The organism is Tersicoccus solisilvae (assembly GCF_014643255.1).
GTDB lineage: Bacteria > Actinomycetota > Actinomycetes > Actinomycetales > Micrococcaceae > Tersicoccus > Tersicoccus solisilvae.
Window position 1 is genome coordinate 56,556 of the sequence record NZ_BMJI01000003.1, and the last position, 54,386, is coordinate 110,941.

Annotated in this window: 62 protein-coding genes, 1 pseudogene and 1 riboswitch (2 of these 64 cut by a window edge); of the genes and pseudogenes, 27 read left to right on the forward strand and 36 right to left on the reverse strand. The window is 70.4% G+C overall.

Translation table 11 applies throughout. The annotated features are described in order from the left end of the window. On the forward strand, positions 1-264 hold the 3' portion of the coding sequence (locus IEX22_RS04280) for a DUF6480 family protein (RefSeq protein WP_188666733.1). The gene continues 27 nt to the left of window position 1, outside the view; only the last 264 of its 291 coding nucleotides appear in the window; the start codon falls outside the window, past its left edge; its stop codon occupies positions 262-264. A gap of 40 nt (positions 265-304) precedes the next feature. Here IEX22_RS04280 and IEX22_RS04285 read toward each other — a convergent pair whose 3' ends face one another. After that, positions 305-1,156 (reverse strand): hypothetical protein, encoded by an 852-nt coding sequence (locus IEX22_RS04285; RefSeq protein WP_188666735.1) that lies wholly within the window; start codon positions 1,154-1,156, stop codon positions 305-307. Positions 1,157-1,298: 142 nt separating this feature from the next. Next, positions 1,299-1,721, reverse strand: a complete 423-nt coding sequence (locus IEX22_RS04290; protein WP_188666737.1) for a DUF6318 family protein — start codon at positions 1,719-1,721, stop codon at positions 1,299-1,301. Between the two features lie 31 nt (positions 1,722-1,752). On the opposite strand from IEX22_RS04290, the gene IEX22_RS04295 reads away from it, so the two are divergent. Next, positions 1,753-1,998: a hypothetical protein gene (locus IEX22_RS04295; protein ID WP_188666739.1), complete on the forward strand. Its 246-nt coding sequence runs from the start codon at positions 1,753-1,755 to the stop codon at positions 1,996-1,998. Between the two features lie 144 nt (positions 1,999-2,142). On the opposite strand, the gene IEX22_RS04300 is transcribed toward IEX22_RS04295, so the two are convergent. The 3 genes from IEX22_RS04300 to IEX22_RS04310 all read right to left on the reverse strand — a co-directional run bounded on the left by IEX22_RS04300 (position 2,143) and on the right by IEX22_RS04310 (position 5,127). Next, positions 2,143-4,605, reverse strand: a complete 2,463-nt coding sequence (locus IEX22_RS04300; protein ID WP_188666740.1) for an SAM-dependent methyltransferase — start codon at positions 4,603-4,605, stop codon at positions 2,143-2,145. After that, entirely contained in the window at positions 4,602-4,826 is a 225-nt protein-coding gene (locus IEX22_RS04305; protein ID WP_188666743.1) for a hypothetical protein, read from the reverse strand. The genes IEX22_RS04300 and IEX22_RS04305 overlap by 4 nt, the downstream gene beginning before the upstream one ends. 76 nt (positions 4,827-4,902) lie before the next feature. Then, positions 4,903-5,127 carry a hypothetical protein gene (locus IEX22_RS04310; protein ID WP_188666745.1) on the reverse strand — a complete coding sequence of 75 codons (225 nt, stop codon included), beginning with the start codon at positions 5,125-5,127 and terminating at the stop codon, positions 4,903-4,905. A 216-nt stretch (positions 5,128-5,343) separates the two neighbouring features. Between IEX22_RS04310 and IEX22_RS04315 the strand changes: the two genes are divergently transcribed. From IEX22_RS04315 to IEX22_RS04325, 3 genes are all read left to right on the forward strand, one after another. Next, positions 5,344-5,520 carry a DUF1059 domain-containing protein gene (locus tag IEX22_RS04315; RefSeq protein ID WP_188666746.1) on the forward strand — a complete coding sequence of 59 codons (177 nt, stop codon included), beginning with the start codon at positions 5,344-5,346 and terminating at the stop codon, positions 5,518-5,520. A 68-nt stretch (positions 5,521-5,588) separates the two neighbouring features. After that, positions 5,589-6,695, forward strand: a complete 1,107-nt coding sequence (locus tag IEX22_RS04320) for an EAL domain-containing protein (RefSeq protein WP_188666748.1) — start codon at positions 5,589-5,591, stop codon at positions 6,693-6,695. Between the two features lie 65 nt (positions 6,696-6,760). Beyond that, a complete protein-coding gene (locus IEX22_RS04325; protein ID WP_188666750.1) occupies positions 6,761-7,180 on the forward strand; it encodes a pyridoxamine 5'-phosphate oxidase family protein in 420 nt (139 codons plus the stop codon). A gap of 4 nt (positions 7,181-7,184) precedes the next feature. Here IEX22_RS04325 and IEX22_RS04330 read toward each other — a convergent pair whose 3' ends face one another. The 4 genes from IEX22_RS04330 to IEX22_RS04345 form a co-directional block, all read right to left on the reverse strand. Continuing rightward, entirely contained in the window at positions 7,185-7,550 is a 366-nt protein-coding gene (locus IEX22_RS04330; protein ID WP_188666752.1) for an RNA-binding S4 domain-containing protein, read from the reverse strand. After that, positions 7,547-7,903, reverse strand: a complete 357-nt coding sequence (locus IEX22_RS04335) for an ArsR/SmtB family transcription factor (protein ID WP_188666754.1) — start codon at positions 7,901-7,903, stop codon at positions 7,547-7,549. Before IEX22_RS04335 ends, IEX22_RS04330 begins: the two co-directional genes overlap by 4 nt. Positions 7,904-8,150: 247 nt before the next feature. Then, on the reverse strand, positions 8,151-10,124 hold the full coding sequence (locus IEX22_RS04340; RefSeq protein WP_188666756.1) for an HNH endonuclease signature motif containing protein: 1,974 nt from the start codon (positions 10,122-10,124) through the stop codon (positions 8,151-8,153). Between the two features lie 184 nt (positions 10,125-10,308). After that, positions 10,309-10,476: a hypothetical protein gene (locus IEX22_RS04345; protein WP_188666763.1), complete on the reverse strand. Its 168-nt coding sequence runs from the start codon at positions 10,474-10,476 to the stop codon at positions 10,309-10,311. Positions 10,477-10,664: 188 nt separating this feature from the next. Here IEX22_RS04345 and IEX22_RS04350 point away from each other — a divergent pair, with 188 nt between their 5' ends. The 9 genes from IEX22_RS04350 to IEX22_RS04390 all read left to right on the forward strand — a co-directional run bounded on the left by IEX22_RS04350 (position 10,665) and on the right by IEX22_RS04390 (position 18,293). Continuing rightward, complete coding sequence (locus tag IEX22_RS04350; protein ID WP_188666765.1) at positions 10,665-11,582, forward strand: ribonuclease Z; 918 nt, start codon at positions 10,665-10,667, stop codon at positions 11,580-11,582. Positions 11,583-11,587: 5 nt separating this feature from the next. Further along, complete coding sequence (locus IEX22_RS04355; protein ID WP_188666766.1) at positions 11,588-13,195, forward strand: radical SAM protein; 1,608 nt, start codon at positions 11,588-11,590, stop codon at positions 13,193-13,195. Between the two features lie 7 nt (positions 13,196-13,202). Next, entirely contained in the window at positions 13,203-13,523 is a 321-nt protein-coding gene (locus IEX22_RS04360; protein ID WP_188666768.1) for a hypothetical protein, read from the forward strand. Beyond that, the gene (locus IEX22_RS04365) at positions 13,520-14,353 is read left to right on the forward strand and encodes a prolipoprotein diacylglyceryl transferase (protein ID WP_188666770.1); all 834 of its coding nucleotides are present in this window, start codon (positions 13,520-13,522) and stop codon (positions 14,351-14,353) included. The genes IEX22_RS04360 and IEX22_RS04365 overlap by 4 nt, the downstream gene beginning before the upstream one ends. A 178-nt stretch (positions 14,354-14,531) precedes the next feature. Then, positions 14,532-14,810: a hypothetical protein gene (locus IEX22_RS04370; RefSeq protein WP_188666772.1), complete on the forward strand. Its 279-nt coding sequence runs from the start codon at positions 14,532-14,534 to the stop codon at positions 14,808-14,810. Positions 14,811-14,898: 88 nt separating this feature from the next. Beyond that, complete coding sequence (locus IEX22_RS04375) at positions 14,899-15,279, forward strand: RidA family protein (protein WP_188666774.1); 381 nt, start codon at positions 14,899-14,901, stop codon at positions 15,277-15,279. A gap of 41 nt (positions 15,280-15,320) precedes the next feature. Next, on the forward strand, positions 15,321-15,569 hold the full coding sequence (locus tag IEX22_RS04380; protein ID WP_188667111.1) for a hypothetical protein: 249 nt from the start codon (positions 15,321-15,323) through the stop codon (positions 15,567-15,569). Positions 15,570-15,657: 88 nt separating this feature from the next. Then, on the forward strand, positions 15,658-17,424 hold the full coding sequence (locus tag IEX22_RS04385; RefSeq protein ID WP_229659771.1) for a type I restriction enzyme endonuclease domain-containing protein: 1,767 nt from the start codon (positions 15,658-15,660) through the stop codon (positions 17,422-17,424). A gap of 110 nt (positions 17,425-17,534) precedes the next feature. Next, complete coding sequence (locus IEX22_RS04390) at positions 17,535-18,293, forward strand: hypothetical protein (protein WP_188666777.1); 759 nt, start codon at positions 17,535-17,537, stop codon at positions 18,291-18,293. An 87-nt stretch (positions 18,294-18,380) separates the two neighbouring features. On the opposite strand, the gene nrdF is transcribed toward IEX22_RS04390, so the two are convergent. The 10 genes from nrdF to IEX22_RS04440 form a co-directional block, all read right to left on the reverse strand. Then, complete coding sequence (gene nrdF, locus IEX22_RS04395; protein ID WP_188666778.1) at positions 18,381-19,355, reverse strand: class 1b ribonucleoside-diphosphate reductase subunit beta; 975 nt, start codon at positions 19,353-19,355, stop codon at positions 18,381-18,383. A 519-nt stretch (positions 19,356-19,874) separates the two neighbouring features. Next, the gene (nrdE, locus tag IEX22_RS04400; RefSeq protein ID WP_268236862.1) at positions 19,875-22,025 is read right to left on the reverse strand and encodes a class 1b ribonucleoside-diphosphate reductase subunit alpha; all 2,151 of its coding nucleotides are present in this window, start codon (positions 22,023-22,025) and stop codon (positions 19,875-19,877) included. Between the two features lie 35 nt (positions 22,026-22,060). Further along, entirely contained in the window at positions 22,061-22,561 is a 501-nt protein-coding gene (gene nrdI, locus IEX22_RS04405) for a class Ib ribonucleoside-diphosphate reductase assembly flavoprotein NrdI (RefSeq protein WP_188666780.1), read from the reverse strand. Between the two features lie 131 nt (positions 22,562-22,692). Then, positions 22,693-22,941 carry a glutaredoxin-like protein NrdH gene (gene nrdH / locus IEX22_RS04410; protein WP_188666782.1) on the reverse strand — a complete coding sequence of 83 codons (249 nt, stop codon included), beginning with the start codon at positions 22,939-22,941 and terminating at the stop codon, positions 22,693-22,695. Between the two features lie 345 nt (positions 22,942-23,286). After that, on the reverse strand, positions 23,287-24,123 hold the full coding sequence (locus IEX22_RS04415) for a hypothetical protein (protein WP_188666784.1): 837 nt from the start codon (positions 24,121-24,123) through the stop codon (positions 23,287-23,289). Further along, complete coding sequence (locus IEX22_RS04420; protein ID WP_188666786.1) at positions 24,110-25,198, reverse strand: VWA domain-containing protein; 1,089 nt, start codon at positions 25,196-25,198, stop codon at positions 24,110-24,112. Before IEX22_RS04420 ends, IEX22_RS04415 begins: the two co-directional genes overlap by 14 nt. Continuing rightward, positions 25,195-26,175 carry a vWA domain-containing protein gene (locus tag IEX22_RS04425; RefSeq protein WP_188666788.1) on the reverse strand — a complete coding sequence of 327 codons (981 nt, stop codon included), beginning with the start codon at positions 26,173-26,175 and terminating at the stop codon, positions 25,195-25,197. Before IEX22_RS04425 ends, IEX22_RS04420 begins: the two co-directional genes overlap by 4 nt. Next, positions 26,166-26,693, reverse strand: coding sequence for a hypothetical protein (locus IEX22_RS04430; protein WP_188666790.1), 528 nt, complete (start codon positions 26,691-26,693; stop codon positions 26,166-26,168). Before IEX22_RS04430 ends, IEX22_RS04425 begins: the two co-directional genes overlap by 10 nt. 21 nt (positions 26,694-26,714) lie before the next feature. Continuing rightward, positions 26,715-27,617: a DUF58 domain-containing protein gene (locus IEX22_RS04435; protein ID WP_188666792.1), complete on the reverse strand. Its 903-nt coding sequence runs from the start codon at positions 27,615-27,617 to the stop codon at positions 26,715-26,717. Positions 27,618-27,649: 32 nt separating this feature from the next. After that, positions 27,650-28,615 (reverse strand): AAA family ATPase, encoded by a 966-nt coding sequence (locus tag IEX22_RS04440; RefSeq protein WP_188667088.1) that lies wholly within the window; start codon positions 28,613-28,615, stop codon positions 27,650-27,652. 257 nt (positions 28,616-28,872) lie between these two features. On the opposite strand from IEX22_RS04440, the gene IEX22_RS04445 reads away from it, so the two are divergent. Then, complete coding sequence (locus tag IEX22_RS04445) at positions 28,873-30,456, forward strand: flotillin family protein (protein ID WP_306464422.1); 1,584 nt, start codon at positions 28,873-28,875, stop codon at positions 30,454-30,456. Between the two features lie 94 nt (positions 30,457-30,550). On the opposite strand, the gene IEX22_RS04450 is transcribed toward IEX22_RS04445, so the two are convergent. Further along, positions 30,551-31,702, reverse strand: a complete 1,152-nt coding sequence (locus IEX22_RS04450) for an App1 family protein phosphatidate phosphatase (RefSeq protein ID WP_188666797.1) — start codon at positions 31,700-31,702, stop codon at positions 30,551-30,553. Between the two features lie 36 nt (positions 31,703-31,738). Beyond that, positions 31,739-31,852, reverse strand: a pseudogene (locus IEX22_RS15775) (carbohydrate ABC transporter permease); the annotation flags it as partial. A 379-nt stretch (positions 31,853-32,231) separates the two neighbouring features. Here IEX22_RS15775 and IEX22_RS04455 point away from each other — a divergent pair. Both IEX22_RS04455 and IEX22_RS04460 read left to right on the forward strand, forming a co-directional pair. Further along, entirely contained in the window at positions 32,232-32,846 is a 615-nt protein-coding gene (locus IEX22_RS04455; protein WP_188666799.1) for a hypothetical protein, read from the forward strand. Next, entirely contained in the window at positions 32,843-33,376 is a 534-nt protein-coding gene (locus IEX22_RS04460) for a hypothetical protein (RefSeq protein WP_188666800.1), read from the forward strand. Before IEX22_RS04455 ends, IEX22_RS04460 begins: the two co-directional genes overlap by 4 nt. Before the next feature lie 93 nt (positions 33,377-33,469). On the opposite strand, the gene IEX22_RS04465 is transcribed toward IEX22_RS04460, so the two are convergent. Then, positions 33,470-34,393, reverse strand: a complete 924-nt coding sequence (locus tag IEX22_RS04465) for an alpha/beta hydrolase (protein ID WP_188666802.1) — start codon at positions 34,391-34,393, stop codon at positions 33,470-33,472. A gap of 55 nt (positions 34,394-34,448) precedes the next feature. Here IEX22_RS04465 and IEX22_RS04470 point away from each other — a divergent pair, with 55 nt between their 5' ends. Then, positions 34,449-35,027 (forward strand): sugar O-acetyltransferase, encoded by a 579-nt coding sequence (locus IEX22_RS04470; protein WP_188666804.1) that lies wholly within the window; start codon positions 34,449-34,451, stop codon positions 35,025-35,027. Further along, positions 35,024-36,850, forward strand: coding sequence for a glycoside hydrolase family 15 protein (locus IEX22_RS04475; protein ID WP_268236857.1), 1,827 nt, complete (start codon positions 35,024-35,026; stop codon positions 36,848-36,850). The genes IEX22_RS04470 and IEX22_RS04475 overlap by 4 nt, the downstream gene beginning before the upstream one ends. Positions 36,851-36,854: 4 nt before the next feature. Here the strand turns inward: IEX22_RS04475 and IEX22_RS04480 are convergent, their stop codons facing one another. Further along, entirely contained in the window at positions 36,855-37,229 is a 375-nt protein-coding gene (locus tag IEX22_RS04480; protein WP_188666806.1) for a hypothetical protein, read from the reverse strand. Positions 37,230-37,437: 208 nt separating this feature from the next. Here IEX22_RS04480 and IEX22_RS04485 point away from each other — a divergent pair, with 208 nt between their 5' ends. Beyond that, positions 37,438-37,986 carry a TetR/AcrR family transcriptional regulator gene (locus IEX22_RS04485; protein ID WP_188666807.1) on the forward strand — a complete coding sequence of 183 codons (549 nt, stop codon included), beginning with the start codon at positions 37,438-37,440 and terminating at the stop codon, positions 37,984-37,986. Between the two features lie 31 nt (positions 37,987-38,017). Here IEX22_RS04485 and IEX22_RS04490 read toward each other — a convergent pair whose 3' ends face one another. From IEX22_RS04490 to IEX22_RS04515, 6 genes are all read right to left on the reverse strand, one after another. Next, positions 38,018-38,215, reverse strand: a complete 198-nt coding sequence (locus IEX22_RS04490) for a hypothetical protein (protein ID WP_188666809.1) — start codon at positions 38,213-38,215, stop codon at positions 38,018-38,020. After that, the gene (locus tag IEX22_RS04495) at positions 38,212-38,367 is read right to left on the reverse strand and encodes a hypothetical protein (RefSeq protein WP_188666811.1); all 156 of its coding nucleotides are present in this window, start codon (positions 38,365-38,367) and stop codon (positions 38,212-38,214) included. Before IEX22_RS04495 ends, IEX22_RS04490 begins: the two co-directional genes overlap by 4 nt. A gap of 26 nt (positions 38,368-38,393) precedes the next feature. Next, on the reverse strand, positions 38,394-39,395 hold the full coding sequence (locus IEX22_RS04500) for an arsenic resistance protein (RefSeq protein ID WP_306464423.1): 1,002 nt from the start codon (positions 39,393-39,395) through the stop codon (positions 38,394-38,396). Positions 39,396-39,504: 109 nt separating this feature from the next. Further along, entirely contained in the window at positions 39,505-40,734 is a 1,230-nt protein-coding gene (locus tag IEX22_RS04505) for a cobalamin-independent methionine synthase II family protein (RefSeq protein ID WP_188666812.1), read from the reverse strand. Between the two features lie 12 nt (positions 40,735-40,746). Continuing rightward, positions 40,747-40,837, reverse strand: a riboswitch (SAM riboswitch). A 179-nt stretch (positions 40,838-41,016) separates the two neighbouring features. Beyond that, positions 41,017-43,044, reverse strand: a complete 2,028-nt coding sequence (locus IEX22_RS04510; protein WP_188666815.1) for a glycoside hydrolase family 3 protein — start codon at positions 43,042-43,044, stop codon at positions 41,017-41,019. 112 nt (positions 43,045-43,156) lie between these two features. Beyond that, positions 43,157-43,744, reverse strand: a complete 588-nt coding sequence (locus tag IEX22_RS04515) for a hypothetical protein (RefSeq protein WP_188666817.1) — start codon at positions 43,742-43,744, stop codon at positions 43,157-43,159. Positions 43,745-43,825: 81 nt separating this feature from the next. Between IEX22_RS04515 and IEX22_RS04520 the strand changes: the two genes are divergently transcribed. Continuing rightward, positions 43,826-44,221 carry a methyltransferase domain-containing protein gene (locus IEX22_RS04520; RefSeq protein WP_188666819.1) on the forward strand — a complete coding sequence of 132 codons (396 nt, stop codon included), beginning with the start codon at positions 43,826-43,828 and terminating at the stop codon, positions 44,219-44,221. Between the two features lie 82 nt (positions 44,222-44,303). Here the strand turns inward: IEX22_RS04520 and IEX22_RS04525 are convergent, their stop codons facing one another. Next, positions 44,304-44,570 (reverse strand): hypothetical protein, encoded by a 267-nt coding sequence (locus IEX22_RS04525; RefSeq protein WP_188666821.1) that lies wholly within the window; start codon positions 44,568-44,570, stop codon positions 44,304-44,306. Positions 44,571-44,799: 229 nt separating this feature from the next. Here IEX22_RS04525 and IEX22_RS04530 point away from each other — a divergent pair, with 229 nt between their 5' ends. The 5 genes from IEX22_RS04530 (at position 44,800) to IEX22_RS04550 (ending at position 49,773) form a co-directional block, all read left to right on the forward strand. Continuing rightward, positions 44,800-46,116, forward strand: a complete 1,317-nt coding sequence (locus tag IEX22_RS04530) for an exodeoxyribonuclease VII large subunit (RefSeq protein WP_188666823.1) — start codon at positions 44,800-44,802, stop codon at positions 46,114-46,116. 72 nt (positions 46,117-46,188) lie between these two features. Then, entirely contained in the window at positions 46,189-47,169 is a 981-nt protein-coding gene (locus IEX22_RS04535) for an aldo/keto reductase (RefSeq protein WP_188666825.1), read from the forward strand. Between the two features lie 41 nt (positions 47,170-47,210). Continuing rightward, positions 47,211-48,227, forward strand: coding sequence for an aldo/keto reductase (locus IEX22_RS04540; RefSeq protein ID WP_188666827.1), 1,017 nt, complete (start codon positions 47,211-47,213; stop codon positions 48,225-48,227). 8 nt (positions 48,228-48,235) lie between these two features. Next, complete coding sequence (locus tag IEX22_RS04545; protein WP_188666829.1) at positions 48,236-49,090, forward strand: CoA transferase; 855 nt, start codon at positions 48,236-48,238, stop codon at positions 49,088-49,090. Next, on the forward strand, positions 49,087-49,773 hold the full coding sequence (locus IEX22_RS04550; RefSeq protein WP_188666831.1) for an SDR family NAD(P)-dependent oxidoreductase: 687 nt from the start codon (positions 49,087-49,089) through the stop codon (positions 49,771-49,773). The genes IEX22_RS04545 and IEX22_RS04550 overlap by 4 nt, the downstream gene beginning before the upstream one ends. A gap of 65 nt (positions 49,774-49,838) precedes the next feature. On the opposite strand, the gene IEX22_RS04555 is transcribed toward IEX22_RS04550, so the two are convergent. From IEX22_RS04555 to IEX22_RS04565, 3 genes are read right to left on the reverse strand one after another with little or no spacing between them, the layout of a single operon-like run. Continuing rightward, positions 49,839-50,621, reverse strand: coding sequence for an alpha/beta fold hydrolase (locus tag IEX22_RS04555; RefSeq protein ID WP_188666833.1), 783 nt, complete (start codon positions 50,619-50,621; stop codon positions 49,839-49,841). After that, positions 50,599-51,165, reverse strand: a complete 567-nt coding sequence (locus IEX22_RS04560) for an SRPBCC domain-containing protein (RefSeq protein WP_188666841.1) — start codon at positions 51,163-51,165, stop codon at positions 50,599-50,601. Before IEX22_RS04560 ends, IEX22_RS04555 begins: the two co-directional genes overlap by 23 nt. Beyond that, the gene (locus tag IEX22_RS04565) at positions 51,162-51,521 is read right to left on the reverse strand and encodes an ArsR/SmtB family transcription factor (protein ID WP_188666843.1); all 360 of its coding nucleotides are present in this window, start codon (positions 51,519-51,521) and stop codon (positions 51,162-51,164) included. The genes IEX22_RS04560 and IEX22_RS04565 overlap by 4 nt, the downstream gene beginning before the upstream one ends. A 421-nt stretch (positions 51,522-51,942) precedes the next feature. On the opposite strand from IEX22_RS04565, the gene IEX22_RS15780 reads away from it, so the two are divergent. Beyond that, positions 51,943-52,122, forward strand: a complete 180-nt coding sequence (locus IEX22_RS15780; protein WP_229659772.1) for a hypothetical protein — start codon at positions 51,943-51,945, stop codon at positions 52,120-52,122. A 29-nt stretch (positions 52,123-52,151) separates the two neighbouring features. Here the strand turns inward: IEX22_RS15780 and IEX22_RS04575 are convergent, their stop codons facing one another. The 3 genes from IEX22_RS04575 to IEX22_RS04585 all read right to left on the reverse strand — a co-directional run. Continuing rightward, positions 52,152-53,252 carry an NAD(P)-dependent alcohol dehydrogenase gene (locus IEX22_RS04575; RefSeq protein ID WP_188666845.1) on the reverse strand — a complete coding sequence of 367 codons (1,101 nt, stop codon included), beginning with the start codon at positions 53,250-53,252 and terminating at the stop codon, positions 52,152-52,154. Between the two features lie 44 nt (positions 53,253-53,296). After that, entirely contained in the window at positions 53,297-54,076 is a 780-nt protein-coding gene (locus tag IEX22_RS04580; RefSeq protein WP_188666846.1) for a hypothetical protein, read from the reverse strand. A 174-nt stretch (positions 54,077-54,250) separates the two neighbouring features. Continuing rightward, positions 54,251-54,386, reverse strand: partial view of an ABC transporter permease gene (locus IEX22_RS04585; RefSeq protein ID WP_188666849.1) — the 3' end only. It continues 884 nt past the right edge of the window; 136 of the gene's 1,020 nt are visible here — the last part of the coding sequence; the start codon falls outside the window, past its right edge — the gene reads right to left on this strand; it ends in the stop codon at positions 54,251-54,253.

A 54,386-nucleotide genomic window follows, 5' to 3' on the forward strand; every position in this document is an offset into this window, starting at 1 on the left:
GAGCGCATCACCGGCCTGGAGCCCGGCGGGGGTGTGCCGCCCGGTGAGACGCCGCCGGCGGAGGGCAGCATGGCCGAGGACGTCGGTCACGAGGAGGAGAAGGGCAAGGCTCCTCGCGCGTTCAACGCGCTGTGGATCGTGGCGATCGCCATCATCGTGGTCCTGATGCTGCTGTTCTTCGTGGGCCGGGCGGTCGGCCTGTTCGGCATGACGACGGGTTCGGGCGCCGTCCTCGTACCCGCCTTCGCGACGCTGCTCCGTTAGCCGCCGTCGCGCAAGCCGTTCTTCTCGCGGGTGTCTGCCGCTAGCGGGTCGGCAGGCCGCAGGCCCAGCCGTTCGGATCGGTGGCGCAGTCGTCGGCGACGTTGGCCGCCCGTGCCCGCCAGATCGTGAGGCCCACCGGGGCACTGTCCACGCTGATGGTGCCGGGGATCGGCTGGTAGGGACGGCCGTTGTAGGTGTATTCGCCGCGATAGATGGTGCTCACGGTGACGCCAACGCTCCCGGTGGTGCGGTAGACGTGACTGGTCGGGGTCCTGGTTCCCCACCGATCGCGGGCGATGGGTGCCCCCGGACTCTGGACCGGTCCCAGGCTGGTGCCATCGCCGTAGTGGAAGGTGTAGGCGATCGGGATCGCGCGGATGGTGACGTCGAAGGTCTGGATGCGCGTGGTGAAGGTCTGGGTGCGGGAGACGGCGTAGACGTTGGTCTCGGCCCCCCGCAGGGTGTGAGGGGACGGCTGGACGACACTCGAGGCTGCCAGCACGTTGAGCCGTTTCAGGTCGGCGAGCGTGACGGTGGGTGAGGTGATCCTGGCGGGCTTCCCGTCCGGTGAGGCCAGGACCGGCAGAGCGTCCAGGCTGCAGAAGACGCTGCCGACGGCCTCCCAGTCCCCGGTCTTACCGTTGACGGTCGCCCGCACCGATGTCCGGAGCCCGAAGTTTCCCGGGCGCTTGTCGCAGACACTCTCCGATATGCAGGTCTGATTCGGGTTGTTGCCACTGCAGATCTCGCGATATTCGACCTCGTAGGAGATCTTGGGTCCAACCTGTGGAACGATCAGAATCGGCGCGCCGGCCGGGATATCCACGCCCTTCACAGACACCGTGCTGGAACCCGCACGACCGAGCACGATTTGCTTGTGAGCGTTGTCCATAGTGGGTCCAAACCCGGCCAGCGGGAGGGATTGACCACCCGGAGGCGTGGTGACCGGAGCTGTGGGGTCTTCGCCAACCGCCGTTGCGGGAGCCGCGAACGCTAGCAACGCCGATAGGATGATTGCGGCCTGCGCGATAAGTCTAGCCCTCAAGGCGATCATAGTTCATCAAACCCCAGCGCCCGTTAACAAAATTCGCATAGAGCAGGAGGGAGTAGCGAGCGACATTTGGATTCCTCGCCTTCGGGACTCCCACCGAATCAAAAACTGTGTATGGCTGCTGAGTGAGACGAGCCATCACAACGTAGTTGCCGTTGATGTCCGGGACCAACCGATCGACCAGCTGCAACTCGCTGGTGATCTTCCCTCCCGCTCCCCAACCGTCCTTAGGCACGCTCTTCGTGAAGGCGTCGTATAGCGCCGTGCAGTCGACGCAGGCCCGAGATGTTGCGGCCTGGGCTGGAGAGATGTCATCGGTTTCATACGCATACGAGAGCGCGTCGACCCAGTACTTCGAGTAGGCCAGTAGTCCCGCTTCCGTCTTCTGTTTCGCGGCGGCGGGCATGACCGGTTTCGGTAGATTTCGCGCCGGGCCCTTGGCGCTGCCCGCGGTGGGGCGCGGGTCGGGCGTCGGCGTCGCACTGACCGAGGGGGACGCCGTGCCGCTGGTCGAGGCCACGGGTGACGCCGTCGTCCCGCCGGAGGCCGCCGGGCTGCCCGTGGTCGTGCCTCCCGGGTCCCCCGTGCAGCCGAACAGCGTCGGCCCCACAGCCAGGAGCACCGCCACCGCGCCGGCCGCCGGGACGGAACGCCGCCACCGGGTTCCCGCCGCCGTCGAATGAGTTCTCGCAGACACCATGTGTCCCCCGCTCGGTCAGCCCGACCGGATCGTTCCTCCGGTCAGGATTCACCACCGCGCACACCGCCACGCTCGTGCGTCACAGCGTACCCGAGCGCGTGACGGGAGACACAGGGTTATCCACAGCTCACGTGAGACCGAGCCGATGCATCATCTCCTCGTCGAGCGGCGGCTGTTCCGCCGGCGGCAGGTAGAGGGTCGAGACGCCCGAGAGCTGGTCCGCCCGCAGCTCGGCCAGCGTCGTCAGGCGGATCTCGGGAGGCAGGTGGCTCACGGTGGACGCGTCATAGATGACCACCGGGTGATCCGGCGCGTAGAACCGGCCCAGGTACTCGGTGAGGACGCCGAAGTTCTGCCGCCCGTACCCGGAGAAGCTGAATCCGTCGTCGCCGGCGCACTCCGCCTGCCACACCAACACGTGACTGGTCGGGTCGAGGGTCCGGCCACGGATCAGCAGGTCCGTCGCGTCCACCGTCTGCAGGCCGTGACTGGACGGGTCGATGCCGAGGTCGGCGAACAGGCTGTCCTGCGCCGAGACGGCCGGGAGCATGACGGCGGCGTGCCCCTCCTCGCGCGCGGCGCGGATCGCCCGGTGCGTCGCCCACGCGAAGATGCCCGGGTGCCCGTAGAACACCACGCACACCCGCAGCCCCTCGCGCACCGAGCCCATGATGGTCTCGAGCATCTCCAGATAGGTCTGCAGCCGCGGCTTGTCGTCCGCGTACAGGCCGTACAAACTGTGCGCCCGCGGATTGAGCTGGTGCAGGTGCAGTTCCGTCGCCGGGTCCGCCACGCAGTAGTGCACGACGTCGGCGAGCTGGATCTGCCGCTGCGCGCCGAGGCCCAGGTCCGTGATCGGCGTGATCCCGGACCCGATGACGAACAACCGGCCGCGGCCCTGATGGGACTCCCGCGCGAAGTAGTCGATCGCCGCCTGGACCTGCAGGTCGATCAGCTCCTTCCACGAACTCTGATTGGTCGTCGTCGACGTGTTGTCGCTCGTGTTCGTGTACGTCGTCGTCTCGTGGGTGGTGTTCGTGCTCTGCGTGTACGTGGTCTGGATGTTGTACGACGTGGTGTTGAAGTTGTTCGTGTTGATGGTGATCGGGTCGATCGCGGTCGTGCCCGGCTTCAGCTTGTCCGTGACCAGCGGGGCCAGGCCCGCACGCTCGAGTTCCCGCTGCGCCTCCAGGCGCATCCGGCCGCGAAGGTTCTCGAGCACGGCGTACCCGCTGGTCTCGTCGATGCCGCGACCGGCGAGATAGGCGTTCGGGTCGACCCGGTAGCGTTCGGCCGCGACGGGGTCGGCGAGTTCGACGAGCAGCGACGTGAGCGGTGTCGGCGCCAGCCGTGGCCCTCCCCCCGGCACGCTGTCGGCCGGCCGGGAGCGCCGTCCGACGGGCCGGGTCGCCGCGGTGATCCGCGCCGCTTCGGTCACCGTCCTGCCCGTCCACTGCTCGCTGACCCGCCGCGCCTGCCGCAGCACCCGCTGCGACCGGCCGGCCGCGCCCGGGCGCAGCGCGTCGAGCAGCGCGTGCACCCGGCCGACGACGTCGGCGTCGATGGTGCGCTCCGGCTCCCGGATCAGCGCGGCGGCGTCCAGCAGCAGCCCGTCCAGCGCGTCGCCGACGTGCGGTTGGGTGGCGAGCCGGTCCAGTCGCGGCACCTGCCCGCTCAGTTCCTCCCACCAGTCGGTCAACCCGCCGTACCGGCCGAAGGTCGAGTCCCGGAACCGGCGCAGCTGGTCCAGGGCCTCCTCCCGGTCCGCGGCGCCGACGCTCGACCGCCGGGCCGCCGTCGTGCGCGTCGAGAACAGCGCGTCGAGCGAGCAGTCGAGCTGCGGGATGCCGCGGAAGTAGCCGAACAGTTCCCAGTCCCCGTCGCCGGAGTCGTCGCCGGACCAGCGGCGGGAGAAGTCGATGACCGGGGTGTCCTCCAGTTCGTCGCCCGTCGTCGTGAACGCCTCGGTGCCCACCGAGTCGTCATTGTCGCCGAACGTGCCGTACCAGAGCAGCTCGAACCCGCTCATCCCGTTCTTGACGGCGGCCCGGACCGCGGTGGCGGCCGCCGCCTTGACCTCGTCGATCCGCTCCTTGATCTGCTCCTTGGTCGGAGCGGCGAGCGCGTGCTGGAACGAGGCGGCGACCTTGACGACGGCGAGCCGCACGGCGTCCACGTACGCGTCGTACCCGGTGGTGGCGAGGGAGTCGGGCCAGCCGTCCTCCTCCATCAGGGTCACCACGACGCCGGCGATGCCCGGGATCGAGTCGTCCCCGAGCAGCGCACGGAGGCCAGGGTCGAGAACGGGGATGGGCCGCAGCGTCGTGCGCCACGACCCCAGGTCCCCGTCGATCGACACCTGGTCCCCCTCGTCCACGTCGGTCGTGCCGAGATTGCCGTGCCCGCCGGTGCGCGATTCGATGGTCGGCGAGCCGATCAGCCCGCCCCCGGTGACGACGGCGAAGTTGTCGCCGTCGACCTTGAAGAACACGGGCCACAGGTAGGGCTCGGCGTTGCCCGGACCGTCGCCCTCGTCGTGGCAGTACAGGTGGTCCAGGACGATGTCGCAGGTCAGGATCGGATTGCTCACCGCGATTCACCTTCTTCCCGCTCGTCGCCGACGACGTCGGCCTCCTCGTGCCGGGGGGCGCGGAGCCGGCGGCGGGTGGTGGCCAGGCCGAATCCGGTCTCCTCCACCCAGCTGAAGTCGTAGCACCACTTGGTGACGGTGCGCGTGCAGGTGTCGAACCACTGCCACGGCCACGGTCCCGGGCACCAGTACCGTTCGGTCACTTTCACTTGCTGAGGCATGACGTCCCCCGTTCCTGGGAGTGAGGCGCGGCGCCGCTCGGGCGCACGATGGCGACGTCGGCCGTGGCGGCGGACGTCAGGGGGCGGGTCGGCGTCCGATCCGCGGCAGGCGGAGCCTGTCCAGCCGCGCGGCGCGGCGTTCGCATGCCGGGCACGGGGCGATGCCCAGGGCGGAGGTGAGGTCCTTGACGAGTTCGCCGGCTCCGACGGTGTCCCGCGCGCGGAACCGGTGGAGGGCGATGCGGCGGGATTGCCAGCGGTGGTGGTCCGCCGGCCAGGGGCGAGGTTGTTCGACACTCATGTGCGCCTCCCACGGATCGACCGGCGGGGACGCTCGGCCCCGGCCGCGGTCGTCGGCACGAATCGTACGCGCGGCGACGTGGTGAAACCATCAGCCGGTTGCCTTTCCGGTGGCAGCGGTCGTGCCGATAGTCGTCCGTGCATCCGTCACACCGGTGAGGGGTGCGCGGTGCGCCAGGGTGCGGCGCCGCCTGACCGTTCGACGAAGGAGTGTCCAGTGAAGTCGTTTGCGTGCGGTGACGTCGTGCCGGGTTGCGAGGCGCGCTGGGTGTGCAGCACGGAGGAGGAGATCCTCTTCCAGGTGGCCCAGCACGCCGCCGGCGCTCACGGTCTGACGGAGGTGTCGCCCGAACTCGCCGCGTCCGTGCGCGACGCCATCGTCACGGTCCGCTGACCGACCCCGCTTCCGGGGCGAGCGCGGTCTGGGCCGCCCGCCTGCGCGACGTCCTCTCGGGTGAGGCAATGGCGCGGGACGCGTTCGACAGCGCGTACCAACCCATCGTCGACGTCGCGCGGGGCACCGTGGTGGGCTACGAGGCGCTGGCCCGGTTTCCCGGTTTCGAGGAGCGCAACCCGGAACGCTGGTTCGCGGTCGCCCGCGAGCACGGGTGCGCGGCCGAGCTGGAGGCGGCCGCGCTGCGGTGCGCCCTGCGGCAGCGGCGGGCCCTGCCGCCGAACTGCTTCCTCACGGTCAACGTCTCCCCCGATCTGCTCGGCACCACCCCGGTGCGAGCGGTGTGGCGGGACGCCGCCGGCGAGGGCAACGGGGACCTGCGGGGCCTCGTGGTCGAGCTGACCGAGCAGGCCCCCATCGAGTCCTATGCCGATCTGGAGGCAGACCTGGACCTGCTGCGCTCGGCCGGAGCGCTGATCGCCGTCGACGACGCCGGGTCCGGGTACGCCGGACTGCAGCACCTCGTGCGGCTGCGGCCCTCGCTGATCAAGATCGATCGGGCCCTGATCCAGGACGTCGACCTCGACGAGACCAAGCGCGCCCTCGTCGAGATGCTCGGGACGTTCGCCAGCAGGATCGACGCGTGGCTGCTGGCGGAGGGCATCGAACGGGCCGAGGAGCTGGCCACCCTGGCCGCCCTCGGGGTGCCGCTCGCGCAGGGTTACCACCTCGGTCGGCCGGGACCGCCGTGGGTCCCGATCGAGCCCGCCGTCGGGTTGCGGCTCGCCTCGGCGGCGCACCCGCACCGGACGGCGGAGCGGGAGTTCCCTGGGGAGCGCACCGTCGAGGCGGCGCTGGAGGTGGTGCCGACCGTCACGGACGTGACGGCGGCGCCCGGCCTGTTCCGCGGCGGTGCGCACCTGCACGCCGTCGTCCTGATCGACGAGCGAGACCGGCCCCTGGCCGTGATGGAGTCGACCGTCGATCTGTACGCGGTGGCGCCCGGCCTGCGGGTCAACGTGCACACCCCGCTGAGCGAGGCGCTCGAACGCGCCGTCACCCGGCCCCGTGCGCAGCGGTTCGAGCCGCTGCTGGTGACCGACGCGGCGGGCCGTTACCTCGGGATCGCCCGGATGGAGCGGCTCATCATGGCCGTGACGACGCAGGTTCCCTGAGCGACCCGCGACGGGACCTTCCCCCACCCGGCGACGGCGAGGCACGGCGCCTCTACACTGGCGCCATGACTGCGGATGCGAATGCCGGTGGTGTGGAACAGCTTCCCGAGCACGCGTGCTGGGAAGCGCTGCGGTCGGCGGAGGTGGGGCGGCTCGCGGTGGTCGTGGAGGACCACCCGGAGATCTTCCCGGTCAACTTCGTCGTGGACCACGGGACCGTGGTGTTCCGCAGCGCCGAGGGCAGCAAGGTCGACGCGGCGCTCTCGGGCCGGGCGCTGGCGTTCGAGGCGGATGGGGTGAGCAACGGGCAGGCGTGGAGCGTGATGGTCAAGGGCTTCGCGGAGTGGCCGCACGACGTCGACGACGCGGTCGCCGCGGCGGCGTTGCCGCTGTTCCCGTGGCAGGCCGGGGAGAAGAACCGGTTCGTGCGGGTGGTCCCGACCGAGGTGAGCGGCCGCCGCTTCGCCGTTCGCACCGCGGACTGAGCTCTCAGTCCCGCCCGCGCAGCCGCTCCATCTCCCGGCGGTCCTTCTTGGTGGGCCGTCCGGCGCCGCGATCCCGTACCGGCACCTGCGGGATGGTGACGCGGGGCCGCTCCGGGGTGTGGTCGATGTAGCACTGGGCCGCCACGGGGGCGCCGACGCGCTTGGCGATGAGGCGCGTGACCTCGAGGGTGCGGTCGAACCCGTGCTGGCGAACCCGTACGGTCGCCCCGGGCACGACAGGCTGGGCGGCCTTGACCGGATTGCCGTCGAGTCTCACGTGCCCGGCCCGGCAGGCGGCCGTCGCCTCCGACCGGGTCTTGTAGAGCCGCACCGCCCACAGCCAGGCGTCGATGCGCACGGATCCCGTCATTCGGGCAAGGCTACCGTCGACTGCAACTGCTCCTGGGTGTGCTCGAGGATGTCGATCAGCAGACCCTTCGCCACCGCGAGCAGGTCCGCGACCGCCGGGTAGGCGAGCCGGTAGAACACCTGGCTGCCCTGCCGGTCGGCGACCACGAGGTTGTGCCGACGCAGCACGCCCAGGTGCTGGGAAAGGAGGGAAGCCTCCAGGTTCATGTCGGCCAGGAAATCGCTGACGGCGACGGGCTGATCTGCGGCCGAGAGGATCTCGAGGACGCGTACCCGCACCGGATGGGCGAGTCCCTTGAAGAGGTTGGCCTTGACCTCGTAGAGGGGACGCCGAGAGTTGGAGAACGGATCCACGCGATGACGGTTTCACGGATTGACTAATTCGTCAATCCATGAAACCGTTGTCCCGTTGAGTCGGTGGCCACGATGGTACGGGGGCGAATCATCGCGACGGGGGGACGTCGACGCTGAGGCGGTACCGCCGCTGACCACGACACGCAACGGGCCGCCCGGGTCTTTGGATCCGGGCGGCCCGTTGTGCGTTCGTCACGGCGTCGCGTATCGCGCGTACTGAGTCGTGTATCGCCCGTACTGAGGGAAATCAGAACGGTGGGTCTTCCGGATCCGCGACGTAGGTGCGACCGGCCGGCGACGTCCAGGTCAGCCGTGCCGCAGCCTCGCGACGATCGACCTCAGCGAACCAGCCTGATCGGGGTGCCGCGGAGGAGCGTGCCGCATCATCGGTCCCCGTACCCGGATCGGCCCCTTCCTGCTCCCGGCCGGCGAGCGATGGGCAACGCAGCGTGTCGTCGGGGGTCCAGGATCCCCTGCTCGACGGCGATCGTCCCGGGCCGTCGACCTCCACCGACCACCCGGACTGGTGCTTGAGCACGTGGTGCTTGCGACACAGGTGCGCCAGGTTGTCGGCCTCGGTCCTGCCGCCGTCGACCCACGCGGTGACATGGTCGACGTCGCACCGGTCCGCGAGTCTGCGGCACCCGGGGAAGCGGCAGGTCACATCCCGTACGGCGAGGGCGCGGCGGAGCTGTTGGGGGATCCGGTACTGCCGCCCGTCGGCGACCGCCACCGGGATCACCGTCGTCGGCAACGGCCCGGCTCCCGCCTCGTGCAACGGCGGTGAAGAAGTGGCTTCGGGCAAGCGGTCACGCATCGGTGGGTGCGGCGACGGACCGTCGCGCGTCGGTGGTGAGCCACCGGCGGTGACCACGAGGCTGAACGACACCGCGAGGCCGGCGAGTCGACGTGCTTCCTCAGCGGCGATGGGACCGAGTGGGCTGAGGTCACCGGGGTGGCCGTCGCCGAGCAGGGTGGCCGCCGGAACGGTCAGGACTACCTGCGGCACGGGGGCGACGTCCCGCACGACCGCCCGACTCGCGTCGTCATCGGGCACGGGTGCCGGCCGAGTTCTTCCGCCGGTGGGTCCCCGTCGGGCCGGTTGCCCGTCGGCCGGCTGGGCCGGTTGCCCGTCGGGCGACGACGGCGCCGCTGCCCCGCTCAGACCCGCTGTCAAGACGTCCACGTCGCTGACGAGGCCGCCGAGGAGGTCGGTGAGCACGTCCGCGCGCAGCTGGGCCACGGTACGGTTCTTCGCTGCGGACGGCGCGTCTTCCGCACACTCGGTCTGCTGGAGCGATCGCGCGAGAGCAGACAGTCGGCCGTCGATCCGGTAGGCGACGGCCGACGGGAGCAGCGCGCTCAACCGAGCCATGCCGTCGCGGTCGGGGCTGATGCGGACGAAGCGTTCGGTCAGGGCAGCGGAGTGCCGCTGGGAGAACGTCTGCGGGTGGCACTGCTCGTGGAGCCGGCGGGCACGAGCGGAGAGCTTGCTCCTGCCGTCTCCCCGTCGGGCGGCGTCGAGCAGACCGTTCTCCGTGGCCTCGATGGCGTGCAGGAGCTGGTCGTGCGTCGCTTCGTCAGGGGCGGAGGCGAGGTCAGCGGCGTAGTCACCGACCTCGGCGGCGATCAGCGATGCGGCAGGCGCGGCGATCTCACCGTTGCGCAGCGCCGCGTCCGTCGACGTCAGCCGCTCGGCGAGCAACTCCGCACCGATGAGCATCCCGTGGGCGGCCGCCTCGCTGATGCGAAGCGCGCAGGCGATCTCGGCGACACCGCTCCGCTCCCCCACCGCCACGCGTTGAGCGCGTGACAGCCCGTGCTGACCGAGACGGTCGAGGTCGTCGTCGAGCTCGGGATGCGCGTCGACCCACCGCGTCTGCTCGGCGCACGATGCCCGCATGGTCTGCAGGATCAGTCGATTCTTCGCCCAGGCCAGCAGCGACTCGAGTCGGCGAACGACGTCGAGCGCCCCGACCGAGGCGGTCAGGTCCGGCAGGCCGTCCGCGCCCGACGAGGCCGCGCGGAGGATTCCGGCCAGGGCGTCGACCGGCTCGACGGCAGGATCCTGCGACCCGGCACTCTCGACGTGATCGGGGTGGCCGGTACCCGCGGCCCGCGGCGTCGTCGCGGCCAGGAGGCTCACCGCATCGGGCAGCCCGGGGAGCACAGCCGTCGTCGGCCTGCTCTGCTGCATCGGGAAGCCCGCTTCGCCTTCCATGAATCGAGTCAATCAGGCGCCACCGACAGAACTCGCCGCGGGTGGCATCCGGCCGAAGAAGTCTCGTGATCGACGACCACGATCCGCGTCGAAGATGGCGGCGATCGCCGGGACTGGCCGCGCACCCTGGCCGGGGCCGACCGACAGCGGGAACGACCGCCAGAGGGCGCCGATGGAGGGGCGGCTATGCCGTCCGGTAGCGCTGGGCGCTCAGGGCGATGCGGTCGGCATTGACGAGCATGCGGGCCCGGGCCTCGGTGCTGACGACGTGAGTCTCCCCCGAGGACGCCATCGGCACCACGAACTTGCCGTTCTCCTCGGTGTAGCCCTTGGGGGCGCGGGCGGCGTGCATCGGTCGATTCGCCGTCGACGTGGCGACCGGAACGAGCTGCGGCTGTCATCGCTGCCTCCTCCGTCGCTCATTCGTACCTCCCGCCGTCCTCCACCGTCGAGAGTCACCGTAGCCGCCGGCGCCGACAGAACTGTCGCAGCGCGCGCTGCAGCCGTCACCGCTTCCGGTGAACCTGACACACTCGACCCATGCGTGAGCTCGTCGTCCTCGGCACCGCCTCCCAGGTGCCCACCCGCACGCGCAACCACAACGGGTATCTGCTGCGGTGGGACGGCGAGGGGCTGCTGTTCGACCCGGGCGAGGGCACGCAGCGGCAGATGATCCTCGCCGGCGTCTCGGCCAGCCAGGTCACCCGCATCTGCCTCACCCACGTGCACGGCGACCACTGCTACGGCCTGCCGGGCGTACTCTCGCGGATGGCGCTCGACGGGGTGTCCCACCCGGTGCATCTGCACTACCCCGCGTCCGGCGAGTCGGTGGTGGCGGCCCTCGTCTCCCTCGCCTCCCCCGGCGTCGACCTGCGCCTCCACCCTCACGGCGGTCCCGGCGAGTTCGCCGACGGCCTGCACGTGCGCCCACTGGACCACCGGATCGAGGCCTACGGCTACCGGCTGGTCGAGCCCGACGGGCGGACGCTGCTACCGGAGCGGCTGGCGGACGCCGGGATCGCCGGACCCGACGTCGGGCGCCTGCAGCGCGGGGGCAGCGTCGACGGCGTCCGTCTCGAGGACGTCAGCGTGCCGCGGCCCGGCCAGCGGTTCGCGTTCGTCATGGACACCGCGCCGTGCGTGGGGGCCGAGGAGCTGGCCGACGGCGCCGACGTGCTCGTCGCCGAGTCGACCTTCGCGGACGACGACGCCGAGCTGGCCGCGCAGTACCGGCACCTCACGGCGGGTCAGGCCGGCGCGCTGGCGGGACGCGCCGGCGTCGGGACGCTGGTGCTCACGCACTTCTCGTCCCGGTACACCGACGTCGAGCCGTTGGCCGCGCAGGCGAGAGCGCACGCCCCGGACACGACCGTCCTCGCCGCCGGCGACCTCGACCGGATCGATTTCCCGAAGCGGCGCTCCCCTCCTGACCTGCGCGGACACCACCGGCTAGGGTGACCGGTATGACACAGCCCGGCTCGGGGATGCCGCTGCGTGACTACCGCATCCATCGCTACGTCAACGCGTTCTGTCCCCGGTGCCACGAGGAACGGCCCGAGCAACCCCTCGCCGACGTCCGCCGGCTGTCGGGCTGGCTCGCCGACCGGGACGGGCAGATCTGGCTCGAGCGGGGCTGTCCCGAGCACGGCCTGATCAGCACCCTCTACGACGAGTCGGCCGAGATCCTCACCTACCTCGAGCAGTGGACGGCCCCGACCAAGGTGCACGGGCCGGACACGCTCGGCAACTTCAAGCCGGTGCCCTCGGCGTACGAGGACGGGCTGCCCCAGATGCAGACCCAGCACACCTGCATCCTGCTCGAGGACCTCACCGACCACTGCAATCTGCGCTGCCCCACCTGCTTCGCCGAGTCCGGCCCAGCCGCGGCCGCCGTCGCCCCGCTCGCCGAGGTCCTCGCCTCCGTCGACGCGCGGCTGGCCAGGGAGAACGACCGGATCGACGTCCTCATGCTGTCCGGCGGCGAGCCCACCCTGTATCCGTGGCTCGAGCAGCTGCTGGAGCACCTTGTCGCCCGGCCCGTCGTGCGCATCCTGATCAACTCCAACGGCCTGCGGATCGCCCAGGACGACGCGCTCGTCGCCACCCTGAAGAAGCACCGCGAGCGGGTGGAGATCTACCTGCAGTACGACGGCGAGTCCGCCGAGTCCGCAGCGTTCCACCGCGGCGCCGACATCCGCCGGTTCAAGCAGCGCGCCATCGAGCGGCTCTCGGCCGCCGGCGTCTTCATGACCCTGACGATGACGGCGACCAAGGGTGTGAACGACGACGAGATCGGCGCCGTCATCCGCACCGCGATGGCGACGCCGTACGTCGGCGGCGTCACCGTGCAGCCGGTGTTCGGCTCCGGGCGCTCCGCCGGCGTCGACCCGACCGACCGGCTCACCCACACCGGCGTCCTCGCCCGGCTCGGTCCGCAGACCAACGACGAGATCACCTGGCGCGACCTGACCGCCCTGCCCTGCAGCCACCCGCACTGCTGTTCCGTCGGCTACCTGCTCGAGGACGACAGCGGGACGTGGCGGTCGCTGACGTCGCTGATCGGGCACGAGCGGCTCAAGCAGTTCCTCGACCTGCAGCCGGACCTCATCGCCAACCGGATCGCCGACTCCAACGTCAACGCCAGCATCCGCGCCGTCGTGAAGAACTCGCTGCTGGACCTGCTGAGCGAGCAGTCCTCGCTCTCGCACCCGTCGATGAGCGACATCTGGCGGGACATCTGCGTGAACTGCGATCTCGGCATCGGCACCCTGGCCACGCTCGCGGCGTCCAGGCTGCCCGGCCAGCACCAGCGGCTGCGCGCCATGATGGGCGAACGCGTGCTGCGCATCACCGTCAAGCCGTTCATGGACATCAACACGATGATCGAGGAGCGGCTCACCCAGTGCTGCGTGCATGTCGCGACCGTCAACGAGTCAAGCGGCGCCCACCAGTGCGCGCCGTTCTGCGCGGTGCAGGCCTGGACGCCGCTCTCCCGGACGAGGATCTCGACGGCGACCGGCGCGACGACGGCCGGGGACGGACGTCGGCAGCTGCCGGTGAGCGTGCGGTGAGCCCGTCATGAGCGACTACGCGCACCTGAACCAGTACGACGACGCCGTGGGCCGACCGGCGCCGTTCGACCCGCTCCGGCTGTGCGTGGTCACGACGGTCGCGGCGATCGCCTGTGTGGCCGGGCCGCTGGCGGTCCTGGTCTTCGCGCTGGTGGCGATCGGCGGGTACCTGCGGGCGCGGCGTGCCGGGCTGATGCGGTCGAAGTGCCGGCTCGGCGACACGAGGCTGGTGATCGCGTATCTGGCGGTGATCGCCGTCGCGTCCGTGGCCGCAATCCCGCTGTGGGTGACGATGTGGCTGTCGCTGATTCCGGAGGTGACGCGATGATTCCGACGCTGGCCGACCTGATCCCGGGGCTTCCGCCGCTGGGGATGCACTCCGTCATGGTGGCGCTGGCCTTCGCGGCGGCCGGCGTCGTCTTCTCGATCGAACGACGACGACGGGGCGTCACCGATCCGCGGATCGCGTACGTCGTGCTCGGCTGCGTCGCCGGCGCCGCGCTGGCCGCGCGGCTCGGCACCTGGTTCCAGCACCTGAACCCGGCCGAGAACCTCAGCCTGGTCGACCAGTTGCTGCACGGCAACGCGTCGTTCCTCGCGGCGCTCTTCGGGGCGTGGATCGGGGTGCACGTGTCCAAGGCGATCGTGGGCTACCCCGACCGGACCGGTGACCTGTTCGCCCCGGCCGTGGCGCTGGCGATGGCGATCGGCCGGGTCGGGTGCCTGCTGACGGAGAACCCCGGGCTGCCCACCGGATCCGGGTGGGGCATCGTGCTCGACCCGGCCGCCGCGGCCCGCGTAGGCGCGCCCGCCGGCGTCGGACTGCATCCGAGCTTCGTCTACGAGATCGCGTTCCACCTGGTGGCGTTCGGCGTGCTCTGGTTGTGGCTGCGGTTCACGCCGGTCGCGCCGGGCGAGCTGCTGACGCTGTACATCGCCGCGTACGCGGGCTTCCGGTTCCTCATCGAGTTCGTGCGCGACAACGACGTCGCGTGGCTGGGCCTGACGCGACCCCAGCTGTTCCTCGCGGTGACGATCCCGGTGCTGCTCGTGCGGATCGCCCTGCTGGTGCGCCGCGGGGCGTTCGACGGCGTGCTTCCGGGCTCACGTCGTTCGGCTTCCGGTGAGGCGGGTGTGACGCGTGAGCGACACGCCTGAGGAGCCGTGGCGGCCGGAGGAGCGGTCGGGTGCCCCGGAGCGACCGGGTGACCCCGTGCCGCCCGGGGCACCGGTCCCGCCCGAGCCGGCGCCGTTGCTCCCCCCGGCGCCACCGGTCTCCGGAGGCGCTCCCGGTAACCCCTATGGGCCGCCGGCCTCGGCTCCGGGTTCCCCCGGGATGAGCACCGGAGCGGGCGTCGGCATCGGCGTCGGTATCGGCTGCGGCGCGATGGTCCTCGCGACCGTCATCGGGCTGGTGACGCTGTCGGCGATCGCCACCGTCCTGCCCGGCCCGATCGGCTTCCTGTGGCCGTTCATCGCGATCCTCGTGGTCGGCGTCGTCATGATGTTCTCGCCGAGGACGAGGCCGATCGCGACCGGGATCCTGATCGTGACCCTCGTGTTCTCCATCGTCGTCATCGGCCCGTGTGTGGGGCTGCTGAGCGGCGAGCTGTAGTCATTCGCGTCCGCGGCCCGGAGGAGCCACCAGATCGATGGGCTTCGCCCTCTGGACTCGGCGCCCCTGTTCTCTCAGGCTTGCTCGTATGCGAGAAGTCATCAGCACCCCCGATGCTCCACGCTCTTCGCTGTACAGCCAGGGCATCAAAGCGGATGGCCATGTCTACGTCTCAGGACTCGTCGGCATCGACGTCCGGTCGGGAGAGCTGGCGGGACCGACCATTCAGGAGCAGACCCGTCAATCGCTGGCCAACTGTGAGTCCGTTCTGACCGCGGCGGGTGCCAACCTCGATGACGTGGTGGAGGTCGGGATCCTGCTTGCCGACCCGAGCGACTTCGCCGGGATGAACGAGGAGTGGGCACGGTGGTTCCCCGCCGACCCGCCGGCGCGATACGTGGCGAAACTGGGCGCGGTGATCCCCGGGGTGCTCGTGTCGATCCGCATGGCCGCGGTCGTCGGTTCCTGATGCCGTCACAGGGATGGCGGTAGCAGAACTGCCCTGACGGCATGAGCGTGACGAGCGCCCGCCGCATCGATCGACTCGCCGCCGTCGAAGGGGTCCCCTTGCTGGCCCACGACCTCGGCGATTTCCAGATCGTCAACGACCTGGTCGACGTCCTGCTAAGGCGTCGCTGCCCCAGGATGGCGACCCGCGTTGATTCGACGCCCTGCCCGCAGTTTGAAAACACTCGGCGGTCACTTCTTACGAAGGATGCCACCGATCGGGCACACTTACCCCAGAACTCACGGGGGTGACATGGGCTCTTGTGCGACGCTTGATCGCAACACAGGGTGGGAGCGTACTGAGACCGACCTCAGCCGCGCCGTGCAGGACGGTGCCACCGTGCCCGTCTCGTTCGAGCCGCGCCTGATCAAGGTGCAGCTCGCGGCCGGTGTCGACGAGGAGACGCTCGTCGCCGCCGCTGACGAGGCCACCCTCGGGCTCGACGTCACCGAGCGGTCGCGGATGGAGCAGAGCGTCGCTGTCCTCAACGCCGTCTACGGGGCGCCGGAGCGGATCACCGCCCTGGCCGCCGATCTGGTGGCGCACTGGGAGGCCCGTCGGGAGGCGATGCGGCCGTTCATCGAGGTGCCGGGCAAGGCGATGATCGTCGGCGTCACCCGTGAGGTGTGCGCGCGGCTGTACGCGGAGATCGTCAAGCTGCGGCCAGAGTGGCACTCCGACGAGCTGGATCGCGGCGTCATCAAGGTCGTCTACTCGGGCGACGCGACCGACCTGCCGCCCGTCTCCGCCCACGTACGCCGGGACTCGGAGAACGCGACCATCAAGCAGCGGCTCAAGGACCCCGACGACGAGCTGGAGCTGGTGATCGTCAAGGACATGATGCTCACCGGGTACGACTCCCCACCGCTGCACACCCTGTACCTGGACCGACCGCTCAAGGGCGCGCTGCTGATGCAGACGCTGGCACGGGTGAACCGGACATTCCGCGGCAAGTCCGACGGGTTGCTGGTGGCGTACGCGCCGCTGGCGGAGAACCCGAGCAAGGCGCTGGCCGAGTACACGCCGACGGACCGGGAGAACAAGCCGGTGGGGCGGAACGTCGACGAGGCGGTGGCCCTGGCGACCACGCTGGTCGGCCAGATTCGGGCGCTGCTGGTCGGGCATGACTGGCAGTCGGCTGCGGCGCGTGGTGGGCTGAAGGGGTACATCGACGCGCTCCTCGGTGCAGTCAACTACCTGCGGTCGCCGGAGACGCCGGGCAACCAGGTCTCCAAATCGGCCGACTCGCTTGCCGTCCGATTCCGCTCGCTGTCCGGTCAGCTGTCCCGGGCGTGGGCGCTGGCGTGTGGTCGGGAAACGCTGGCTTCGCTGCTCGGCGAGATCCGGGCGTGCGAGCAGATGCGCGTGTGGATGGCGAAGTTCGACGCGCAGGAGCGGCAGGACAGCGGGCAGCCGGTGCCGGCAGACATCCAGCGCATGCTCGCCGGACTGATCGACACGGCGACGGCGACCGGCGACGTGCTCGACATCTACGCGGCCGCCGGCCTGCCGAAGCCCTCGCTGGACGACCTGACGCCCGAATTCTTCCAGAAGGCACAGCAGGCGAAGAACCCGTCGCTGGCGATCGAGGCGCTGCGGAAGCTGGTGTCCGAGGAGTCGGCGCGCACGACGCGAAACAACACGATCCGGCAGCGCCTGTTCTCGGAGCGGATCACCGAGCTGATGACGAAATACACCAACCAGCAGCTGACCTCGGCCGAGGTGATCTCGGAGATGCTCGAGCTGGCGCAGGAGCTGGTGAAGGAGCTGGCGCAGGAGCTGGTGAAGGAGGCGGACCGCGGGAAGCAGTTCACTCCCCCGCTGTCGTCCGACGAGCTGACCTTCTACGACGCGGTGTCGCAGAACGACTCGGCCGTTTCCGTGCAGGGCGAGGGCGTCCTGGCGGACATCGCCCGCGAGCTGGTGGCGGTGATGCGGCGGGACGTGCGGACGGACTGGACTGTGCGCGACGACGTCCGGGCCAAGCTGAGGTCGTCGATCAAGAGGCTGCTAGCGAAGCACGACTACCCGCCGGACAAGGCACCCGAGGCCATTGTGCTGGTCATGGAGCAGATGGAGTCGATGGCGGCACGATACGTCGCGTGATCAGACACCCAGATGCGAGTATCCAGTCGCGCAGAGGTAGCCGGATATCCACTGATTACGTCGATCAAAAAAGATTATGACCAGAGGCACTTCAAGAATCGAGAGCAGTCTTGGGCAATGACGATTACACCGAACGGAGTTCGCGCGAAGCGGTCGACGACGCGCTTACCAATAAAGCGGGGGCCCGGGCTCGAAAGAAGGCAGCGCTAGCCCTCGGAGATGCGATGATCGAAACCGGAGAGATCCTTTGGCATGCAGGATACTTCGTTGGACCCGATCGCGTAATTGGCGACTGGCCAAGCGAATTCGGAAGTAACAGCGTCGTCGGAATTTCTACTGCCTTGCAAATTGGCGGCGAACTGATTGAAAGTTCCGCGCGTTTACTCGAAGCCGAGAAGCGCTATGCTGCGATGGCGTTGATTCGACAAGTCGTTGAAGTTGAATATCTCGGGTGGGCATTTGCGGAAGACGCCAATCGGACCGCTGCGACGTGGCTCCATGCCGATTCTGAAGAGCGACGAAAGTTGTGGCAGCCTCGCCACCTCCGCGATTCATCCTCAGGCTTGTTTCGCGGAAGTGACTACGCACTTCATTGCGAACGGGGCGGACACCCAACTCCGGAAGCCCGGCGATTTCTCCCCGGACATTCGGACGTAATTGATGAAGGATTCATCTGGTACGAAATTTGCGTCCACGGCGGCAGTGCCTGGGACTACTTTATGACGGCACTAGACCGCCAACCGAGTTCGACTCCATTCCAGGATCACATCGAAAGCTTGAAGTCTTTCTCCACCTTCCGAAAGGCGTGGGAGAATTGGCAAGCGGATGACATGCTGATCGACCTTGTAGGAACAGACCCGATGACTTAGCTCGTTGAGTACTTATGCTTCCGAGACGGCAGCGACGGGCGGCACCGAAGTGCCGCCCGCCGTCGTCTTAGGTCAGTTTGACAGAACTCAGAAGTCCCAGTCCTCGTCCTCCGTCGCCACGGCCTTGCCGATGACGTAGGACGAGCCGGAGCCCGAGAAGAAGTCGTGGTTCTCGTCCGCGTTCGGGGACAGCGCCGAGAGGATCGCCGGGTTCACGTCGGTCACCGAGGACGGGAACATCGCCTCGTAGCCCAGGTTCATCAGCGCCTTGTTGGCGTTGTAGTGCAGGAACTTCTTGACGTCCTCGCTCAGGCCCACCTCGTCGTACAGGGCGTGCGTGTACTGGACCTCGTTCTCGTACAGCTCGAACAGCAGCTCGAACGTGTAGTCCTTCAGCTCGGCGCGCTTCTCCGGCGTCGCGATCTCCAGGCCACGCTGGTACTTGTAGCCGATGTAGTAGCCGTGCACGGCCTCGTCACGGATGATCAGCCGGATCATGTCGGCGGTGTTCGTCAGCTTGGCCCGGGACGACCAGTACATCGGCAGGTAGAAGCCCGAGTAGAACAGGAACGACTCCAGCAGTGTCGACGCCACCTTGCGCTTGAGCGGCTCGTCGCCCTGGTAGTAGTCCATGACGATCTGCGCCTTGCGCTGCAGGAACTCGTTCTCCGTCGACCAGCGGAACGAGTCGTCGATGTCCTTCGTCGAGGACAGCGTCGAGAAGATCGACGAGTAGCTCTTCGCGTGCACCGACTCCATGAACGCGATGTTGGTGTACACCGCCTCCTCGTGCGGGGTGATCGCGTCCGGGATCAGCGAGACCGCGCCCACCGTGCCCTGGATGGTGTCCAGCAGTGTCAGGCCTGTGAACACCCGCATGGTCAGCTGCTGCTCGTCCGCGGTGAGGGTGTGCCACGACTGGATGTCGTTGGACACCGGCACCTTCTCGGGCAGCCAGAAGTTGTTGACCAACCGGTTCCACACCTCGACGTCCTTGTCGTCCTGGATGCGGTTCCAGTTGATCGCCTGGACGTGGTCGACCAGCTTCAAGTTCTCAACCATGACTTCCTCTGCTTGCATGCTCTTCGAGAAGGTGCGACTGATGGGCGGGACTTCGCCCCGCCCGTCAGCCATAGTCACACGTACTGTGTGATCGTGCCGGACGGGTTCGACACCGCCGCACTGTTCTTGACGAACCTACCGGTGGCCACAGACCTCACGACGGCCCGGCTGTTGGAGGTTCCTGCGCCGACGCGCTCCGACGTCGTGCTCCCGGGCCACCGGCCCTTCGTCGCGTTCGAAACGAATCGTCCAGTGCGCGCACTTCGGTTCACTGTTCGTCCTCGTGCCATGATCTACCTCCTCGGTAGTCAGGCCCCGCTTGGAGTTGCCGGTTGCTCCGACAGACCGCTCCTTTGTAGACTCAAACTTCCCGGCTCGAACGTTGGGAAGCCTCGTCCAGCGAGGCGCTGAGAGGTCAGGTGTTGGCGCACCTGGCCTCTCTTTGTGTCTGACGTCTCCGCCAGAACTCTTCTACTCGCACTATGTTGCGCTAAACCCAAGCCTGTTGCGCTAAACGCATCACAACATGCAGGAAACGCAATTCTCCACCTCGGTTCCCTCGAGGGCCAGCTGGCGCAGGCGGATGTAGTAGATCGTCTTGATGCCCTTGCGCCACGCGTAGATCTGCGCCTTGTTGATGTCGCGGGTGGTCGCCGTGTCCTTGAAGAAAAGCGTCAGCGACAGGCCCTGGTCCACGTGCTGCGTGGCGGCCGCGTACGTGTCGATGATCTTCTCGTAGCCGATCTCGTACGCGTCCTGGAAGTACTCCAGGTTGTCGTTGGTCATGTACGGCGCCGGGTAGTAGACGCGCCCCAGCTTGCCTTCCTTGCGGATCTCGATCTTCGACGCCACCGGGTGGATCGACGACGTCGAGTGGTTGATGTAGCTGATCGAGCCGGTCGGCGGGACGGCCTGCAGGTTCTGGTTGTAGATGCCGTGCTCCATGACGGACGCCTTCAGCTCGCGCCAGTCATCCTGCGTGGGGATGTGCACGTGGGCGAAGAGCTCCCGGACGCGAGCCGTCGCCGGCTCCCACGACGCCTCGGTGTACTTGTCGAAGAAGACGCCGGACGCGTAGTCCGAGTTCTCGAACCCGCCGAACGCCGTGCCGTGCTCCATCGCCAGCAGGTTGGAGGCCCGCAGCGCGTGGAACAGGACCGTGTAGAAGTAGATGTTGGTGAAGTCCAGGCCCTCCTCGGACCCGTAGTGCACCCGCTCCCGCGCCAGGTACCCGTGCAGGTTCATCTGCCCGAGGCCGATGGCGTGCGAGGACTTGTTGCCCTCCGCGACCGACGGCACCGAGGAGATGTAGGACATGTCCGACACCGCGGACAGGGCCCGGATCGCCGTCTCGATGGACATCCCGAAGTCTTCCGAGTCCATCGTCTTCGCGATGTTCATCGACCCGAGGTTGCAGGAGATGTCCTTGCCGACGACGTCGTAGGAAAGGTCCTCGTTCAGCTCCGACGGCGCCGAGACCTGCAGGATCTCCGAGCACAGGTTCGACATGGTGATCTTGCCGGCGATCGGGTTGGCCTTGTTCACCGTGTCCTCGAACACGATGTACGGGTAGCCAGACTCGAACTGGATCTCCGCCAGGGTCTGGAAGAACTCCCGCGCGCTGATCTTCGTCTTCTTGATCCGCGCGTCGTCGACCATCTCCTCGTACTTCTCGGTGACGTTCACGTCCGAGAAGGGGATGCCGTAGACGCGCTCGACGTCGTACGGGGAGAAGAGGTACATGTCCTCGTTGCGCTTGGCCAGTTCGAACGTGATGTCCGGGATGACGACGCCGAGGGACAGGGTCTTGATCCGGATCTTCTCGTCCGCGTTCTCCCGCTTGGTGTCGAGGAACCGGTAGATGTCCGGGTGGTGGGCGTGCAGGTACACCGCGCCGGCGCCCTGCCGCGCGCCCAGCTGGTTGGCGTAGGAGAAGGAGTCCTCGAGCAGCTTCATCACGGGGATGACGCCGGAGGATTGGTTCTCGATCTGCTTGATCGGCGCGCCGTGCTCACGGATGTTGGTCAGCGACAGGGCGACGCCGCCGCCCCGCTTGGACAGCTGCAGCGCGGAGTTCACGCCGCGGGCGATGGACTCCATGTTGTCCTCGATGCGCAGCAGGAAGCAGGAGACCAGCTCGCCGCGCTGGGCCTTGCCCGCGTTGAGGAAGGTCGGGGTGGCCGGCTGGAAGCGGCCGGCGATGATCTCGTCCACGAGGTGCTCGGCGAGGGCCTGGTCACCGCGGGCCAGCGCCATGGCGACCATGCACACCCGGTCCTCGAACCGCTCGAGGTAGCGCTTCCCGTCGAAGGTCTTCAGCGTGTACGAGGTGTAGTACTTGAACGCGCCGAGGAAGGTCTCGAACCGGAACTTCTTCGCGTACGCCCGGTTGTAGAGCGAGCGGATGAAGTCCATCGGGTACTGGTCCAGCACCTCGCGCTCGTAGTACTGGTGCTTGACCAGGTAGTCGAGCTTCTCCTCCAGGTCGTGGAAGAAGACGGTGTTGTTGTTGACGTGCTGCAGGAAGTACTGGTGCGCCGCTTCCCGGTCCGCGCCGAACTGGATCTTCCCGTCCGCGTCGTACAGGTTCAGCATCGCGTTGAGCTCGTGATAGCCGAGCCCCTGGAACGCGGCCGGGAGCGCCTTGTCCTCATGGCCCTTCTCGGGCACGACGACGTCGCGGTCGTCGACGAGGGTCTGCGCGTCTAGCTGTGCGAGTGTCGTGTCCAAAACTCTTCCAATCCCTGGGTGACGGCGGCCACGTCGTCGGACGTGCCCATCAGTTCGAAGCGGTACAGGACGGGCACCGCGCACTTCGCGGCGATGATGTCCGCCGCCTCGCCGTAGTGCTCGCCGAAGTTCGTGTTGCCGGCGCCGATGACCCCGCGGATCAGGCGCCGGTTCTGTTCCTGGTTGAGGAACGTGATGACCTGCCGGGGAACCGCCCCGACGCGGACGCTGCCGGCCCCGTAGGTGGGAACGACGAGCACGTACGGTGCGGTCACCAGCGGCGTCGGCTCGGCCGCGCGCAGCGGGAGACGGATGCCGTCGATCCCGAGCCGCTCCACGAACCGCGCCGTGTTGTTGGTGACCGAGGAGAAGTACACGAGCGACCCGGCGGGCACCCGCGCGTGACCCGGGGCCTCGGCCTGCGCCCGGAAGCGGGCGAAGTCGGCCGCGGTGAGGGTGGCACTGGCCGTGCTCATGCGTTCACCTCGCTCTGGCTGTCCTGCTGGGGGGAGGGTTGACGGACTCGGCCGTCCCCTCGCCGATGGTGAGGAGACGGCCGGAGGGGCGTGACCGCCCCCGAGCTGCTGCCGGCGTTCAGATCACCCGGTCAGGCCACCGACGAGGCGGAGACCCCGGCCGTGATGGTCGCGATCTTGTCCGGGCGGAACCCGGACCACGAGTCGTCATCGGTGACGACGACGGGGGCCTGCAGGTAGCCCATCGCCTTCAGCTCCTCGAGGGCCTGCGGGTCCTGGGAGATGTCCACGCTCTGGTAGACGACGCCCTTCTTGTCGAGCGCCCGGTAGGTGGCGTTGCACTGCACGCACGCCGGCTTGGTGTAGACGGTGACCGCCATGGCCCCTCCCCTTCGTCGAAGCTTTCCCTCGGTGTACGTCGATACTACATCTAGTGTTCGGCGCTGGGAACGACCCCAAGATGATGTATTGCACGCGTGTCATTCGGTGCACCGGGTGTCCACAGGCAGAGGGCCCGCGAACGCTCGCCAACCCGCGGATCCCTGCGGTTGCCGGGCCCGCCGTCCACAGCCTGTGCAGGACGGGATCCCCACATCCACACCGGCGTGTCCCGCCCGCTCCCGCGTGTCGCACCACCACCGCTGGTGCCGACACGCACCCGAGAACCCCATCATCTGGTCAACGCTCGGGCGGGCTCGGGTATGCCCCGGATCAGCTGGAGAGACTCACCACTGCTTGGCGCCCGGCGGCGGCGCGTCGGCGTCGTTCTGGTCGTCCTGCGGGCCCCCCGGGGCGCGATCCTGGGCGGCCTCGCGTTGACGCTGCTCCAGCTCCTGCTGGCGCGGGTCGGTGCCGGGCGCGGGCGTGGGACCGGCCGACGGCGACGGGGTGCCCGGGGTGGGCGACGGCGTCGGGCCGGCCGACGGCGGCGAGGACGGCGCCTGCTGCTTGTCCTGCAGCCGCTCCTCCGCCTGCCGCAGCTGCTGTCCGGAGTCCTGCGACTGCTGCGGGTCCTCGAAGCAGTCCGGCGGGGCGTCCCCGACCACCTGCTGTGCCTGCTCGTAGAGGGCCCGGGCGTCCGCCGCCCGGCCCTGTCCGGTGAGCTCGTCGCCGCGCTTCTCGATGGCCAGCACGAGGTTGACGCGCACCGGGCAGTCGTTGACGCCGCCGCCGACCAGCTCGAGCGCGCGGGTGAACTCGGTGCGCGCGCCCTCCCAGTCCGAGCGCAGCACGTCGGCGTCGCCGGCGGCCACGTGCGCCTTGTAGGGCTCGACGACGTTGACGACGCCGAGCCGCTCGGCGGCCGTACCGACGCCGGGGGCGTCCTGCCGCTCCCAGGCGTCCGCGGCCTGGCCGCCGAACAGGGGCAGGCTCAGCAGCTTGGCGGCGACCAGCAGGGCCAGCAGGACGACGGGTGCGGAGAACCACAGCAGCCGGCGCCGGACCCGGCGGCGTCCGATCTCCAGGTCCGCGGCACTCAGCCAGCCCCCGCTGTCCGACGCGGAGGGGTCGCCCGGCAGAGCCGGGGATCCGGGCATCGTGTCCGTCTCAGCGCGGCGCATCGGTCACCTCCGGGAGGCGTTCGGACACCGGGACCCGGACGCGCCCGGCTCGGCGGGAAACAGCCCGCCGTGGCGCCAGCCGCAGCAAATCCGCGCCGAGCAGGTAGAGCTCGCGGGCAACGATGCCGACCGCGGCCGCGGCGAGGATCCAGTACAGCTCGTACCGGCCGGCGACGGACCCCGCCTGGGCGGCGAGCCGGCCGGCGTCGGTGGCGGTCAGGGCGTGCTCGATCGGGTCGCCGGCGGAGCGGTGGGTGTAGGGCACGCCGAGCTGCCCGGCGACGGTGCGCAGCCGGTCCTCGTCGATCACGGACTTCGCGTCGACGGCCGGGGTGACCGACCGGTCCTGCACGTAGTCGGCGCGCTCGCCCGCCACGTACCCCTCGTTGGCCTTCATCCTGCCGCCGGCGGCGGTGCCGTAGCCGAGCACCGCTCCCCCGTTGACCGCGCCGGACGGGACGGTGAAGGGGGTGGGCGCCTGCCCGTCGGTCTGCTCGCCGTCCCCGAAGTAGAAGACGACGCGCGCGCGTTCGGGGTGCGCCGCCCGCGCCCGCTCGAGCTGCTGGGTGAGCAGCGGCGCGGCGACGGTCACCGAACTGCCGCGCGAGTAGGTGGTGACCTCGGGCCGGAGCACCTCCATCGCCGTGGTCACCGCGGTGGCGTCGCCGGTCAGCGGCAGTCGGGTCAGGGCGGAGGAGTCGAAGGTGATCAGGGAGAACCGGGCGCCGGGCAGCGCCGCGACCAGCCGGGCCGCGTCCTGCCGCACGCCGTCCAGGCGCGGCTTGGCCCCGCCGTAGTCCTCGGCCACGATCGACGCCGTCGTGTCCACGACGAAGAAGACGTCCAGGTCCGCACTGGCGTTCTGGGTGGTGCCCGCGCCGGGGATGCCGGGGCGGAACGCGGCGGCCACGACGAGCGCGACGAGGCCGGCCCGCCACAGCCACGACCGGGACAGCGACGTCCCCCGCGCACCGGGCGCACGCCGCTCGGCCCACCAGCGCCAGGCGCAGAAGGCGAGCAGGGCGACGCCAGCGACCAGCAGGAGGGGCACGGGCAGCACCGGCATCGTCGTCATCGGCGCAGCCTCCAGGCCAGCGGCAGCAGCAGGACCACGCCGAGCAGGGCGGCGACCAGCACGCCGTTCGGCCGGTCGCCCGCGGTCGCCTGCGGCGCGGACGTCAGCGCGGTGGCCTCCCGGGACTGCACCCGGGCGATGATCTGCTCCACGGCATCGGCGTCGTCGATGGCGTAGTAGTCCCCGTCGGTGGACTCGACCGCCTGCTGCATCTGCGCGCTCGCCCGGTCCCGGCCGCTGCCCAGCCCGAACTGGGCCGGGTTGAGCCCGTACACCCGGATGCCGTCCTTCGTGGCCAGGTCCGCCGCCTCGGCCGTCGTGTAGAGGGGCCGGCCGGCGAGCCGGTTGTCGGTGGAGAGGACGATCGACCGGGTCCGCGGCTGGCCCTTCTGGTCGAAGCTGTTGACGCACGTCGCCAGGCCGTCGCCGATCAGGGAGGAGCCGGTGCCGGTGAAGGTGCCCGCGAAGAATTCGATGTCCGAGGAGGAGAAGTCGAAGGCCTTGCCGGCGGTGGCCAACTGCTCGGCGACGAACTCGTAGTCGTCCGTCAGCGGGAAGACCTGCACGGCGGAGCTGTTGAAGATGACCATGCCGATCCGCTCCCCGTTGAACCCGCGGGCGAGCCGTTCGAACACGTCGACGACCTCGGCGTTGAACGAGAGCATCGACCCGGAGACGTCCATGCAGAGGATGATGTCGCGGTTCTTCTTCTGCGGGTCCAGGGCCGACGTCGACGTCGGCCGGGCGGCCGCCACGCCGAGCGCGACGACGAGGCCGAGGACGAGGGCGATGGCCGCGGCGAGGGTCACCCGGTACCGGCGCAGGGCCGCCGCGTACCCGGGCAGCGCGGTCAGCCGCTCGGTGTGGGCGACCGGGACGGCGGCCCCGCGGCGACGCCGGTGCCGCAGCAGCAGCCAGACGACGACACCGAGCACGACGGCGACGACGGGCAGCATCCACCACTGGATCAGCGCCACGCGCTCACCACCTCCCGGGCCGCGTCGACGGCACGCCGGGCGTCGGCGGCCTCGGGGACGCCGAACTCCGCCGGGTACAGCACGGCGACGGCGTCGGCGACGTCGGCCACGCCGGAGGCACCGGAGGCACCGGATACGGGCGCGCCGGTGGTCGTGCTGCCGGAGAGGCTGTTGCCGGACAATTCCCGCAGGTCCGCGAGCGTCATCGTGTGCGCGGAGACACCCGAGGCCTGGTGGGCGAACACCCGCACGAGGCGGCTGAGCCGCTGGTGCGCCTGCCGGGCGGTCAGTTCCCCGCGGTCCGCGGCGACGGCGACGGCGTCGATGCGGGCCAGGTAGTCACGCTGCAGGCCGGGCAGCCCCTCCGGGCCGGGCACCTGCCACTTCTTCCGGGACCGGCGGGTGCTGGCCAGCGCCCAGATGTACCAGGCCGCCACGGCGGCGAGCAGCCCGAGACCGATCCACAGCCACACCGGCTCGTACGGCAGCGGGCCGTAGAAGCGGCCGCCGTCGTTCACGAGACGTCCCTGAGCATGGGGTCACCGCGCACGGCGGTGGCTCTCCAGGAGCGCGAACATGGCGGGCACGACATCGGCGGTGGCGCCGACGCGTTGGTGGGCGATGCCGAGCGACCGCAGCGCCGCGGTGGTGTTCTCCCGCAGCTGCTCGGCGGCCCGGCGGTACTGATCGGTGAGCCGCCGGTCCCGACGCAGCGACTCGGGCAGCCAGGCGTCGGAGGCGACGTCGACCATCGCGTCGTCGCCGCCGGGGCCCGGGTCGGTGACGGGAGAGGTCAGGTCGGCGTCCTCGACGGTCAGCCAGAGGATCTCGTGCTGGACGCGCAGCCGCCGCAGCAGGTCTCTCGTCTCCGGGCCGATCGGCGCCTCGTCGGCGACGACGAACAGCAGCATCCGGCGGCCGGAGGAGTCCGCGACGTAGCGCAGGAGGCCGTCCGTGTCGCTGGCGGGACCGTCGAGGCGCGTGCCGCGGTACACCTCCTGCAGCAGCCGCTCCAGGTGGGGCTCCCCCGCCAGCAGCGGCAGGGAGCTGCCCCCGTCGGCGTCGGCGCGGGCCAGCCCCACCAGGTCGGCGTGCCGGCTGGCGAGATAGCCCATCACCCCGAACGCCATGATCGCGACGTCCCGCTTGGACTCCCCGCTGCGCGTGACGGCCGCCATGTTCCGGCCGGTGTCCGCGACCAGCAGCACGAGCTGTTTGCGCACGGCCACGTACCGTTTGACCAGGGTGCTGCCCTGCCGGGCGGTGGCCTTCCAGTCGATGTCGCGGACCTCGTCGCCGGCCACGTAGGTGCGCAGGTCCTCGAAGTCCAGGCTGCGGCCCTTGAACACGGACGCGTACTCGCCGTCGAGCAGGCCACGGGTGCGCCGGTGCAGATGCACGAACATCGACGACTTCACCCGGGTGAGCAGGGTCTCGGTCATGACGTGTCGGTTCTGTTCCGGTGGCGGGAGGGTCAGGGGGTGCGGACGGCCGCGACGACGGCGTCGATGATGGTCTCGACCGGCACGCCCTGGGCGACGGCCTCGAAGCCGAGAATGAGGCGGTGCCGCAGCACCCGGTGGGCGAGGGACTTCACGTCCTCGGGCAGCACGTGGTCCCGCCGGTCGAGCAGGGCGACGGCCCGCGCCGCCTGGGCGAAGGCGATGCTCGCGCGCGGGCTCGCCCCGAACTCGATGTACCGGGCCAGCCGCGGGTCGATGTAGCGCGCCGCGTTCCGGGTCACGTAGACCAGCCCGACGATGTACTCCCCGATGGTCCGGTCCAGGTAGACCTGCCGGCTCGTGGCCTGCAGGGTCTGCACGTCGTGCAGCTCGAGCACCGCGGGGTGGACCCGGTCGGGGGCGTAGACGCCGGCGTCGATGCGGCGCAGCATCTCCGCCTCCTCCACCGGCGTCGGGTAGTCGAGCACGTCCTTGAGCATGAAGCGGTCCATCTGCGCCTCGGGCAGCTGGTAGGTGCCCTCCTGCTCGATGGGGTTCTGGGTGGCCAGCACGAGGAACGGCTCGGGCAGCGAGTACTCGGTGCCGCCGATCGTCGTCTGCCGCTCCTGCATGGCCTCGAGCATCGCGCTCTGCGTCTTGGCGCTGGAGCGGTTGATCTCGTCGAGGAGGACGACGTTGGCGTGCACCGGGCCGAGCTGGGTGACGAACGCGGCCTGCGCGGCGTCGTAGATCTGGGTGCCGACGATGTCGGAGGGCAGCAGGTCCGGGGTGCACTGGATGCGCCGGAACGTGCCGTTGACGGCGGCGGCGAGCGTGGTGGCCGCCGTGGTCTTGGCCAGGCCGGGCACGGATTCGAGCAGCACGTGGCCGCCGGTGAGCAGGGCGACAAGCAGGGTCTCCCGCAGGCGCTGCTGGCCGACCACCTTGGCGTCGTAGGCGCTCGCGACCGCGGTGAGCGACCGTTCGGCGGCGGCCATGGTCTCGGCGTCGATGGCGGTCGACCGAAGGGACGCACTCGCGGACTGGCTCACGGTCAGCTCCTGCTCCGTCGGATGACATCGAGATCTCTCGCTGCTCGAAGCCTAGCCGAGGTGGCAGGAGCGGTGGGCGCACTCCCGGCGTCCGCTCAGGAACCGATCCCTCCCCCGATCCCGCCCGCAATGGCAGGATGGTGACATCCCGCGCTCTCACGTGCGGCTTCATTCGATCCAGGGGGAATCCATTGGACGCATTCGTGCCCATCATCGTCGTCGCGGCGATCGTCGTCGTCATCCTCGTCGTGCTCGTGCTGATGCTGATGCGCAGCTACCGCATCGCCGCGCCGAACGAGGCGCTCATCATCACGGGTCGCAGTGCCCGGACCAGCCCCAACGGGGACATCGACCTCGAATCCGGCGGCGCCCGGGTGGTCATCGGCGGGCGGGCCATCGTGCGGCCCATTTTCGACCGCGCCTTCGTGCTCAGCCTGAGCTCCCGGCAGATCCCGGTGGAGGTCGAGGGCTATTCGATGAACGGCATCTTCCTGCGGCTGCGCGGGGTGGCTCAGGTGAAGGTGGGCGGCAACGTCGACGACGTCCGCAAGGCCTCCCAGCGCTTCCTGGACCAGCAGCAGCAGATCGACCACTACACCCAGGAGATCCTCTCCGGCACCCTGCGCGCCGTCGTCGGCACGCTCACCGTCGAGCAGATCATCCGCGACCGCGCGTCCTTCGCGAGCCAGGTCCAGGCCGAGGCCGAGCACTCCATGAACAACCAGGGCCTGGTCATCGACACGTTCCAGATCTCGGCCGTCGAGGACGACGGCTCCTACCTGCGCGACTGGGGCCGGCCCGAGGCGGCGCTCGTCGCCAAGCGGGCGGCGATCGCCGAGTCCGACGCTAACCGTGAGGCCACCCAGGCCAGGAACGTGAACCTGCAGCAGGAGGCCGAGTCGAAGCAGGCCTTCGACCTGCGCCAGGCGGAGATCAAGGAGCAGACCGACGCGCGGCAGGCGGTGGCCGACGCCGCCGGCCCGCTGGCCCGCGCCGCCCAGCAGCAGCGGATCATCGAGCAGGAGGAGCTGATCGCGGTCCGCAACAACGACCTGCGGGAGAAGCAGCTCATCGCCGAGGTGCACAAGCCGGCCGAGGCCAAGCGCTACGCCGAGCAGCAGGACGCGGACTCGAAGAAGTACGCACGGATCGCGGACTCGGAGGCCCAGCTGGCCGACGAGCGCAATCGGGCCGAGTCCCGGAAGGTCTCCGCGGACTCCGAGGCCCACGCCATCGAGGCACGCGGCCGCGCCGAGGCCGAGATCGAGCTGCAGCGTCGCTCGAAGGACGCCGAGGCGGTGCGCCTGGAAGGCCAGGCCCAGGCGGACGCGCTCCGGGCCCAGGGCGACGCGGAGGCCAGCTCGCTGCGAGCCCGCGGTGAGGCGGAGGCCACCTCCATCCGCGCCAAGGGCGAGGCGGAGGCGAAAACCACCCGCGCCCGCGCCGAGGCGTACCAGCAGTTCAACGACGCCGCGGTGCTCGCCCAGGTGCTCGAGGTGCTGCCGACCGTCGCGGGCGAGCTCGCCCGCCCGTACTCGAACATCGAGAAGCTGTCCGTGTTCTCGACCGACGGCGAGGCGAAGATCGGCCAGAACATCTCGCTGGGTCTGGCGCAAGTGCTCGAGATGGTCGGTTCCACCACGGGCGTCGACTTCACCGAGACCCTGCAGCGCGCAGCTCGGGGTGGCCGGGAGGTGCGCGCCCGTGCCGAGGCCGGCGCCGCGTCCGACGGTGCCGCGGCTCGCGCGAACGGCTCGCACGGGGCGCCGCCGGCGCAGGAGAGCTGAGCGCTCCCCTCTCCGTCCCGCTGACGACGACGCGCCCCGGCCCTCCGCACGAGGACCGGGGCGCGCCGGCGTGGTCAGTGGCCGAGCGGCGCGGTCAGGGCCGGCCCCCGCGGTCGGGGTCGAGCAGGCCGGCGTCGGCGAGCTGGGCGGCCAGCCCCCGCCCGTCCGGGCCGGTGAGCCACTGCACGCCGTTGGCCATCGGCTGTGGCTCCCGGGCCAGGCCGCCGGCCAGCACCGCTTCCGACGCCGAGAGTTCGCGGATGCACACGGCGGCCACGTTCTGCGGGTAGCGGCGGGCGAACTCGCCGTAGATCGCCGGGTCGTGCTGGCCGTCGTCGCCGATCAGGATCCACTTGACGTGCGGGAACTCCTCGGCGAGCCGGCGCAGACTGTTGACCTTGTGCTGCTGGCCGCTGCGGAACCAGCGTTCGTGGGTGGGGCCCCAGTCGGTCAGCAGCAGCGGGCCGTCCGGGTAGAGGTTGCGGCTGAGGAAGCGGCGCAGCGTCGGGGCGACGTTCCAGGCGCCGGTGGAGAGGTAGAGGAAGGCGGCGCCCGCGTACTGGCGGTGCAGCCGCTCGTAGAGCACGGCCATGCCGGGGGTCGGGGTGCGGGCGTGCTCGTCCAGGACGAACGTGTTCCACGCGGCGAGCATGGGCCGGGGCAGGGCCGTGACCATGACAGTGTCGTCGATGTCGGACACGACGCCGATCTGCTGTTCGTCCGCGACGACGTGCACCTGGGCGGTCTGCGGAGTCGAGCCCTCCGTGGACAACCCGATCTCGTGCCACCCCGGCGGCAGGTCGACGTCGACGGCGACGTCGATGACGCCGCCGTGGTCCGCGGTGACCTCCACCTCGGTGTCGCCGATCCGCACCGTCACGACGGCGTCGGCGATGGGGATCGACAGGAAGGACCGCCAGCCGCGCACGCTGAGCACGTCCTCGCCGGTGAAGCGGTCCAGCAATCGTTCCCGGGTCATCACCGCCCGGCCGAGCACGCGGATCCAGGAGGTCGTGCCGTACCCGGTGGACGGGACCACGGTGGGCGTGAAGTTCCGGCGCCGGGCGCGGCCCTCCCGCCAGGCGTGGACCCGCTCCTCGACGCGGTAGGCGATGTTGCTGGCCTGCTCCTTCGCCTCGATCAGCAGCTCCTGCGCCTCCGGGAACCGCTCGGGGATGCCGTCACTGCGGCGCCACGCCCGGCGCAGGCGCTGCAGGGGCGGGCTCGGGTCTGGCTGCTCAGGCATCCGCCCAGCTTACTGAAGGCGCGATCCGGCCCGGTCTCACTCCTTGACCGCTCCGGCGCTCGCGTTCATGATCCGCCGCTGGAAGACGGCGAACACGACGGCCACCGGGATCGTCATCGGGGCCGCGGCCGCGAGCTTGAGCGGGAACTGCGCTCTCGGCCGCGGCCACGGTCTGGTTCACGGTCTGACTCACGACTCGACCTCCCGACGTGCCCGGCGCCGACCCGGACGCCCGTCGCGCTCGGCCATCACCCGCCGCAGCCGTAACCGGCCTCCTGCCATCCGCAGGCGTGGGCGGCGGCGTCCTGGGCCGCGGTGGCGCGCGCCCTGGAGCCCCGCTGAGCGAACCCCCCTTCGTGACGTGCGGCGATATCCTTCCGTCGGACGTGGCGGCCCCCTACGCTGTGCGCAGGGGGCCGGAGAACGCAGGGGAAGACGACATGGTGGAGTGCGGGCAGCGAGATGTCGTGCGGTGTCGTCAGACGTCGCTCATGACGACAGCCATCGACATCTCGGCGAGCCGAGCCGCATGAGCTCGCACCGGTGGGCGCTGTATGCCCCGATTCCGGAGAGCACGAACCGGCTCGACCGGCTGGGGCGGTTCGGCCTGGCCGCCACCGGGGTGGCCTACGCACTCCTCTTTCCCGCGCTCATGACGGTCATCGACGGCTTCCGTGCCGGCTGGTTCCGCGGCAACGTGTCCACGAACGTCGGCTACTGGATCGCCGGCCCGCTGTACGGATCGCTGTGCCTCTGGTTGATCCTTCGCCGCCGGCGGCGTCTGCGGACCCGCGACCGCGACCAACTGCGGCTGGACGTGCGGGTGTTCCGCGCGCTCCGCGCCCGGCAGCTGCCGGAGGACGCCGACGGGATGCTCCACCCGCTGACCAGCCTGCGCGACGGCGCCGGGGTGCAGACCGTCATCGCGCCCCTGGCCGCCGGCGCCTTCGGCGGCTACGCGGTGTACCGCGCCGGCACCACGACGGACCCCGGATTCGCCGCCCTCGCCTGGGTCGTCGCCGTCGTCGTCGCGGTCCTCGGCGTCGTCGCCCTGGTGAGTGGCGCGCGCAGGTGGCGGACCGGCAACGTGCTACTGGCCCAGTGGTGGGAGCGGGAACGGGCGCACGAGGCGGCGGACGCATGAGCCGGCCGAATCGCTGGGCGCTCTACGCCCGCGACCCGGAGAGCGCCAGCCCGATCGACCGAAGGGGGCCGTTCGGCCTGGCGGTGCTCGCCCTCGGCTCGGCGGCGTGCTTCGCCGTGGTCGAGATGGCAGCGCTGACCCTCCTGGTCCCGAGACGGATCCAGCCGCTCACCGGCGAGCTGATTCTGATCACCTCAGGCGGAGGACTGCTGTTCGGGGTGCCCATGGCGGCGCTCTGGGTGTGGTCCCGTCGAAAGGCGCGGTTGAGGGACGACCGTCAACCGCTGGTCGGTCAACTGCATCGAGCCTGGCATGCGCGGCGGATCCCGGACCAGCCGTTGCCCGGATTCCGCGAGGAGATCGAGAAGTCCGCCGGACGAGGGCGCGGATCGATCGCGATCGTCGTCTTTCTCCATGTCGCCCTGGTCGTGTGGTTGGTCCTCCGGGTCTCGACCACAGCGGACCCGACCCTGGTGGCGTTGGGCTGGGCCACCGTGCTCGTCCTCGCGTCGCTCCTCTGCGTGAGCTGACCGCGACGGCCCCTGGAGCCGCGAGATGTCGTTCGGCGCCGTCATCGGATCCCCATGACGGCGCGAATCGACATCTCGCCGCAGAAAAGACCGTCAGGCCGTGCCGACCGCCCGGCGCAGGTGCTCGGCGATGAGCGCGTAGCTCGTCCGCGCCAGCTCGTCGTCGAACCCGTCGTAGCCGTGGTCCGCCCCCGCGATCTCCCGGTACTCGACCAGGGCGCCGACCGAGGCGAGCCGGTCCGCGTACCGCTTCGCCTCGTCGTGGAGGATGTCGTACTCCGCGGCGATGACGACGGCGGGAGCGATGCCGGTCAGGTCCACGGTATCGGCGGCGCCGGCCGGGGACACGAGCCGATCCGTGCGATCGGCCGGCGGCGGGACGTACGCGGTGTCGAACACCTCGCGCATCCAGGGGCGCAGCAGGGGCTTCGCCAGCGGCGAGTGCTTCTGCTGCGGGTCGATCGACAGATCCAGGGCCGGGTAGTGCAGCACCTGCAGCGCGATGGCGGGGTCGGCCTGCTCGAATGCCAGGCGGGAGGCGCCCGCGGCCAGGCTGCCACCCGCGCTCTGCCCCCCGACGGTCAGCCGGCTGCCGTCCCATCCGTGCTCGGTGCCGTGCGCGACGACCCAGCGCAGCACCTCGTGCATCTGATACGTGGCCACGGGAAACCGGTGCCGGGGAGCGACGACGTAGTCGACGTTGAGCACCACCGCCCCGGTCTGGGCCGCGAGCGCCCGGCACAGCGGATCGTCCAGCTCGGTCGTCGCCATCACGAAGCCGCCGCCGTGCAGATTGACGTGGACGGGAGGCGTCGCCGACACCGGCGCGAGCGGCCGGTAGACCGTCGTGCGAGCGATCCCGACCGACGTCGGGATCACGAGCTCCTCGGTCGTCGCGGTGAACTCCGGCAGCCGGGCACGCATGCGCGCGGTCAGCCGGTGGCCCGCGGCCATCGTGCCGGCCTGCATCAGGCGCGCGACGGCGGAGGCGACGGGCGGGCGGGACAGGATCGACACGAGCGAACCTCCTGGTCGGCAGCCTTCACCCTAGCCACCTCCGTAGGCTGGTCGCATGGTGGACTACTTCGCGGGCGATCCCCGCACCAACCGCGAGCGCATGCTCGCCGGGGAGCTCTACATCGCGGACGACCCGGAGAGCGAGGCCGAGTCCCGCCGCGGCATGAAGCTGGCCGCCGAGTTCGCCGCCGCCTACCCCGAGGACCCCATCCGTGCCCAGGCAGTCCTCGGGCGCCTCTTCCGGCACGTCGGTGAGGACGTGCACGTCAAGCCGCCGGTCTACGTCGACTACGGCTCCTTCATCTCGGTCGGCGCGCACACGTTCATCAACTACGGACTGACCGCGCTCGACGTCGCCCCGAGCACGATCGGCGAGCACTGCCAGCTCGGCCCTCACGTCCAGCTGCTGACGCCGACCCACCCGCTGGACCCGCAGCCGCGGCGGGACAAGCTCGAGGCCGCCCAGCCCATCACCCTCGAGGACAACGTCTGGCTCGGCGGCGGCGTCATCGTCTGCCCCGGCGTCACCATCGGCGAGAACAGCGTCATCGGCGCCGGCGCCGTCGTCACCCGCGACATCCCGCCGAACTCGGTCGCCGTCGGCAACCCGGCCCGCGTGATCAAGACCCTGTGAGCGAGCCGGCACCGGTCGCGCCGACGCGCGACGACGACGGGGACGCCGACCTGCGCTCCTACGCCGCGATCGGGGACGGCCGGACGATGGCCCTGGTCGCCCTGGACGGGCGGATCGACTGGCTGCCGTTGCCCGGCCTGAACGGCGTGCCCGCCTTCTGCGCCCTGCTCGACGCCGACCTCGGCGGCTACTACGGCGTCCGTCCGGTCGACGACTTCACCGTCACCCGGGAGTACGTCGGCGCGACCAACATCCTCGCCACCACCTTCACGACGGCGACCGGCAGCATGCGGCTCACCGACGCCCTCAACGTGGGCGTGGCCGGCCGGCTCCCCTGGGTCGAACTGGCCCGCCGGGTCGAGGGGCTGACCGGCACCGTGCCGATGCGCGCCGTCGTCATGCCCGGCACCGCCCTGCGCACCGCCTCCCCCTGGCTGCACGACACCGTGCACGGGCTGGTGCTGCGGCTGGACGGGCTCACCCTCGGGGTGCGCGCCGGGGAGGGCACCGACGTCAGCACCGAGGACGTGAGCCTGCGGATCACGTTCACGGCCACCGCGGGATCCCGGCACGTCGTCGGGCTCGTCGCGACCGAGAAGGAGCCGCTGTTCCTGCAGCCGCCCGCCGAGCTCGACGCCGGCATCGACCGGACCATCGACGCGTGGCGGGCCTGGAGCGACCAGTTCTCCTGGGACGGGCCGTGGCAGGACCAGGTGCACCGCAGCGCCCTCGTCCTCAAGCTGCTGCTGTACGCCCCGACCGGCGGGATGACGGCCGCGGCGACGACGTCGTTGCCGGAGTCGACGACGGCGCCGAAGAACTGGGACTACCGGTTCGCCTGGGTGCGCGACACCGCGTACGGGCTCAAGGCGCTGTTCCGGTTCGGGCTGCGCGAGGAGACGCACGCCGCGATGAGCTGGATGCTGCGCCGCGTCCGCGAGCACGGCCCGCAGCCGCAGATCTTCTACGCCCTGGACGGGTCGCTGCCCCCGGCGCGGGAGCAGCGCACGGATGCGCCAGGGTGGCGCGGCATCGGCCCGGTGGTGAACGGCAACGCCGCCGCCGACCAGCTGCAGTTGGGGATCTTCGGCGACCTGTTCACCATCGTCCGGCTCTACGTCGACCACGGCCACGTGCTCGACACCGAGACGGGACGCGTGCTCGCCGCCATCGCGGACCTGGCCTGCGACCGGTGGCGCGAGCCGGACGCCGGGATGTGGGAGCTGAAGGAGAACCGGCACTACGTCACCTCGAAGCTCGGCGCCTGGGAGGCACTGACCGGCGCGGTGCGCCTGGCCGAGGTCGGCCAGATCCCGGGCGATGCCCGCCGCTGGCAGGCCGAGGCGGAGAAGATCCGGGAGTGGGTGCAGACGGAGGGGTGGGACGAGAACCGGCAGACCTACACCTGGTACCCCGGGTCGACGGAGCTCGACGCCTCCATCCTGCTCCATGCCATCAGCGGCTTCGAGCGTGGCGACCGGATGCGTTCGACGATTCGTGCCCTCCGGGACCAGCTCGGTTCGGGGCCCTACCTCCACCGCTACTCGGGCATGCAGCGCCAGGAGCACGCGTTCGCGGCCTGTTCGTTCTGGCTCGTCTCCGCACTGCACCTGACCGGCGACCGCGCCGACGCGCGGACGCTGATGGACGAGCTGGTGCGAGTGCTGCCCAACGACGTCGGGATGATGGCCGAGATGGTCGATCCCGCGACCGGGGACTTCTGGGGCAACCTCCCCCAGGCGCTCAGCCACCTGGCCCTGGTCAACGCGGCGATCACGCTGGCCGATGCGGACGGCGACTCGGCCGACGGCGCGGCCGACTGAGTACTCACGCCGCCGCAGCGATGGTCGCCCCGATGCACACGCCGAGGCAGGAGAAGAACACGACCCCGGCGAACAGGGCGTGGAAGATAACCGTGCGCGGCATCCGGCCCCGGAAGACGGCAGCGATCGCCGCGCCGTAGTCCGGCCAGAAGCCGCGGCGCTCACCGGTCAGCCGCCGGCCGCGGGCGATGAGCAGGGAGTCGCCGAGGCTGTTGCCGGCCGTGATCGCGGCGAGGGCGAGCCATGCCGGCAGCACGTTGCCGCTGACCAGGAAGCCGATCCACAGCGCGAGGCCGGTGAGGGAGAGACCGACGTGCGTGAGGACCGTCGAGGCCGAGCGCCCGGCAGCGTTCCGGAGCGTGCCTGACTTGCGGAGCATGCTCGACCTGCGGAGCGTGCCTGACCTGCGGAGCGTGCTCGACCTGCGGAGCGTACTCGACCTGCGGAGCCATCGGACCAGCAGAGCCACGCCCGCGGCCGCCTGGATGATCCACGCCGCGAGCACCACGAGTGCCATGCCTCGAACGGTACGACGTTCGTAGTGCCTTGTCACTACGAACGTAGTAGTCCGATGCTACGGTGAGCCGGTGAGCACTCGGGAACGCGCCATTGCCGCGGCGATCCGCCTGGTCGGCACCCAGGGCGTCCGCGCCCTGACCCACGGGCGCGTCGATGCGGAAGCCGGCCTGCCGCGGGGGTCGACGTCGAACCACTTCCGCACCCGCGCCGCCCTCGTCGCCGGGGTCACCGACTGGATCGCCGAGCAGGAGCGGGCGCTACTGGCCGCGTCGATGACCTCGCCGGGGACCCTGGACGAGGTGGTCGACGCCTTCTGCGGCGTTCTCGAGGACCTGACCGGCGCGAACGCCGACCGCACGCGGACCCGGTACGCCCTGTTCCTCGAGATGGGCGGCCACGCGGACGTCCAGGCGCCGCTGCGCGCCCAGCGGGTGCGCTTCGAGGCGTGGACGCGGGAGCTGCTCACGTCGCTCGGCGCGACCCAGCCGGACGCGGCGACCCGGGCGTTCATGGCCTTCAGCGCCGGCCTCATCCTCAACCGGCTGACGGTGGACCGGGACGCTCCGCTGCGCCCGACCGTCGAGCTCGCCGTCCGCGGCTGCATCGCCGCCGTCTGACGGCGTCGTCGGCGGGATCGGTGGGTGGCCGTCAGCCGGTGGCGTCGTCCCGGTTGCCGAGCCAGGCGAGCAGGTCGGCGTCGTCGGAGGTGAACCGCTGCAGCTCTTCGCCCCCGTCGCACCGGCACAGCGCGACCGTGACCCCGGTGGCGGACCGCCCCACCACGCGCCAGTGGCCGCCCGCGTCATCCCAGCGGCGCAGCGTCTCCAGGTCGGCTGCGGCGCTCATCCGGCGCTCCCGGCAGCGCCGTTCACCAGGTCGGCGAGCACGGTGGCGTGGCTCAGCTCGACCTCGAGTCCGGCAGGGTAGTGGTCGGCGATCCGGGCGTACGTGCCGGGGTCGTCGACCCGGGCCGCCCGGTACCGATCGCGCGTCGCCATGGTGCCAGCCTGTCACGCCCGCCGCTTCACCGCCCGGCCCATGAGCCGTCGTGAACCCCACCCCGACGCTGTTCCGGGATCAGCCGCGGTACCAGGCGGACCAGGATCACCAGGACGATCAGTTCGACGAGCGTCTGTGTCACCACGATGCCGGGCACCACCGCCATCTCCCCGGGCAGTCCGAGGGTGATGGGCAGCACGACGAGCGAGTTGCGGGTGACGCCGGTGAGGACGACGGCGCGCCGGCCGGCGACATCCAGGCGGGCGACTCGGCCGGCGACAACGCCCACCGCCACCATGAGGACCGCGAACAGGACGAAGACCGGGACGGCGAGCAGCACCGTCGTCGGCCGGCTCACCGCACGCGTGATCTGCGAGGCGACGACGACCGCGAGCGTCGCCATCATCAGCGGCACCATCGCGGCCGCCCCGCCGTCCAGGAGCACGGCGGCCGCGCGGACGTCCCGCTCCCGTGCGGCCTGCGTCAGCCACGCCGCGGCCAGCGGCAGCGCGATGAGGGCCAGGAAGGCGGTCAGGAACGGACCGAGGTCCAGCAGGCCGAGGACGCCGGGGCCGACGGCGAGCGCCAGCACGGCCGGGACCGCCAGCAGCTGGACGAGCATCAGCACCGGCGTCGACGCGACGAGTCGGTCCGCCGCGCCACCGGCCAGCCCGGTGAAGACGATGACGTAGTCGATGCAGGGCGCCAGCAGGACGACGAGCGCCCCCAACAGCAGGGCCGGCCGGCCGGCGAGGATCGTGGACAGCGCCAGCGCCACGACGGGGACGGCGACGAAGTTCACGGCCAGCACGGTGACCAAGAAGCGGCGGTCGGCCAGCGCCGCACCGATCCGCGCGACGGGCACGGCCAGGAATGTCGCGTAGAGCAGGAGGGCCAGCACCGGCAGGATCATCGCCTCGGCCGGCACGGCGGTCCCCGGAATCAGCAGCCCGGCGGCGGCACCGACGGCGATCGACCCCAGGTACAGGGCCACCTGGTGCCGCTCCATCCACGCCCGTCCGGTCACGCCTCCATCCTGCCCGCTCTTCCCTGCCGGGCCGCGCGGGCTCCCCAGAACGCCGGCAGGCCCGGACCCCGTCGCACGGGATCCGGACCTGCCGAGGTGAATCGACGGCTCAGACGAGCACGTCCGCCGTCTTCCACAGCCGCTTGGTGGCCAGGGCCGCGCCCTGGCCGAGCGCCTCGAGCTTGGCGACGGCGATCTGCGGGTGCACGCGGCCCCCGAGCCCGCAGTCCGTCGACGCGATCACCCGCTCGCGGCCCACCAGCGAGGCGAACCGCTCGATCCGGTCGGCGACCAGCTCGGGGTGCTCGATGACGTTGGTCGCGTGGGAGACGACGCCCGGGATGATCGACTTGCCCTCGGGCAGCTCCGTGTCCTGCCAGACCCGCCACTCGTGCTCGTGCCGGACGTTGCCGGCCTCGAACGAGTAGGCGCCGGCGTTGACCTGCAGCACCGTGTCGACGATGTCCTGGAACGGGATGTCGGTGGTGTGCGGACCGTGCCAGGAGCCCCAGCACACGTGCAGGCGGACCTTCTCCTGCGGGATGCCGCGCAGCGCCCAGTTGGTGGCCTCGATGCGCACCTTGAGGAAGTCGAGGTAGTCCTCGACCGTGGGCTCGGGGTTGATCTGGTCCCAGCTCTCGGCGAGCGACGGGTCGTCCAGCTGGACGGTCAGGCCGCCGTCGACGATCGCGAGGTACTCCTCGCGCATGGCCTCAGCGGACGCCCACACGAGTTCCTCGGGCGTCTTGTAGTAGTCGTTGCCGATCCGCGCACACGAGCCCGGCGAGAGGGAGGCGAGGAACCCGTCCTCGATGCCGGCCTTCGCCAGGGCGGTCGTGAGGTTGGTGACGTCGGAGCGGACCAGGTCGTGGCCGGTGTAAGTCAGCGGGGCGACGACCTTCGGCTGGATGACGGGCTTGCGGCCAGTCAGGACGCCGCCGTTGGGGTCGGTGTACGCCTCGCGGAACCGGGACCAGTCGCGCCGGTCCGGGAAGGACGTCAGGACGATGTTGCCGGGGCTGGACCGATGCACCTCGGGGTCGGCCCAGCGGTCCCCGTCGCCGGGCTGCAGGCCGCCGAGCCGGGAGAACGAGTAGTTCCACCAGGCGCCGTAGTCGACGTCGTTGCTCATCTCGTGGCCGTACTCGCCGTCGTTCGGGATGTCGATGCCGAGTTTCTTCTGCCGGGCGACGATGTCGACGACGGACGCCTCGAGCAGTTCACGGAACTCGTCGGTGATCCCGTCGGCCTGCCGGGCCGCGTTGGCGGCGAGCAGTTCCGGGGTCCGGGGCAGCGACCCGGTGTGGGTCACGCGGATGTGGTCGGTGTTCAAGGACATGGCAGGGCCACCTCTCCATCGGTCCTGGCAGTAGCACCGTGCCCGAATCGGGAGGTTGCTGCGGCGTCGACGAGCCAGGTCTCTCGGCCGCTCCGGATGGTTACCCCGCCAGAACTACCAGAGGCGTGGCCGAGCGCGCAAAGGATGTCGCCGCACGCCGACCCGGAGCAGCGGCTACACCGAGTGGGACGGAGGTGGCGGCTGTGACGAGATCGGGATGACTCCTGTCACACCGGTCACACTCGGTGTCGTGGTTGCACCGCTGCTCCGGCCGACCCGGCGTCAGAAGCGGTCGCGCCCGTACCCGAACACGTATTCCGCGCCGGTGGCGTCGATGTAGGCGTAGCCGGTCGGCTCGTCTGCGCCCGGCACATCGGAGGCGTTGCCGCGCACCGCGGCGTCGTCGGCCGGAATCGTGTACGGCAGCGTCCCTGACGGGGTGATCGCGCCGCGGATCAGGTCGACCAGCGCGTCGGTGAGGACGCCGAAGGTGCCGACGACGGCCGACGCGCCCGGTGCTACCCGGTCCAGCAGCCACGGGTTGGTGAAGTTGACGGCGAGCACCGTCGGCACCCGCTCCTCGATCTCGACGATGCGATCGGCGTCGATCCCGGTCTCGGCGTCCAGGGCGATGGAGAGGTCGGTGTCGGGCTTGTCGTTGAGCAGGGACATGCCCGGCCGCACCCACAGCAGCGCGTGGGTGGCGTCCTCGAGCACGTCGACCACGGTGATGCCGTCCGTCCCGGCGAGCGCGTCGCTCACCTCGCCGGCGATCGTCGCCGTCTCCCCCGCCGCGTCGTTGCCGGTGAACACCTCGACGTAGAGGCGGACGACGTCGTCCTCACGCGCCAGCGGCAGCACCCCGGCGTCGTTGCGCAGCAGCACGAGCGACTTCCGGTGCGCCTCGTCCGCGAGCGCCTGGATGCCCGAGTCCTCGGCGATGGCCTGGGCGGCGTCGGGGTCGACGTACGGGTTCTCGAACAGGCCCAGCTCCATCATCTCGGTCAGCAGGTAGGTCACCGAGCGGTCGAGCTGCGCGGCGCTGACCAGTCCCTGCTCGACGGCGTCGATGAGCGGCTGCGGATTGCCGTCACCGGCGAACGCGTTGACGCCGGCGTCGATGGCGCGGGCGAATCGCTCGGAGCGGGTCGCGGACTCCATCCCCCAGGGCATGCCGGTGGAGATGCCGGTGTCGGAGTTGATGTAGCCGGTGAAGCCGAGCTCGTTCCGCAGCACCTCGGTGAGCAGGTACTTGTCGTAGGCGAAGCCGACCTCGTCGAACGGCCGGCCGTTCTTCAGCTGCGCGGCCGACATGGCGTTGATGGTCGTCGCGTAGTAGGGCATGATCGACGTCGTCCCGGCCTCGATCGCCGCCTGGAACACCGGCAGGTGGTAGCGGTAGAGGCTGCCCGCGGTGGGGTACGGCTGGTAGCGGCCGTGCTCGAAGTGCGGGTCGTGGCCCTTGTCGCGCGGGCCGCCGCCCGGAAAGTGCTTGGTGGTCAGCGACACCGAGTGGGCGCCGAGCGTGCGCCCCTGGAAGCCGCGGGTGACCGCGCCGATCATCGCCGCGGCCCGCTCCGGGTTCTCCCCGAAGGTGCCCGAGGCGCGGGACCAGCGCGGTTCGGTGACGATGTCCGCCATGTACATGTAGCCCTTGGTGATGCCGGCGGCGCGCCACTGCCGGGCGGCGAGCCGGCCGAACTCCTCGACGAGATCGGCGTCGCCCGTGGCGGCCAGGCCCAGCTCGCCGGGCCACTGCGACATCTGGTCGGCGGCCTCGGCGACGCCGAAGATGGCGCTGTCGGAGACGTGGTTGCGCGGGTTGGAGACCATGACGACGGGGATGCCGTGCGTCGAGGACTCCGCCAGCTCCTGCAGGGCGTTGGTCCAGACGGCGAGATCGTGCGACGTCGGGTTGTCGCGGATGATCAGATACCGCAGGCCCAGGTCGTTGATCGCCTTCTCGGAGCCGGTGTAGTCGAGGACGGGCGGGTCGAAGCGGTACGTCGAGGAGGTCTCGGCGGCCCAGAAGTTCGTGTCGGACCACTTCTCGTGCGTGTTCAGCAGGCCCTGGTCCGGGTCCTCGATGATGGCGGAGGCGCCCATGTAGTGGGACGTGATGAGCATCAGGCCGGCCTTCTCCGCCGTCGTCATCCGCCCGACGAGGTCGGCCACCCGCTCGGCAACCGGCAGGCGCCAGTCCTCGTACGGGTCGAGGACGCCATTGCCGTTGAGGTCCTTGAACTCGAGGCCGTCGACGGTGAGGATCCGGCTGCTGCGCGCCCCGAGAGTCGGCTGGGTGGTGGGCATGGGGGTCCTTCCGGGCGAGCGGCATCGTCGACAATCGTTCCCGAGGCTAGTGAGCCACGCCTCGCGCTGCCCGGGGTTGCCAGCGGTTGCCGCGCGGGGACGGGTACCCGGCTCAGCGACGCAGCTGCGCGAAGGCGTCCTCGAAGGCGGCACCGACGTCGAGGACGGCGAGGATGCGATCGCGCAGCTCGCCGATGGGCCGATCGTCGAGTTCGACCCGCCCGGGCTCCTCCGGCACCGCACCGATCGCCCGCAGTAGCCGGTCCTCCTCCGTCTCGGAGATGCCCCCGATCACCGGCACGTCCTCCAGCGCGTCGCGCAGTTCGGCCTGGCCGGCGCCGGTGCTGCTGCGCAGGACGGTGATCGCCGCGTCGAGCCAGGACTCGTCGTCGTCCTCCAGCTCGTCGATCGCCGCGGTGATCAGCTGGTACAGGTACAGGGTGGCGGCGCGCGCGGCGGGGTAGGCCTCCTCGTGCTCATCGAACGGCAGGGCGAGCGCTCGATCCACGTACCGCTCCGCCCTGGCGCGATCGTTCCTCCACGCGCGTGCTGCCTTGGCGAGGAGGTTCTCCGCGCCGATCAAGAGCGAGGCGCTGAACGGCAACAGCGTCCGGCCCGACGCGAGCTCCGCCCCTCCTAGCGGTCGATCGGCGAGGTCATGCAGGAGGGATCGTGCCATCGCCTTCGGGTCCTCGGTCATGGCACGAGGCTAGTACCGCCCGCCCGGTCGTGTCCCATCCACCCCTCGACATCGCGGCTCCACCGGAGCCGATTGGGAATCATGACGACGCCGATCGCCATCGAGGGGCTGCGGCAGGTGCGGCTGGGCCTGCTGAGCCGGCGGGACCTGCTGAGCCGGCTGACCGGGACGGTGGTGGAGATCGGCTCCGGGGCGGGCCGCAATCTGCCCGACCTGCCGGCGTCGGTCGACTGGATCGGCACCGAACCGAACCGCCGTCTGCGTACCACGCTGGCCGCCGCCGCCCGGGAACGGGGACTGCGTCCGCCGCTGGCCGCGCGGGCCGAGGCGCTGCCGGTGGAGACGGGCAGCGCGGACGTCGTCCTGTCCGTGGTGGTGCTGTGCAGCGTGGACGATGTCGATGCCGGCCTGCGCGAGGCCCGCCGGGTGCGACGGACCGGGCCGGTTTCGTGCGCACCTGCCTCGACGCCTACCTGATCAAGGGTGGCCCCCGGGCTTCGCCTGGCCGTTCGTGGTGTTCGACGGCGTGGTTCAGGCCTCACGTGAGACCTGTCAGCGATCAGTTGCCGAACATCGGCCGGTCGTCGAGGGCTGCCTGGACCTGGCTCACCGTCAAGCCAGTCACGGAGGCGACCCAGCCACGTGACCCATCGCCTCTTGCCACGACCTCACGCACGAGTGAACCGAGGCGGTCGGCGCAGCGATTGACCGACGTCATGGCCTCACGGAGCTCGTCCGTCATCGCCGCGAGCCGCTCGGCGTCGTCCTCGGATCCGGCGATCACCTGCTGCGACTGATCGTCGAACTCGAACCGCCAGTCCGCCATGGTGCCTCTCTTGTCGTCGCGACCAGGGTAGGGACACGCCCGTCGGCGGGTCCACTCGGGCACGAGGCGACGGTGCGCGACGTTGATTCGTCATCAGGGGCGGACCATCCACATTGTCGGTGCTCCCTGGCAGCATGACGACATGGGGCCAGCACCGGAAGCTCAAGATCTCCCCCGTCACCGTTGTTCCGTCTCCGCGCTGCGCGCGCAGGTGGAGCAACAGGTGAGGATGAGCGTCGAACTCTTCGGGGAGATCAGGGAGTGCCGGATCTACGGGGGCATGGCGCACGCCACGTTGATCGAATATGCGACGGGCAGACCAACGGCGTCGCTTCCGTCGCTTCACCTCACCGCAAGGTCGTCGGTGCTGCAGGTCGGTGTGGGCGACGTCGTCGATGTCACCGGCACGCTCGTCGTCGACGCGAAGAGCCTCGGCACACGACTCGAGGTGACAGGGATCAAACACCGGCCACACGCCGGACTTGGGCCCGTTGCACGCGCTCTCCGCTCCGACGCGGTTCGCGGCGATCCCCGGCTGTCCGAGGCTGCGCGCGTGCTGATGGAGAGGGCGACACGAAACCGCGGAAGCATCGACCTCGCCCTCCCGTCACCTCTCCGGCTGCACTGCATCGGTCCTCGACACGGCGCCACCCGAGCGGACATCGCCGGGCCACTGAGCCCGCCAGAACTCCGCGTCCAAGCCACCTGGGCAAGTCCCGCGTCCTTCCACGAGCCCGACCAGATCATCGCCGAGCTGGCAAAGGTCAAGGACGCCGACCTGATCCTGCTCTACCGCGGAGGCGGCACCTGGCGAGACTGGCTGCCGCTCAGCGACATCGGTCTCCTCAATGCGGTCGTCGCCTCGCCCGTCCCGGTCATGACCGCGCTTGGCCACAGTGCTGATCAGCCGCTCGTCAGCGTCGTCTCCGCCGTCGACGTCTCCACTCCCACTGAGGCGGCGCATCAGATCGCCGCTCGACTGCGCCGAAGCAGCGGACCGCCGCACACTCGCCGACGGGTGGGCGGCAAGGCGTGGCCGCCTGCACCGCCTGCCGCCCGCCCCGTCGTCATGGACGAGGAGGTGAAACGGCAGCTGGAGGAGACGCGCGTGCGCCTCGTGCAGCTGGAGGAGCACGCGACGGCGCTCCGCGCGGACGCCGCCTCGGCACACGATGCCGCTCGATGGCAACACCACCATCGCGTCGCGTGCACTCGTGCGCTGGCGCTCGAGAGAATCGGGACGCGCGGACGCTCGCACGCGCTCATCACGCTTCTTGCCGGGGTCATGGCGTGTATCGCTCTGTCACAGGCGGGCACCACCCTGCTCGGCCCGTCACTTCCTCTCCTGTTCGCGCTCGTGGGCATCGCATTGCCGGTTCTCGTTCTCCACTTCCTGCGAGCGCGGAAGCGGGCCGTTCGTCCACGTCGCCGCGTCCGTCGACGATCCCCGACGCAGTCTCCGCCCCCGTTCGGTTCCGAGGCCTGGTTCAGCGGCATGGAGGCGGTGCGAACACCACGACGAATGCGAGCTCTCGATCACCATTGAGCCGATATTCCCGGCGAACGAGGTACTGACAGAGCCTCCCTCCCGTCCTCGTGCCCGCGTAGCGTGGCCGTCATGGAGTACACACGACTGGGATCGTCGGGACTGAAGGTCAGCCGCATCGTGCTCGGCTGCATGAGCTTCGGCACGCCGGGCTCGCAGCTGGAGTGGTCGCTGGGCGACGACGACGCCGAGCCGATCTTCCGGCAGGCCGTCGAGGCGGGCATCACCTTCTGGGACACCGCCAACATCTACGGGCACGGCTCGTCGGAGGAGATCGTCGGCCGCGCCATCGGCACGTACACCTCTCGCGAGCAGGTGGTCCTCGCGACCAAGCTCTTCTCCCCCATGCACGACGGCCCGGGCGGCCAGGGTCTGTCGCGCAAGGCCGTGATGGAGCAGGTGGACGCCTCGCTGAAGCGCCTGGACACCGACTACATCGACCTCTACCAGATCCACCGGTTCGACCCCGAGGTCCCGGTCGAGGAGACGATGGAGGCCCTGCACGACGTCGTCAAGGCCGGCAAGGTGCGCTACCTCGGCGCCTCCTCGATGTGGGCGTGGCAGTTCGCGAAGCTGCAGTCGGCCGCGTACGAGGGCGGTTGGACGCCGTTCGTCTCCATGCAGGACCAGTACAACCTGCTGATGCGCGAGGAGGAGCGCGAGATGTTCGGCCTGCTCGAGGACCAGGGTGTCGGCTGCATCCCGTGGTCCCCGCTCGCTGGCGGCAAGGTCGCCCGGCCGTGGGGCCAGCACGGCACCAAGCGCTCGGACGAGGACCGGCAGACCGACATGTTCGGCCGGCCGCTGTGGCGCGACGGCGACGAGCAGGTGGTGAACGCCGTCGAGAAGATCGCCGGCGAGCGCGGCGTGTCCATGGCGCAGGTCGCCCTCGCGTGGGTGCTACGCAATCCCGTGGTGACCGCCCCCATCGTCGGCGCCACCAAGCAGCACCACCTCGAGGACGCCGTCGCCGCGCTGGACCTGGAGCTGACCGACGACGAGGTGGGCGCGCTCGAGGAGCACTACGAGCTGCGCGAGCCGACCTTCTTCTAGATCGGCACCGCCCCCGAGAGACTCGACCAGCAAGGAGACCCATGGACTGCCGACCCCTCGGACGCACCGGCGTCCAGGTCAGCCCGCTCTGCCTCGGCGCCATGATGTTCGGCCCCTGGGGCACCGACGACCGCGCCGACGCCATCCGCATCATCCACCGCGCGCTCGACGCCGGGATCAATGTCGTCGACACCGCCGACGTCTACTCGGCCGGGGTCTCCGAGGAGATCGTCGGCGAGGCGCTGCAGGGACGGCGTGACGACGTCGTGCTCGCCACCAAGTTCGCGCTGCCGATGGACGACGACGTCAACCACCGGGGCGGGTCGCGGCGCTGGATCATGCGCGAGGTGGAGAACTCGCTGCGCCGGCTGCGGACCGACCACCTCGACCTCTACCAGGTGCACCGCCCGAGCGCCGACATCGACGTCGAGGAGACCCTCGGCGCGCTCACCGACCTCGTGCGGCAGGGCAAGGTCCGCTACCTCGGCTCCTCGTCCTACTCCGGGTCGCAGATCGTCGAGGCGCAGTGGGCGGCGCGGGAGCGCCACCTCGAGCGGTTCGTCACCGAGCAGCCGCCGTACTCGATCCTCGTCCGGGGCATCGAGGAGGACGTGCTGGCCACGACGCAGCGGCACGGCATGGGCACCCTGACCTACAGTCCGCTCTCCGGCGGCTGGCTCTCGGGCCGGTACCGGAAGGACGCGCCGAGCGCACCTGCGTCGAGCCGCCGGCCGAGCGCCCGGTTCGACATGAGCGCCCCCGCCAACCAGCGCAAGCTCGACGTCGTCGAGGACCTGGCGCAGCTGGCGGAGAGCGCAGGCATGAGCCTGATCGAGCTGTCCATCGCGTTCGTCATCAACCACCCGGGCGTGACGGCGGCGATCGTCGGACCGCGCACGATGGAGCAGCTCGAGTCCTACCTGCCGGCCGCGGACATCACGCTGACGGACGACGTGCTGGACCGGATCGACGAGATCGTCGCGCCGGGCGTGACGCTCAATCCCGACGACAACAGCTACGGCGACCGGGAGCTGCAGCCGGCGTCGCGTCGACGGTGAACGCGCCGGTGACCCGGCAGTCACACCCGCTGGTCGGCGTCACCGTCGTCTCGCTCGCGATCAACCTGCCCGGCCCGCTGGCCGTGGGTCGGCTGGCGTCGCTCGGGGCGTCGGTGACGAAGGTCGAACCGCCGTCCGGGGACCCGCTCCGGGCGGCCGCACCGGCCTGGTACCGCGACCTGCACCGGGACGTGACCGTGGTGACGCTGGACCTGAAGCGGGAGGCCGCCCGTCTCGAGGAGCTGCTGACCGGCGCGGACGTGCTCGTCACGGCGATGCGCGCGGAGGCGGCTGCACGACTCGGGCTGCCGGAGTTGGTCGCGCGGCTCGGCCTGGCGCACGTCGAGATCGTCGGACACGACGACGGCCGGCCCGGGCACGACCTCACGTTCCAGGCGGAGGCCGGGCTGCTGTCCTCGACCGACGCGGAGTTGTCGATGCCGGTGGCTCCCGTCGCCGACCTGCTCGGTGCCGAACGAGCGGTGTCCGCCGCGCTGGTCGCCCTGCGGCTGCGGGAAGTGGGTGCCCCGGCGCACCAGCGCGTCGTCCTCGCCGAGGCGGCACACGACGCGGCGGCCGCCCTCCGGCACGGGCTCACCGGTCCCGGTACGCCGCTCGGCGGCGGCCTGGAGCAGTACGGGCTGTACGCGACGGCCGATGGGCACGTCGCCGTCGCGGCGATCGAGCCGCACTTCGCCGCACGGCTGACGCAGCTCGTCGGTGGCACCCGTGCGGAGCTGACCGCGCGGTTCGCGGAGGACACGTCGGCGGCGTGGGAGCGGTTCGGCCGCGAGCGGGACCTGCCCATCGTCACCGTCCACCAGATTTCCCAGCACGACCAACCAACCGAAGGAGACACATGAGCACCATCGCCATCGTCGGAGCAGGCAAGGGACTCGGCGCCGCCGTCGCCCGCAAGTTCGGATCCGAGGGGTTCGACGTCGCGCTGATCGCGCGCAACCAGGAGCGGGTCGACGCACTGGCCGCGGAGCTGCAGGGTGAGGGCATCACCGCCCGCGGGTACACCGCAAACGTGCGGGACCCGCAGTCGCTCATCGCCGCGCTGGATCGGGCGACGCAGGAACTCGGCCTGATCGAGGTGCTGCAGTACAGCCCGCTGCCGCAGAAGGAGTTCCTGCGCCCGGTCCTGGAGACCACGGTCGAGGACCTCAAGGGCGCCGTCGAGTTCTCCATCTACGGGCCGGTCGCCGCCGCCCACCAGGTGCTGCAGGGCATGCGCACGCTGGGCACGGGCTCGATCCTGCTCGTCAACGGCGGGTCGGGCGCGAAGCCGAGCTCCGGCGTCGCGGGCACGTCGATCGCCTTCGCGGGCGAGACGGCGTTCGCCGCCATGCTGCACGAGACGCTGAAGGACGAGAACATCGGCGTCGGGCAGATCATCATCCCCGGCGCGATGGGGGACGAGGGCTCGACCAAGAGCCCGGCCGCGGTCGCCGACAAGCTGTGGCACCTGCACACCCACCACGACGAGTTCCGGGTGTACGCGGAAGAGCTGCCGGGGTCGTGGGAGCCCACGGCCTCCTGACCGCCTGACACGAACGCGAGCCCCGACACCCATCTGGTGCCGGGGATCGCTGTTTTCGGGGGGCGTCAGCCGGCGAGGAACGGGACGAGGAGCGCCGCCAGGGCCTCCGGGCCCGCGTCGTGGCCCTGGTCCTCGATGACGGAGAACGTGCCGTTCGGCACCGTGCGGGCCACCTCCTCGGCGCCGAAACGCAGGAAGGCCGGACTCGCGCCGCCCGCGATCGCCAGCACCGGCACCGGGATCTCCGCCCACCGCGCCGGCACCGAGCTGTCCCCCATCACGGCGTCGTCGTAGGCAAGGGTCGGGGCGAGGGTTTCCATGCCCGCCCACGCCGGCGAACCGCGCATGCCCGCGACGGCCTCCGGCGGCATCCCCACCCGGCGCAGGAACGCGGCCACCGCCTCATCGGGTCGGTCCGCCGCCAGTGCGGCGGTGAGCTCGGCGGTGTACGCCGCCGCCGCCGGGCGCGCCTGTTCGGGCATGAACGGGGGTTCGAACACGGCGACGCGACCGACCTGTCCGGGGCCCAGTGCGGCGGCCGCGGCGAGAGCCAGCGCTCCCCCGGACGAGATCCCGACGAGGGCAACGGGTCCGCCGGTCGCGGCGATCAGCGCGGCGAGATCCTCGATCTCCCGTTCGACCGCGTACGGCGCCGTGTCCGAGCTTCGCCCGCGTCCGCGACGGTCGTAGAGGTGCACGGTCAGCCGGTCCCGCAACTGCTCGGCCAGCGGCCGCATCGGACCGGACTCGCGGAAGCACATCGCGCCGTCGATGAGCACGACGGACGGGCCGGACCCGGTGGTCTCGTGGTCGATGACGGTTCCGTCAGCGGAGATGGTCTGGGACATCGATTCCTCCCTGGCTGGGCGATCCGTCGCGGACCGCGGTGGTGGTGTACGCGGCCGGCATGCCGCGGCCGAGCAGCCCGTTCAGTTCGTCGAGCGCCGCGCCGAAGCCGCGTTCGACACCCCGGGCGATGGCGGCGTCGCGATCCGTCGTGGAGTGGTACCGGAGCTCCGCCGTGAGGAGGGTGATGTTGCCGGTGGCCGCCAGGGTGAGGGTGGTGACGGTGGGGGCGAGCGCCGTGGTCACCGCACCGTGCTCGTCAGAGGAGTTCTCGACCCAGGAGATCCGCTCGGGCGGCACGATGTCCCGGTACACCGCTCGCATCCAGTGCTCCTGGCCGTCCGTGCTGCGCAGCCGGTAGTGCCAGATGCCGCCAGGTCGGAAGTCCACGGTGCAGTCGACGACGGGACAGGACGGCGGGCCCCACCAGCGTCGGAGATGCTCGGGACGGGACAGGGCCCGGAAGACCTTCTCCCGCGGGGCGGTGAAACGCCGGGTGAGGATGAGGGCCTGCGGCAGCCGCGTCACCGTGGTCGCCGCGATCATCCGTCCTCCTCGGGCATCTCGTCGAGGTAGTCCTCGAGCCGGTCGATGCTGGCCGACCACAGCCGCGTGTGGCGGCGCGCCCAGGCCTCGACGCGTTCGAAGGCGCCGGTTTCCAGGTGGCAGTGCCGACGCTGTGCCTCGCGGCGGCGCGAGATGAGTCCGGCGCGCTCGAGCACGGTGAGATGCTTCGAGATCGCCGAGGTGCCGAGGGGGAAGCCCGCGGCGAGCTCCGAGACGGTCGCGTCTCCGTCACGGAGCCGATCGACCAGGGCGAGGCGTGTCGGATCGGCCAGGGCCGTGAACGTCAGCGCCAGCTCGTCACTTCGCCCCTTATTTCCGCTAACGGAAATTTCCATATGAGTAAAGTAAGCCGGGGTTTCGCCGCGGTCAAGAAGGTAGAGGCCAGAAGCCTGCCGTCACCGGTGTGTGCCGCGTGCCGATCCCCAGTGGGGCGCGCATGACGACCGTTCAATGGACGACGATGGTGTCCGACTCGCTCAGTTGCCGTCGGCGAGGCGTCGGATCTCCGGCGCCACCGGCCGGCCGGCCTTCTCACGGGCCTTGATGTAGACCTTCGCGGCGGCCTGCCGATTCGCCGCGCTCCGGGCGCGGAAGGGCTTCTCCCCGGCGGAGGGGGGTGCTCTCCTGGCGAACCTGCTGGACCACGGCGGGCGACCAGGAACGGCGCTGCCGCGCGGGGCGGCGGTCTCCCCAGCCGAGTGCGTGTGCCCTGGTCATCCATCCTCGATTCCGGTGGCTCCAGTCTGCCGAGCGTCGTTGACGTCGTCCAGCGACGCAGTCGCGTCGTCGTTCAGCCAGGCGAGCACCTCGCGCAGCGACGGCGGGCGCGTGCTCGTCGACACCGGCCTGACGGAACTGCACCCGCTGGTCGCGGACATGGATCCGCACCTGACTCCCCTGGCCACGCAGGAGGGGGCGATCTCGACCCGGAGCTGATGTGGCTCCGGGAACTCGCGGCCCGCGCGTCAGAAGGTGATGATCGGCTTGATCGTCTGCCCGCTCTTCGAGTCCTCGAACGCCTGGTTGATCGACGCCAGCGGATACGTCTGCGTCAGCTTCTCGATCGGGAACTTCCCCTGTCGCCACAGGTGCACCAGGGCCGGGATGAACTGCTGGGGGACGGCGTCGCCCTCGATGATGGTGCGGAAGGACCAGCCCTTCATCAACGAGCTGCCGACCTCGAAGGACACCTCGTCGCCCGGGGTCGGGGCGCCGACCAGACCCACGCGGCCGTTGATGCCGACCGAGTCGGCGGCCTGGCGGGTGACCGCGGTGATGCCCGTCGTGTCCAGGGCGACCCGGAAGCCCTCTCCCCCGGTGATCTCCTCCACGCGGGCCGCAAGGTCCTCGGAACCGGAGTTGATCGTGTGGGTCGCCCCGAACTCGCGGGCCGCCTCCAGCCGCGAGTCGACGAGGTCGATGGCGACGATCGTCGTCGCGCCGATGGCCGCCGCCGCCATCGTCGCCGCCGACCCGACCGCGCCGGTGCCGAAAATCGCCACCGACTCCCCCGCGCGGACGGCCATCGAGTTGATGATCGCGCCGGCGCCGGTCATCAACCCGCAGCCGAGCGGCCCGAGGAGTTCCAGCGGGGCGTCGTCGTCGACCTTGACGACGGAGCGCTCGGCCGCGTTGACGTGGGTGGCGAAGGACGACTGGCCGAAGAAGTGGGAGGAGACGGAGGTGTCGCCGTCGCGCAGGGCCGTGGAGCCGTCGGGCCGGGTGCCGGCGAAGTTCCGGTCGTACATCTCGACGCAGTAGGAGGGGCGGCCCGCCAGGCACTGCCGGCAGGCGCCGCAGGAGTTGAAGCCGAGCACCACCTTGTCGCCCGGCTTCACCGACCGCACGGCGGAGCCGACCTCCTCGACGACACCGGCACCCTCGTGGCCGAGCACCGCCGGCAGCGGCGTCGGGTAGACCTGGTCACGGATGATCGCGTCGGTGTGACAGACGCCGGTGGCGACGATCTTGACGCGCACCTCGGTCGGCCGGAGGTCGTCCAGCTGCAGGGTGGTGATCTCGAACGGCTCGCCCTTGCCTCGGGTGATGGCTGCCGTGATGTCCATCGATGACTCCTTCGTCGGGGGTGGATCGGCGGTCACGACCGACTCTAGACTCCCCCACCGACGAGTCGCGCCGGCTCCGGCCCCGGTGCGGGCCTCGGCGCCGTCATCCGAAGAGCCACTGGACCTCGGTGCGGTCGTTGCGCCAGTCGCGGTACTCGAAGACGAGGTTGATGATGGTCGTCAGGATCGCCACCACCAGAGCCGACGCGATGCGTTCGCCGTACCCCTTGACCTCGCCCCACAGGACGCCGCCCCATCCGAGGCACGGGTGTCAGCGATGCGGCCGCGGTGAGCATGGTGAGCAGGACCAGCCAGAGCAGGAGACTCCGTTCCCGGGGGCGCTCCGTCACCACGTAGGTGGCGAACCGCAGGGTGCGCGGGGTCGCGATGACGCCCTTGGCCAGCGTCCGCTCGTCGCCGGCCGGCCGGATGACCACCTCGTCGTCCAGGCGAAGATCCGTCGCCGCGCCGCCGAACGCCTGCATGAACGCCCGTGGGAGGGCCCCGGCCACCGTGTTCACCGCGTGCTTGATCGCCTCGATGCTCTCCGTCGTCCCAAAGAGGCGGATCAGCATGACCTCATCGCGTTCGAGGCTGACGATGCCCTCGACGGAGTCCACCTGGATGAAGAGGCACTCGCTCACGGCGAGTTGCTGCTGCACGGCGTCCGGCAGGCGCGCCCGGAGGCGCTCGACCTGCGCCCGGCGCCAGGCCTCGGTCTCCGGTCCCTGGTGCGGCAGCCAGGAGGTGCTGCGGAGCGCCTCGACGGCATCGTCGCGGGTCAGCGTCCGGCCCGGCGTGGGGAGGGTGAGGACGGCGCGCACGTTCCGATTTTCGCAGACGAGGGCCGGCACAGGAGGAGGATGTCGCACGGCGATTCTCGACGGGCCACGTCGACCACGGTCGAGGCAACCGTCTCGTCCCGGCGTTCCTGCCCGCTGGTGCTGCGGGGCAGGAATGCCGGGACGCGTGATGTCGGCGCATCGACCGGGTGCTGGTCACGTCCCGGAGCGCTGACGGCGACCGAGGTAGGTCGACAAGCCGACGGCCGCAAGGAGGGCCACACCGTTGAACACGTTCGAGGCCCATCCACTCGCGCCGGACAGCGTCAGACCGCTCACCGAGATCGACACG

Bases quoted from the DNA above. Each gene is read 5' to 3' on its own strand.
- IEX22_RS04285 (WP_188666735.1), bottom strand. From the start codon at position 1,156: ATGGACAACGCTCACAAGCAAATCGTGCTCGGTCGTGCGGGTTCCAGC.
- IEX22_RS04290 (WP_188666737.1), bottom strand. From the start codon at position 1,721: ATGCCCGCCGCCGCGAAACAGAAGACGGAAGCGGGACTACTGGCCTAC.
- IEX22_RS04305 (WP_188666743.1), bottom strand. From the start codon at position 4,826: ATGCCTCAGCAAGTGAAAGTGACCGAACGGTACTGGTGCCCGGGACCG.
- IEX22_RS04310 (WP_188666745.1), bottom strand. From the start codon at position 5,127: ATGAGTGTCGAACAACCTCGCCCCTGGCCGGCGGACCACCACCGCTGG.
- IEX22_RS04320 (WP_188666748.1), top strand. From the start codon at position 5,589: ATGGCGCGGGACGCGTTCGACAGCGCGTACCAACCCATCGTCGACGTC.
- IEX22_RS04325 (WP_188666750.1), top strand. From the start codon at position 6,761: ATGACTGCGGATGCGAATGCCGGTGGTGTGGAACAGCTTCCCGAGCAC.
- IEX22_RS04330 (WP_188666752.1), bottom strand. From the start codon at position 7,550: ATGACGGGATCCGTGCGCATCGACGCCTGGCTGTGGGCGGTGCGGCTC.
- IEX22_RS04340 (WP_188666756.1), bottom strand. From the start codon at position 10,124: ATGGAAGGCGAAGCGGGCTTCCCGATGCAGCAGAGCAGGCCGACGACG.
- IEX22_RS04345 (WP_188666763.1), bottom strand. From the start codon at position 10,476: ATGCACGCCGCCCGCGCCCCCAAGGGCTACACCGAGGAGAACGGCAAG.
- IEX22_RS04350 (WP_188666765.1), top strand. From the start codon at position 10,665: ATGCGTGAGCTCGTCGTCCTCGGCACCGCCTCCCAGGTGCCCACCCGC.
- IEX22_RS04355 (WP_188666766.1), top strand. From the start codon at position 11,588: ATGACACAGCCCGGCTCGGGGATGCCGCTGCGTGACTACCGCATCCAT.
- IEX22_RS04360 (WP_188666768.1), top strand. From the start codon at position 13,203: ATGAGCGACTACGCGCACCTGAACCAGTACGACGACGCCGTGGGCCGA.
- IEX22_RS04365 (WP_188666770.1), top strand. From the start codon at position 13,520: ATGATTCCGACGCTGGCCGACCTGATCCCGGGGCTTCCGCCGCTGGGG.
- IEX22_RS04370 (WP_188666772.1), top strand. From the start codon at position 14,532: ATGAGCACCGGAGCGGGCGTCGGCATCGGCGTCGGTATCGGCTGCGGC.
- IEX22_RS04375 (WP_188666774.1), top strand. From the start codon at position 14,899: ATGCGAGAAGTCATCAGCACCCCCGATGCTCCACGCTCTTCGCTGTAC.
- IEX22_RS04380 (WP_188667111.1), top strand. From the start codon at position 15,321: ATGAGCGTGACGAGCGCCCGCCGCATCGATCGACTCGCCGCCGTCGAA.
- nrdF (WP_188666778.1), bottom strand. From the start codon at position 19,355: ATGGTTGAGAACTTGAAGCTGGTCGACCACGTCCAGGCGATCAACTGG.
- nrdI (WP_188666780.1), bottom strand. From the start codon at position 22,561: ATGAGCACGGCCAGTGCCACCCTCACCGCGGCCGACTTCGCCCGCTTC.
- nrdH (WP_188666782.1), bottom strand. From the start codon at position 22,941: ATGGCGGTCACCGTCTACACCAAGCCGGCGTGCGTGCAGTGCAACGCC.
- IEX22_RS04415 (WP_188666784.1), bottom strand. From the start codon at position 24,123: ATGCGCCGCGCTGAGACGGACACGATGCCCGGATCCCCGGCTCTGCCG.
- IEX22_RS04420 (WP_188666786.1), bottom strand. From the start codon at position 25,198: ATGACGACGATGCCGGTGCTGCCCGTGCCCCTCCTGCTGGTCGCTGGC.
- IEX22_RS04435 (WP_188666792.1), bottom strand. From the start codon at position 27,617: ATGACCGAGACCCTGCTCACCCGGGTGAAGTCGTCGATGTTCGTGCAT.
- IEX22_RS04440 (WP_188667088.1), bottom strand. From the start codon at position 28,615: ATGGCCGCCGCCGAACGGTCGCTCACCGCGGTCGCGAGCGCCTACGAC.
- IEX22_RS04450 (WP_188666797.1), bottom strand. From the start codon at position 31,702: ATGCCTGAGCAGCCAGACCCGAGCCCGCCCCTGCAGCGCCTGCGCCGG.
- IEX22_RS04455 (WP_188666799.1), top strand. From the start codon at position 32,232: ATGAGCTCGCACCGGTGGGCGCTGTATGCCCCGATTCCGGAGAGCACG.
- IEX22_RS04460 (WP_188666800.1), top strand. From the start codon at position 32,843: ATGAGCCGGCCGAATCGCTGGGCGCTCTACGCCCGCGACCCGGAGAGC.
- IEX22_RS04470 (WP_188666804.1), top strand. From the start codon at position 34,449: ATGGTGGACTACTTCGCGGGCGATCCCCGCACCAACCGCGAGCGCATG.
- IEX22_RS04480 (WP_188666806.1), bottom strand. From the start codon at position 37,229: ATGCTCCGCAAGTCAGGCACGCTCCGGAACGCTGCCGGGCGCTCGGCC.
- IEX22_RS04490 (WP_188666809.1), bottom strand. From the start codon at position 38,215: ATGAGCGCCGCAGCCGACCTGGAGACGCTGCGCCGCTGGGATGACGCG.
- IEX22_RS04495 (WP_188666811.1), bottom strand. From the start codon at position 38,367: ATGGCGACGCGCGATCGGTACCGGGCGGCCCGGGTCGACGACCCCGGC.
- IEX22_RS04505 (WP_188666812.1), bottom strand. From the start codon at position 40,734: ATGTCCTTGAACACCGACCACATCCGCGTGACCCACACCGGGTCGCTG.
- IEX22_RS04510 (WP_188666815.1), bottom strand. From the start codon at position 43,044: ATGCCCACCACCCAGCCGACTCTCGGGGCGCGCAGCAGCCGGATCCTC.
- IEX22_RS04515 (WP_188666817.1), bottom strand. From the start codon at position 43,744: ATGACCGAGGACCCGAAGGCGATGGCACGATCCCTCCTGCATGACCTC.
- IEX22_RS04520 (WP_188666819.1), top strand. From the start codon at position 43,826: ATGACGACGCCGATCGCCATCGAGGGGCTGCGGCAGGTGCGGCTGGGC.
- IEX22_RS04525 (WP_188666821.1), bottom strand. From the start codon at position 44,570: ATGGCGGACTGGCGGTTCGAGTTCGACGATCAGTCGCAGCAGGTGATC.
- IEX22_RS04530 (WP_188666823.1), top strand. From the start codon at position 44,800: ATGAGCGTCGAACTCTTCGGGGAGATCAGGGAGTGCCGGATCTACGGG.
- IEX22_RS04535 (WP_188666825.1), top strand. From the start codon at position 46,189: ATGGAGTACACACGACTGGGATCGTCGGGACTGAAGGTCAGCCGCATC.
- IEX22_RS04540 (WP_188666827.1), top strand. From the start codon at position 47,211: ATGGACTGCCGACCCCTCGGACGCACCGGCGTCCAGGTCAGCCCGCTC.
- IEX22_RS04550 (WP_188666831.1), top strand. From the start codon at position 49,087: ATGAGCACCATCGCCATCGTCGGAGCAGGCAAGGGACTCGGCGCCGCC.
- IEX22_RS04555 (WP_188666833.1), bottom strand. From the start codon at position 50,621: ATGTCCCAGACCATCTCCGCTGACGGAACCGTCATCGACCACGAGACC.
- IEX22_RS04560 (WP_188666841.1), bottom strand. From the start codon at position 51,165: ATGATCGCGGCGACCACGGTGACGCGGCTGCCGCAGGCCCTCATCCTC.
- IEX22_RS04565 (WP_188666843.1), bottom strand. From the start codon at position 51,521: ATGGAAATTTCCGTTAGCGGAAATAAGGGGCGAAGTGACGAGCTGGCG.
- IEX22_RS04575 (WP_188666845.1), bottom strand. From the start codon at position 53,252: ATGGACATCACGGCAGCCATCACCCGAGGCAAGGGCGAGCCGTTCGAG.